Genomic DNA, 56,707 nt, shown 5'->3' on the forward strand with positions numbered 1-56,707 from the left:
GATGCCGGCGGAGGCCGAGGTCATGACGGCTTCGGTGCGCAGGGGGTTGATCTCGGAGACGGCGCCGACGAGCGTGGTCTTGCCGACACCGAAGCCGCCCGCGACGACGATCTTGGCCGACGTCGTGGCCCGGGCGGATCCGTTAGAGCTTGCGAAGTCCACTGAGGACCCTTTCGAGCAGCGTGACATCGGGCGTTCCGCCCGACTCGCCCGCAGCGGCGGGCTGGTGGATGGCGACGAGACCGGCTTCGGCGAGGTCGGCCACGAGGATGCGGGCGACACCCAGCGGCACACCGGCCAGCGCGGAGATCTCCGCGATCGACTTGACCTCACGGCAGAGGTTGACGATCCGGGCGTGCTCCGGCAGGAGACCGCCGGTCCGCTCGGCGGAACCGGTGGTGGAGATCAGCGCCTCGATGGCGAGCTGGTACCGCGGACGGGTCCGACCGCCGGTCATCGCGTACGGGCGGACCAGCGGCTGCTGCTCGTAGCCGTCGGACTGCTGCCCGCCGTAGCCGCTGCCGTACCCGTTGCCGTAGCCGGCGGGTGTCGAGGGCGGGGTCATGGGTCCTCCTTGTGCTGCAGCCTTGAGCAGCCGGTTCCAGCTGGGGCGATGCCAGCTGAGGCGGGATCAGCTGCCTGAGGGTAGCTGAGGGTGAGACGCCGGGTCCGGTCGGGTCGGACCCGGCGGCGGGGTGGGACGGGTGGGTGGATCCGTACGGGCTCCGGTCAGTGCAGGAGACTGCCCTGGAGTTCCGCGCGGAGAGCGGGGGTGAGGACGGCGCCCGCGCGGTCGACGAGCAGGGCCATCTCGTAGCCGACGAGACCGATGTCGGAGTCGGGTGCGGCCAGCACGGCGAGGGCGGAGCCGTCGCTGACGGCCATCAGGAACAGGAAGCCCCGCTCCATCTCGACCACGGTCTGGTTGACCTCGCCGCCCTCGAAGATCCGGCTGGCGCCGGAGGTGAGGGAGGTGAGCCCGGAGGCGACGGCGGCGAGCTGGTCGGCGCGGTCCCGGGGGAATCCCTCGGACATGCACAGCAGGAGGCCGTCCGCGGAGACCACCACGGTGTGGGACACCCCGGGGGTGTTGTCCACGAAGTTGGTGATCAGCCAGTTCAGGTTCTGTGCGGCCTGGCTCATCTGGTTCAACTCAACGCTCCTGGTGATCTGCGCCGTTGCCGTCGCTCCGGCCACCGAAACTATCGAATCCGGGCTGCTGGGCACCATGCTGGAAGCCCGGCTGATTGGCAGCCTGTTCGGCCCCGGCCCGGCGGCCCTGCTGGATGCCGCGGCGCAGGTTGGTCAGGCGGCCGCGGACCTCCTCGGGGGCCCGGGAGACCTGGGGGCCGGTCAGCGGCGCGGCCTCGGCGGTGCCGGAGACCAGGTTGGCCTGCGGGGTCCGCCGGGGCAGGCCCGACATCGTGACGCCGTTGGTCGAGGGCTCGCGGATCTGTTCGGCGCGGCGCCAGCGCTCGTCGTTCGCGGACGGGCGCCAGGGGGCCTCGCCGGGGCCCGGCTGCGGGTGCTGGGCCTGCTGCGGGTGCTGAGCCTGCTGCTGCGGCTGCTGAGCCTGGGCCTGGGCCGGCTGGGGCTGCTGCGGAGCCTGGGCCTGCTCCCGGAACTCCGGCGCGGAGGTACCGGGCCGACGCGGCTGGTACTGGTGCGCCCGCGCCTGCTCCGGAGCCTGCGGCTGGGTCTCCGCCTGCGGGTACCAGGGCTGCTGGCCGGCGGCGTCGGACGGGCCGGTCGGCAGCGCCATCGGCTCCTGGTGCGGCAGCGGCAGCGGCTGCTGCGGCTGCTGGAAGGCCTGCTCCGGGCGCACCGGCTCCGGCCGTGCCGGGGTCGGCACGTTCGGCAGCACCGGCTCGACCAGGCCGAGGCCCAGCGGGTCGCGCGGGTCGATCTGGCTGGCCTCGAAGCGCGGGCGGGCGAACTGCTGGGTGCTCTCCACCGGCGCCGGCTCGGCCGACGGCAGCGGCTGGGGCTGCTGGGCCTGCGGCGGCAGCTGCGGCTGACGGTCGCGCTGCGGCGCGTCCGGGCCGGGGCGCTGCGGACGACGCGGGCCCTGGGCACCGGGCGCGCCGGGCGCACCGGGCCCCTGGTGGCCGGGGGCGCGCTGCGGCAGGCCCTCCTGCGGACGGTTGCCCGGACGGGCACCCTGCTGCGGCGCACCGGGACCGCCGGGGCGGCCGTGCTGGGGCTGCTCGCCGGCCCGGGCACCCGGACCGCCGTCGAACCCGCCGCCGGGGCGCGGCCGTTCCTGACCGGGCCGTTCCTGGCCGGGCTGCGGCTGGCCGGGCTGCTGCTGGCCGCCGCGGCGGGGCAGACCGTTCGGGCCGCCCTGCGGCGGTCCCTGGCGGCCGGGGGCGCGCTGCGGCAGGCCGCCCTGCTGCGACTGCTGCTGAGCCTGCTGAGCCTGCTGAGCCTGCTGAGCCTGCTGGGGCTGCTGCGACTGTGCGGGCTGCTGGGGCCGACCCGGCCGGCCCTGGTTCCGGCCCTGCTGGCCCGGACCCTGCTGGCGCGGACCCGGCTGGCCCGGACCCGGCTGGCCCTTGCCCTGCGGTGCCGGGGTCTCGCGCAGCGACTGGCCGACCTGGCGGGTCGGCAGACCGCCGGCGCGGCCGCCGGCCGCACCGGGACCGCCCGGCGCACCCGGACCGGTCGGAGCCGCCGGACCACCCTGCGGGCCGGGGCCGCCCTGGCCGAGCTGCGGCCGGCCGCCCTGCGGGGCACCGCCGGCCGGGCCCTGGCCGAGCGCGGCCGGGCCGTTCTGGCGGCTGGGCGGCACCTGGCGCTGCTGACGCGGCGTCGGGGCGACCCCGCGCTGCTGCTTGCCCGGCGCGGAGCCGGCCCGGCCGGCGCCGCGGCGCTCGCCGGAGTTGGTGACGTCCACCGGGAGCATGACCAGCGCGGTGGTGCCGCCGGAGTCGCTGGGGCGCAGCTGGATCCGGATGCCGTGGCGCAGCGACAGACGGCCGACCACGAAGAGGCCCATGCGGCGGGAGACCGAGACGTCCACCGTCGGCGGGTTGGCGAGGCGCTCGTTGATCTCGGCGAGGTCGTCGGGGCTCAGGCCGATGCCGGTGTCGTGGATCTCGACCAGCACGCGGCCGTCCGGCAGCGCGTGGCCGGTGACCCGGACGCGGGTCTGCGGGCTGGAGAACGAGGTGGCGTTCTCCAGCAGCTCGGCGAGCAGGTGGACGAGGTCGTTGACGACGCGGCCGGCGACCTCGGCGGACGGCACGGCGGCGAGTTCGATGCGCTCGTACTGCTCCACCTCGGAGGCGGCGGCGCGGAGCACGTCGACCAGCGGGACGGGGCGGGTCCAGCGGCGGCCCGGGTCCTCACCGGCGAGGACGAGGAGGTTTTCGCCGTTGCGGCGCATGCGGGTCGCGAGGTGGTCGAGCTTGAAGAGGTTGGCCAGCTGGTCCGGGTCCGCCTCGCGGCTCTCCAGCTCGGAGATGAGCGACAGCTGGCGCTGGATGAGGCCCTGGCTGCGGCGCGAGAGGTTGGTGAACATCGCGTTGATGTTTCCGCGCAGGAGGGCCTGCTCGGCGGCGAGGCGGACGGCCTCGCTGTGCACCATGTCGAAGGCGTGCGCCACGTGGCCGATCTCGTCGGCGGAGTCGACGGCGACCGGTTCGACCGTGGTGTCGACGTCGTGCGGGTCGCTCTCGGAGAGCGTCTTGACCAGCTCGGGCAGACGGCGCTCGGCGACGTCCTCGGCCGCGGCCTGCAGACGGGTCAGCGAGCGCACCATCGAGCGGGCGATCAGACCGGCGCCACCGAGGGCGACGAGCAGCACCAGGGCGACCGCGGCACCGATGATCAGGGCGTCCGTGTCGGCCTGGGACTGCAGGTCCTGGGCCTTGCCGTCGAGGTTCTCGATGAGCTTGGACTCGATCCGGCGCTCGGCGCTGATCTTGGCGCTGGACTTCTCGTACCAGTCCTTGTAGGTGACCGGCTCGGTCTGGTGGATGCCGCCCTGGGTGAGGATCGTCTGCGCGTAGCGGTCGGCGTCGGCGACGACGCCGTTGTAGCTCAGCTGGCTGCGCAGGTTGTCCAGGTCGTGCGCGGTGTAGATGTTGTTGAAGCTCGCGATCGCGTTGTCGTACGACAGGCGCAGGCGGATACCGAAGGACTCGTCGCTCGGGCTGAGGTCGGGGGCCTTGGGGTTGGCGAGCGCGGCGCTGATCAGGGCCCGCTGCTGCGAGGTCGCGTTCTTGGCGAGCGAGAACTGCTGCAGCGCGCGGGTGGAGACGACCAGGTCCTTGTTGTTCGAGGCGAGCGCGATGTCCTGGGTGATGGACAGCAGGTCGCGGATGATCACGTCGTAGGCGGTGATCGTCGACTGGATGTTCTGGTTGTTCTGGTACGGCAGGCTGCGGGTGTCCGCGATCGAGTTCAGGTCCTTGCGGATCTGCAGCAGCAGCGCCTTTCCGCCGGAGAGTTCGAGGTTCTCGAACCTGTCGGAGGACGTGGTGAAGGTGCGGCTCAGGTCGTCGGTGGCCTTGCGGGCCGCGACGATGTCGTCGTCCAGCTGGGCGTTCGGCTCGTGCGTGATCGGGCCGGCGCTGATGTCGCGCTCGGTCTGCAGCGCGTCCGCGAGGCTGGTCGCCTTCTTGGCCAGGTCGGACAGGTTGGCCATCTGGGCCAGTTGCTGCGAGTTCTCCATCGAGGTCTGGATGCGCAGGCCACCGAGGACCAGCGAGACCATGACGGGGAGGGCGAGCAGGGCGATCAGACGGGTGCGGATGCGCCAGTTGCGCATCGCGAGCCGGTTCAGACCGGTGGCCCGGCGCCGGGTCAGGGAGGTCCGGAGTTTGTCCCGGGCGGACTTCCGCTCCTGGCTGTCGTCCTCCGGGCGGCCGACGGCCTCGGAGTTCACCGGCTCGGCCGGGCCGCCGGGCGCCGCCGCCTGTTGGGGGGCTGCCACAGGCTCGCGCGACTCCGGGTTACCCGCGGCGCCGCTACCCCTTTTGAAACGTCCCTGCACTGGCGTCGCAACCTCTGGACCGGGCGTCCCGCCGCGTCGCCACGGCCTGGACGGTGTCGAGTTTCCATCCGCCTCCCGGCCGGTCCGGGAGAGCGGGTCACCGGGGTGGACCACTCCCTACCCACGGTCCGTGGCATTCCAGCACAGCCGGGGAATCCCAACAAGGGCCGCCGGAACCGGGCGCCCGGTGCTACCGAGTGCTTGTGCGATCTCACTGACTGTGCGGTAACCGGACCGGAATACCGCCTTTTTCGGACACTCGCCGGATACATGCCAACCCGACCGTAGATCGAAAAGAGTCACAGACCTTCCGGAATGACCGAAAAGGGCTATATGTCGGAAAATCCCGTTGCGGCGATATGTCGGATATCTGAGTTTCGCCCGACATTTTGTGAGCAAAATCACAGCCCAATGTGTAGCTTTGGTCACGGCCTCTGTGGAAAGAGATCTCGTAACCTGGCTGTCTCCGGAGCACGGCCCCGATCAGCCTGCCCAGAACCCTTCCGAATCAATCGGAATCCATCAGGTCGGTGTCGGTCCCCCCGGGGATCCGCCCGGCCTCGACCACGAGGTGCTCTCGATGTCCCAGGCGAAGAACGCCACCAAGTCCACGCTGTCCTGCCGCCCCACGGCGAACCCGCGCCGGACGACGCTGGCCTCGGTCGAGGACTTCAGCATGATCCCGGGCGCCCGCAAGCCCGAGGACGTCGTGACCTACACGACCGAGCTGCCGGCCAGCACCGCCAACCCGCGCCGCGTCCAGCTGATGGTCGCCCCCGCCGTCGTCGTGGCGGACTGACCTCCAGCACGTTCCCGCAAGGGCGCCGTCGTCACCTCCGTGGCGGCGGCGCCCTTGTCGTTGTCACCCCCCAACTGGGCCGAAAGGTGCAAAGCGGTCAGCCCGGGCCCCACGCGATAGCCTGGAGGCCGATTGACGGGGCCGCGCCCACTGCGGGCGAGGCGCCCACCAGCGCCCGGGCGCGCCCCGGGCGGCCGACGAAGCGAGGGGTAGCCCAGCCGTGCGCATTGCCAGGTTTTCCGTCCGGGAAGGGAGCCCTGCCGCCGGCAGCGTCTCCTTCGGCGTGGTGGAGGGCGACCCTTCCCAGCCCGAGTCGATGGTCGTCCACGCGCTGGCAGGCCACCCGTTCGGCCAGCCCCAGCCCACCGGCGAGAGCTACCGCCTCCAGGACGTCCGGCTGCTGAGCCCGATGCTCCCGAACAAGATCGTGGCGGTCGGCCGCAACTACGCGGCGCACGCGGCGGAGCTGGGCAACGAGGTCCCGGACCTCCCGCTCACCTTCTTCAAGCCGTCCACCGCGGTGGTCGGCCCGACCGAGAGCATCGCGTACCCGCCGTTCTCCTCGGACGTCCAGCACGAGGCCGAACTCGCCGTGGTGATCGGCCGGATGTGTCGCGAGGTGCCGCTGGACCGGGTGCCCGAGGTGATCCTCGGCTACACCTGCGCCAACGACGTCACCGCCCGGGACGCCCAGCAGCGCGAGGGCCAGTGGGCCCGGGCCAAGGGCTTCGACACCTCCTGCCCGCTGGGCCCGTGGATCGAGACCGACCTCGACCCGAGCGACCTCGCCGTCACCTGCACGGTCAACGGCGAGCTCCGGCAGACCGGCCGCACCTCCCTGATGGTCCGCTCGGTCGCCGAGCTGATCGTCCACATCTCCGAGGCCATGACGCTGCTGCCCGGCGACGTCATCCTCACCGGCACGCCCGCAGGGGTGGGCCCCCTCAACGTCGGCGACGAGGTCGCCGTCTCCATCGAAGGCATCGGCACTCTCACCAACAAGGTGATCAAGCGTGGCTAACACTGACCCGGCCGTCCGGGTTCGCTTCTGTCCGTCCCCGACCGGCAACCCCCACGTGGGCATGGTCCGTACGGCCCTCTTCAACTGGGCCTACGCCCGCCACACCGGCGGCACCATGGTCTTCCGGATCGAGGACACCGACTCCGCCCGCGACTCCGAGGAGTCGTACGACCAGCTGCTCGAAGCGATGCGCTGGCTCGGCCTCGACTGGGACGAGGGCCCGGAGGTCGGCGGCCCGCACGCGCCGTACCGCCAGTCGCAGCGGATGGACATCTACGCCGACGTCGCCCGCCGCCTGCACGAGGCCGGCCACGCCTACCACTGCTACTGCAGCACCGAGGAGCTGGACGCCCGCCGCGAGGCCGCCCGCGCGGCCGGCAAGCCCTCCGGCTACGACGGCCACTGCCGGGAGCTGACGGACGACCAGGTCGCCGTCTACAAGCTGGAGAAGCGCGAGCCGATCCTGCGCTTCCGGATGCCCGACAAGACCATCAGCTTCGACGACCTGGTGCGCGGCACGCTCACCTTCGAGCCGGAGAACGTGCCGGACTACGGCATCGTCCGGGCCAACGGCGCCCCGCTGTACACCCTGGTCAACCCGGTGGACGACGCCCTGATGGGCATCACCCACGTGCTGCGCGGCGAGGACCTGCTCTCCTCCACCCCGCGGCAGATCGCGCTGTACGCCGCGCTCGCCGAGATCGGCGTCGGCGCGGGCCTCACCCCGCGCTTCGGCCACCTGCCGTACGTGATGGGCGAGGGCAACAAGAAGCTCTCCAAGCGCGACCCGCAGTCCTCGCTCAACATGTACCGCGAGCGCGGCTTCATCCGTGAGGGCCTGCTCAACTACCTGTCCCTGCTGGGCTGGTCGCTGGCCGAGGACCGCGACCTGTTCGACATGGACGAGATGGTCGCCGCCTTCGACGTCGCCAAGGTGAACGCCAACCCGGCCCGCTTCGACCTGAAGAAGTGCGAGGCGATCAACGCCGAGCACGTCCGCAGGCTGGCCCCGGAGGACTTCGCCGCGCGCCTGGTGCCGTTCCTGCAGGCCGCCGAGCTGCTGCCGGCCGAGCCGACCGCCGAGCAGCTGGACGTGCTCGCCAAGGTCGCGCCGCTCACCCAGGAGCGGATGGTCGTGCTGAGCGAGATCGTGAACATGGCCGGCTTCCTGTTCGTGGCGCCGGAGAAGTTCGCCCTCGACCCGGACGACGCCGCCAAGGTGCTGACCGCGGACGCCCGCCCGGTGCTGGAGGCCAGCATCACGGCACTGGAGGAGCTCGCGGACTTCACCCCGGAGCCGATCCAGGCCGCGCTGCGCGCGGCGCTGGTGGAGGGGCTGGGCATCAAGCCGAAGTTCGCCTTCACGCCGCTGCGGGTGGCCGTCACCGGCCGCCGGGTCTCGCCGCCGCTGTTCGAGTCCATGGAGCTGCTCGGCCGCCCCGAGACGCTGCGTCGCCTGCGCGCCGCCCTGGACGCCCTGCCGGCCGCCTGAGCGGGCCGCTGAGCAGGCCGCGGGCCCGGCTTCGTGCCGGGCCCGCGGCGTACCCGGAGGTCATCCGCCGGCCTTCCGGCCGCTGCCTGGGGTTATCGATTTTGGAGCCAGGGCCGACGTCGGGTAATGTTCTTTCTGCGCCGCCCGGGAGGGAACGGACGAGGGAGCGAAAGCCCCCCGGCCGGGACCGAACGAGAGGCGCAACGCCTGGGAAGATCCCGACGAGGGATCAACTCTGGTGGGGTATGGTGTAATTGGCAGCACGAGTGATTCTGGTTCATTTAGTCTAGGTTCGAGTCCTGGTACCCCAGCGCAGTACGCAGTACCGCAGTGAAGCAGTACAGATGAAGATCAAGCCCCCGTTGTGTAGCGGCCTAGCACGCTGCCCTCTCACGGCAGTAGCGCCGGTTCGAATCCGGTCGGGGGTACTGATCCCGCAAGGGATCACCTGGAAAGCCCCCGTTGTGTAGCGGCCTAGCACGCTGCCCTCTCACGGCAGTAGCGCCGGTTCGAATCCGGTCGGGGGTACTGATCCCGCAAGGGATCGCCAGGAAGCCCCCGTTGTGTAGCGGCCTAGCACGCTGCCCTCTCACGGCAGTAGCGCCGGTTCGAATCCGGTCGGGGGTACTTCAGAGCAGGAAGCCGATGGGCTCGCCCATCGGCCCTTGCTTTGTGTTGGGGTATGGTGTAATTGGCAGCACGAGTGATTCTGGTTCATTTAGTCTAGGTTCGAGTCCTGGTACCCCAGCCAGAAATTGGAAAGGCCCCGGTAACCGGGGTCTTTTTGCATTGTGCGGTAAATGCTGTCGAAGGGCCCCGCTCGACTCCGAGCGGGGCCCTTCTGCGTTTTCGGTGGGGGAGGGGGTGGCGGAAAGCGGTGGGTGGGGGATCCGCCCCGGGCGGCCGGGTCAGCTGCGGCGGAGGGCCTCGGTGAGCCGGTTCGCGGCCTCGATGATGGCCTGGGCGTGCAGGCGGCCCGGGTGGCGGGTCAGCCGCTCGATCGGGCCGGAGACGGAGACGGCGGCCACCACGCGGTTGGAGGGGCCGCGGACGGGCGCGGAGACGGACGCGACGCCCGGCTCCCGCTCGCCGATCGACTGGGCCCAGCCGCGCCGCCGGACGCCGCTCAGCGCGGTGGCGGTGAAACGGGCGCCCTGGAGGCCGCGGTGGAGCCGCTCGGGCTCCTCCCAGGCCAGCAGGACCTGGGCGGCCGAGCCGGCCTTCATCGGCAGGGTGCTGCCGACCGGGACGGTGTCCCGCAGGCCGGAGAGCCGCTCGGCGGCGGCGACGCAGATCCGCATCTCGCCCTGGCGGCGGTAGAGCTGTGCGCTCTCGCCGGTGACGTCGCGCAGGTGGGTCAGGACCGGGCCCGCGGTGGCGAGCAGCCGGTCCTCGCCCGCGGCGGCGGAGAGTTCGGACAGGCGGGGGCCGAGGATGAAGCGCCCCTGCATGTCCCTGGTGACCAGACGGTGGTGTTCGAGTGCGACGGCGAGTCGGTGGGCCGTGGGGCGCGCCAGACCGGTGGCGGCGACCAGCCCCGCCAACGTGGCGGGGCCCGACTCCAGTGCGCTCAGCACCAGAGCGGCCTTGTCGAGAACGCCGACGCCGCTAGTGTTGTCCATGCCCTAAGACTGCAGTCTCAGTCTGCGAGACGCAAGTTCAATCTTCCGGGAAAAGCGCCACTCTGGAAGGCAGCAGCCCGGGAGACAACCAGGATGGGGCCTCGTTCGAGTGTCCGCATCGTGGACAGCGATCCGGCGTGCAGGTCGTGCGAACGCGCCCCCGCACTGGGCGGCACACGCTTTGACCTCGACGACACGAGAAGGCCGGCAACGCGGCCGGCTGGAGGGAATCCGATGGGACGGACACTCGCAGAGAAGGTCTGGGACGACCACGTCGTGCGGCGCGTGGAGGGCGAACCCGACCTCCTGTTCATCGACCTGCACCTGCTCCACGAGGTCACCAGCCCGCAGGCCTTCGACGGGCTGCGACTGGCCGGCCGCCCGGTCCGCCGCACCGATCTGACGATCGCCACCGAGGACCACAACACCCCCACCCTGGACATCGACAAGCCGATCGCGGACCCGGTCTCCAAGGTGCAGCTGGAGACCCTGCGCCGGAACGCCGCCGAGTTCGGCGTCCGGATCCACTCGCTCGGCGACGTCGAGCAGGGCGTCGTGCACGTCGTCGGCCCGCAGCTGGGCCTGACCCAGCCCGGCATGACCGTGGTGTGCGGCGACTCCCACACCTCCACCCACGGCGCCTTCGGCGCGCTGGCGTTCGGCATCGGCACCAGCCAGGTCGAGCACGTGCTGGCCACCCAGACGCTGCCGCTGGCGCCGTTCCGGACGATGGCGATCACCGTCGAGGGCGACCTGCCCGAGGGCGTCACCGCCAAGGACCTGATCCTGGCCGTCATCACGAAGATCGGTACCGGCGGCGGCCAGGGCTACGTCCTGGAGTACCGCGGTTCGGCGATCCGGAGCCTGTCCATGGAGGCCCGGATGACCATCTGCAACATGTCGATCGAGGCCGGCGCCCGGGCCGGCATGATCGCCCCGGACGAGACCACCTTCGACTACCTCCAGGGCCGCCCGCACGCCCCGCAGGGCGAGGACTGGGACGCCGCCGTCGCGTACTGGAAGACCCTGGTCACCGACGAGGACGCGGTCTTCGACCACGAGATCTTCATCGACGCCAACGAGCTGAGTCCCTTCGTCACCTGGGGCACCAACCCCGGCCAGGGCGCCCCGCTGGGCGCGAACGTGCCGGACCCGGCCTCCTTCGCCGACCCGCAGGAGCGCCAGGCCGCCGAGAACGCCCTGGCGTACATGGGCCTGGAGGCCGGCACCCCGCTGCGCGAGGTGAAGGTCGACGCCGTCTTCGTCGGCTCCTGCACCAACGGCCGGATCGAGGACCTGCGGGCCGCCGCCGCCGTCGTGGAGGGCCGCCGGATCGCCGACGGGGTAAGGATGCTGGTCGTTCCCGGCTCCGTCCGGGTCGCGCTGCAGGCCGTCGAGGAGGGCCTGGACAAGGTGTTCACCGCGGCCGGTGCCGAATGGCGCCACGCGGGCTGCTCGATGTGCCTGGGCATGAACCCCGACCAGCTCGCCCCGGGGGAGCGCTGCGCCTCCACCTCGAACCGCAACTTCGAGGGCCGGCAGGGCAAGGGCGGCCGCACCCACCTGGTCTCCCCGCAGGTCGCCGCCGCGACCGCCGTGCTGGGCCGGCTGGCCTCGCCCGCCGACCTGACCCCCGCCGACCTGGCGCACACCGACGTCACCGTGGAGGCCTGAGCCATGGAGAAGTTCACCACCCACACCGGCCGGGCCGTCCCGCTGCGCCGCAGCAACGTGGACACCGACCAGATCATCCCGGCCCACTGGCTCAAGAAGGTCACCCGATCCGGTTTCGAGGACGGGCTGTTCGAGGCCTGGCGCAAGGACGAGTCGTTCATCCTCAACCGGCCCGAGCGGCAGGGCGCCACGGTCCTGGTGGCCGGCCCCGAGTTCGGCACCGGCTCCTCCCGCGAGCACGCTGTCTGGGCGCTGCAGAACTACGGTTTCCACGCGGTCATCTCGTCCCGCTTCGCCGACATCTTCAGGGGCAACTCGCTGAAGAACGGCCTGCTCACGGTCGTCCTGCCGCAGGAGACCGTCGAGCGGCTCTGGGCGCTCACCGAGAGTGACCCTTCGGCCGAGATCACCGTTGACCTGGAGGCGCGCGAAGTGCGCGCCGAGGGCGTCGTGGCCTCCTTCGAACTGGACGACAACGTCCGGTGGCGGCTGCTCAACGGCCTGGACGACATCAGCATCACGCTGCAGAACGAGGCCGACATCGCGGCCTTCGAGGCGACCCGCCCGGCGTTCAAGCCCCGCACTCTGCCGGTCGCCTGAGTTCCCTTCAGAACAAGCATTCTGACGATCCGCCGGATGGCCCGCGCCCCCCTCGGGGGGGCCGGGCCATCCGGCGTTCCGGAGCACGAGTTAGCGCCGGGGCCCGCCCCGGATTGCCCATTTGGCTTTGCGGAAGAGGGCCCCGCGCAAGTACAACTGCGGGTAGATGGCACAATCAGTACATGCACCGGCACCATGAACCTCCGTACGCGGGCGGCGAACCCGCGGCTGAGGACTCCATGGGCCGGCCATCCGAACGCCGAATTGACGATCGGCCGGACGTCACCTCCGCGCCAGCTGAGGGGCCGGACGACCAGGAAGTCGCAGCGCTCTACGCGCTCGTGGCCGAGCGGTTGAAGCAAGCTCACGCCCGCGTGCATGCGCTGAACGTGTCTGCCGATGCAAAGACCGCTCTCACCCGTCAACTCCTCATCGTCACCGAGACCGCCAAGCGCGATCTTCCGGAGGCGGCAAGGCGGTTGAGTCGCTTTGTACATGACCTCGACGAGGGGCGCCCGCCGCTCGGCTGAGGTCGCCGACGCGCAAATCCATTGCGACACTAGGGTGATTCGCGCGTTTGGTAATTGAAAGTCCGCAGATACATACCTAACGTGCGAAAAGAACGGATGGAATCATCCGGCGCCCGTTTCCGAAGGGGAAGACGTGAACAAGGCTCAGCTTGTCGAAGCGGTGGCCGAGCAGCTGGGCGGTCGCAAGGCTGCCGCAGAGGCCGTCGACGCAGTGCTCGACACCATGGTCCGTGCCGTCGTGGCCGGTGACCGGGTCTCGGTCACCGGGTTCGGCACCTTCGAGAAGGTGGAGCGCTCCGCGCGCTTCGCCCGCAACCCGCAGACCGGCGAGCGCGTCAAGGTCAAGAAGACCTCGGTGCCCCGCTTCCGCCCGGGCCAGGGCTTCAAGGACCTGGTCAGCGGCAGCAAGAAGCTGCCGAAGGAGGGCCCCTCGGTGAAGAAGGCCCCCAAGGGCTCCCTCACCCCGGGCAAGACCGGCGTGGCCGCCACCCCGGCCGCCAAGCGTGCCGCCACCAAGCGTGCCGCCACCGCTGCCGCCGCCGCTCCGGCCACCAAGAAGGCCGCCGCCAAGAAGGCGACCACCACGGCTGCCGCCAAGAAGACCACGGCCACCGCCGCGAAGAAGGCGACCACCGCCAAGAAGACCGCTGCGAAGACCACCGCCGCCGCCGCCAAGAAGACCACGGCGACCGCGACCAAGAAGACGGCCGCCGCCGCCAAGAAGGCGACCACCACGGCTGCCGCCAAGAAGACCACGGCCACCGCCGCGAAGAAGGCGACCGCCACGGCCAAGAAGACGGCTCCGGCGAAGAAGACCGCCACCCGCAAGACCACCGCGCGCAAGACCACTGCCAAGTAAGTCCCGCGCGACCGTCCTCGGACGGCCTTCGGCCTAGAGCCGCGGCACCCCTTCCGCGAATTGCGGAGACCGGTCGCCGCGGCTCTTTCGATTTCCGGGCGCTCAGTCAGGATTCGACGGCGTGCGCCAGCACCGGGCGGTCGGCGGTGAAGTGCCTGGTGGGGGCGCCCCGGCGGGCCGGCCCCCGGGTGCGGCGGTCAGCCTTCGGCGGGGTCCGGGAAGGTCTGCAGCGTCACGAAGACCACCCGGCGGGCCTCGCCGGTGCCCTCGGTGCGGATCCGCACCCGCTGGCCGGGCCGCAGCAGCCGCAGGCCGCCGGCGTCGAAGGCGGCCGCGTCGAACGGCACCGGGGTCCCGTCGTCGAGCAGCACGGAGCCGGCCCGGGTGGCGGGGTCGAAGGTGAACGCGGTGGCCTGCATGCCAGCAGCATAGCGAGCGGGCCGGTACGGCCCCGGGGTCAGGACGGCCGTTCCCGGGGGCCGGGACCGTACGGCGGTCAGGCGGCGGTCGGGGCGGCGGTCAGGACAGGCGCAGGCGGGCGAACAGCGCGCTGGTGTGCGGGCCGAGGCCGAGTGCCGCGGCCTCGCCGAGATCCGCACCGGTGTCGACGTCCCGGCGCACCGACTCCACCGCCGCGAGCCGTAGTTCGAGCGCCCCGCCGGCCGCGTGCCGGGCCCGCGAGCCGTCCCCGAAGGCAGGGGAGAGCGGGCGGCCCGGGGCGCAGGCGAGCAGGGTGGTGCCGAGACCGGGGGAGTCCGGCAGGAACGCCCGGCCGTCCGGCGGCACGGCGCCCAGCACCCGGGCCAGTTCGGCCGGGCGCAGGGCCGGCAGGTCCGCGGAGAGGGCGGCCAGCGGGGCCTGCGGGGCGAGTGCCAGGGCGGCCGAGGCGCCGTGCGCCAGCGCCCGGTTGAGGCCGCCGCCGGGCTCGTCGGCGACCACCCGCGCGCCGAGCGCGGCCAGCCTGGCGCCGGCGGTGGCGTCGCGGGTGACCACCAGGACGCGGGCGACGCCGGGGGTGGCCAGCGCGGCGGTGGCCGTGTCCAGCGCGAAGGACAGCGCCAGGTCGGCCCGGTGCGGCCCGGCGTACGGGGCGAGTCTGCTCTTCGCCAGGGCGAGCGGCTTGAGCGGGAGCACCAACGACCAGCCGGCGGTGGGTGCGGCGGGCGCGACGGGCTCGCTGGGGCGTACGGTGTCCTGGGTCATCGGCGTCATTGTGACGCTGGTCCCGGAGCCCTCGCCAGGCCGTCCGAACTGTGCGGACGTGCGTTTGATCACGCCTGCCCGGCGGGTTGGCGCGGTCGCTCGACAGCCGGCGAGCGGGCGGGCGAGACTGGTCCGCGCCCGTGGCCCGGTCACCGCTCGTCCCGGTGCCGGCCACCGGGAGGACATGACCGCGGCACCCCACGTGCCGCATCGGATGAGAAGGAGCTGGGGTGGCCCGCCGCTCGTACGCCAAGTTCGGCAACGCCGACTACGGCATCTGGTACCGCTTCGCGGCCGTGCTGGTGAAGCCGGTGACGACCGCCCTGGTGAAGCCCGACTGGCGGGGCTGGGAGCACCTTCCGAAGGAAGGCGGCTTCATCGCCGCGGTGAACCACAATTCGATCATCGACCCGGTGATCTACGCGCACTGGCAGTACAACAGCGGCCGCCCGCCGCGCATTCTCGGCAAGTCCTCGCTGTTCTCGATTCCTTTCATCGGATTCATGCTCCGCAAGACCGGCCAGATTCCGGTGTTCCGTGATTCCACCGATGCCGCGCAGGCGTTCCGGGCCGCGATCGACGCCGTCAACAGCGGCCAGTGCGTGCAGTTCTACCCGGAGGGAACGCTCACCCGGGATCCGGACCTGTGGCCGATGACCGGCAAGAGCGGGGTCGCCAGGGTCGCGCTGATGACCGGCGCGCCCGTCATCCCGGTCGCGCACTGGGGCGCGCACGAGATCATCCCGCCGTACGGCCGGCCCGGCTACGGGAAGGGCAAGTTCAACCTCTTCCCGCGCCACAGGGTGACCGTCGCGGCCGGGCCGCCGGTGGACCTGAGCCGGTACCAGGGCCAGGAGCTCACCACCCAGGTGCTCGCCGACGCGACGGAGGACATCATGACGGCGATCACCGCCGTGCTGGCCGAGGTCCGCGGCGAGGAGGCGCCGGCCGAGCGCTACGACATGCGCAAGGCCGCCCGGCAGCGCGCCGCGGCGGCACTGGCCGAGCGCCGGCGCGCCAAGGGCGAGCCGGGCAAGGGCGTCGAGGAGGCCGGGAAGTGACCCGCTGCGCAGTGATGGGGACCGGCTCCTGGGGCACCGCGTTCGCGATGGTGCTCGCCGACGCCGGCTGCGAGGTCGTGCTCTGGGCCCGCCGCCAGGACCTGGTGGACGCCGTCAACTCCACGCACGAGAACCCGGACTACCTGCCCGGCATCCGGCTGCCCGACACCGTCCGGGCCACCACCGACGCCGCCGAGGCGCTGGCCGGCGCCGACTTCGCGGTGCTGGTGGTGCCCTCGCAGACGCTGCGCGACAACCTCGCCGCCTGGACGCCGCTGATCGAGCCGCAGACCGTGCTGGTCAGCCTGATGAAGGGCATCGAACTCGGCACCGCCAAGCGGATGAGCGAGGTGATCGACGAGGTCACCAAGGTCGGCCCGGAGCGCGTCGCGGTGGTCAGCGGGCCCAACCTGGCCAAGGAGATCGCCAACCGGCAGCCCGCGGCCAGTGTCGTCGCCTGCGCGGACGAGGCCGTCGCCAAGCGGCTCCAGGCGGCCTGCCACACGCCGTACTTCCGGCCGTACACCAACACCGACGTGGTGGGCTGCGAACTCGGCGGCGCCGTCAAGAACGTGATCGGCCTGGCGGTCGGCATGGCGGCCGGCATGGGGCTCGGCGACAACACCAAGGCGACGCTGATCACCCGCGGGTTGGCCGAGACCACCCGGCTCGGCGAGGTGCTGGGCGCCGACCCGCACACCTTCGCCGGGCTCGCCGGGATGGGCGACCTCGTCGCCACCTGCTCCTCGCCGCTGTCCCGCAACAACACCTTCGGCATGAACCTGGGCCGGGGCATGTCGCTGGAGGAGACCATCGCGGCCACCCGGCAGACCGCGGAGGGCGTCAAGTCCTGTGAGTCGGTGCTGGACCTGGCCCGGCGCAACGGGGTCGACATGCCGATCGTCGAGGCCGTGGTGGACGTCGTGCACAACGGACGGCCGACCCAGGAGGCGCTGCGGGCGCTGATGTCGCGCTCGGCGAAGGCCGAGCGGCGGCGCTGACACCCCGGGAGGACGTGCTCGCCGGGGCGGTTGACGTCCCGGAAACACCTCGCACGGTAGTCTCAAACCCGATATGAGCATCGAACAATCCTCCCCGAACCCGTCCGCCCCGAAGCCGCGCGTCGCGCTGGTCTTCGGCGGGCGCAGCTCCGAGCACGCCATCTCGGTCTCCACCGCGGGCAGTGTGCTCAGGTCGATCGACCGCGACAAGTACGACGTGCTGCCGATCGGCATCACCCACGAGGGCCGCTGGGCGCTGACCAGCGACGAGCCGGCCCGGATGGCCATCACCGACGGCAAGCTGCCGGACGTGGCCAACGTCGCGGAGGCCGTCGACGGGCAGGTCGCGCTGCCGGTCGCCCCGGGCAACCGGGAGGTGCTGCTCAGCGAGCCGGGCAGCGCGCCCAAGGCCCTCGGCGAGGTCGACGTGGTGTTCCCGCTGCTGCACGGCCCCTGGGGCGAGGACGGCACCCTGCAGGGCCTGCTGGAGCTCTCCGGCATCCCGTACGTGGGCAACGGCGTGCTGGCCAGCGCGGCCGGCATGGACAAGGAGTTCGCCAAGCGGATCCTGGCCTCGCACGGTCTGAACGTCGGCCGCTACACCATCGTGCGGCCGCGCGACTGGGAGACCGAGGCGGGCCGCGCGGCGGTGCGCGAGCGGGCCGGCGAACTCGGACTGCCGCTGTTCGTGAAGCCCTGCCGGGCCGGCTCCAGCATCGGCATCACCAAGGTCAAGGACCTGGCCGACCTCGACGCCGCGATCGAGGAGGCCCGCCGGCACGACCCCAAGCTGATCATCGAGGCGGGCGTGACCGGCCGCGAGATCGAGTGCGGCGTGCTGGAGTTCGAGGACGGTCCGCGGGCCAGCGTGGCCGGCGAGGTCCTGGTCGGCGACGGCTTCGACTTCTACGACTTCGAGGCCAAGTACATCGACTCCTCCGACGTGCAGATCCCGGCGAACCTCACCCCGGAGGAGCTCGCCGAGATCCGGCGCCAGGCCGTCGAGGCCTTCGAGGCGTTCGGCTGCGAGGGCCTGGCCCGGGTGGACTTCTTCCTGCTGGAGGACGGCACCTGGATGATCAACGAGATCAACACCATGCCCGGCTTCACCCCGATCTCGGCCTACCCGAAGATGTGGGAGGCCAGCGGGGTCTCGTACCCGGAGCTGATCGACCGGCTGCTGCAGACGGCGCTGCGGCGCTCGACCGGTCTGCGCTAGCGGCCCGTACGGCGGAGGGCGGGCCGGGAACTCCCGGTCCGCCCTCGCCGTACGTCGCGGCGTCCGGCTCAGCCGGGGACGTTGGCCTTGACCAGCGGGGTGAGCGCGGCGGCCGGGTCGAAGGGGTTCCGGGCGGCCCCGGCCGGGACGGTCACCTCGACGTAGGCGGCGCGCATGGTCGTCACGAAGCGGTAGCCGCCGTCGTCGAGCTTCTGCGACCACCAGGTGACGTCGTCGACGGTCGGGGACCAGTCCTTGGCGTGCTCGCCGTCCAACTCCTCCGGCCGGTCGATGCCGCAGCGCAGCACCGTCCGGGGCGAGCTGTCCCAGGCGGCCACGTACGGCGAGGCGGGCGACGGGTCCTTGCGGGCGTGCCCGAGCAGCTCCGGCGGCAGCGCGGCGGCCAGCGCCTTGCAGTAGCCGGCCGCCTTGCCGCCCGGGCTCGGGACCTCGACCTTCGGATCGGCCGGGCCCCAGCTGCCGACCAGCGCGACGACGGCGCAGGTCAGCGCGACGGGCAGGGCCAGCCAGCGGATCGGCGCCGGCAGGGTGGTCAGCGCCTGGGGGACACGGAGTTCTCTGGCCACCCGCCGATGGTAGCCGGGACTACAGGTGGACCACGGGACAGGTGAGGGTGCGGGTGATGCCCTCGACCTTCTGGACCTCGGCCACCACCATGCGGCCCAGGTCGTCCACGGTCTCGGCCTCGGCCTTGACGATCACGTCGTAGGGGCCGGTGACGTCCTCGGCGCTGAGCACGCCGGGGATCCCGGCGATCGTTCGGGCCACCGCGGTGGCCTTTCCTACCTCGGTCTGGATCAGGATGTATGCCTGTACCACGGGGACCTCCCGGCGGCCGGTTACGGGGATCGCCGCCGTGATCGCCCGCTCAGGCGTCGAGGGTGGGGTGGGCTCACCGGCAGTCTGATCACCACGCTACCGCGCAGCGGGCCGGGGAGGGGAGACTTCGGCACCCCCGAAGGGCGTACGCTGCGCGCGGGGGAGCGCGACGGGGACCGGTACGGATGAAAACGCGAGAGGACGGCAGATGCAGGGGACCGTGGGCGAGCTCGGCGAGTTCGGCCTCATCAGGGAGCTGACCGCCCGGGTACCGCTCACCGATGCGGTCGACCTCGGCCCGGGAGACGACGCCGCGGTGGTGCGGGCTCCGGACGGCCGGGTCGTGGCGACCACGGACGTCCTGATCGAGAACCGGCACTTCCGCCGGGACTGGTCCACCGCCTACGACGTGGGCCGCAAGGCCGCCGCCCAGAACCTCGCCGACGTGGCCGCGATGGGGGCGGTGCCGACCGCGATACTGCTCGGCCTGGTCACCCCCGCCGACCTCCCGACCACCTGGGCCACCGAGTTGATGGACGGGCTGCGCGACGAGTGCCAGGTGGCCGGGGCGACGGTGGTCGGCGGCGACGTGGTGCGCGGCGACACCGTCATGCTGGCCATCACGGCGCTCGGGGACCTCCAGGGGCGCGCGGCGGTGACCCGCTCCGGCGCGCAGGTCGGCGACGTGGTCGCGGTGACCGGCTGGCTCGGCTGGTCGGCCGCCGGCCTGACCGTGCTGCAGCGCGGCTTCCGCTCCCCGCGCGCCTTCGTCGAGGCGCACCGCAGGCCCGAACCGCCGTACCACGCGGGCCCGGCGGGCGCCGAGTTGGGCGCGACCTCGATGATCGACGTGAGCGACGGGCTGGTCGCCGACCTCGGCCACGTGGCCCGGGCCAGCGAGGTGGACATCGACCTGAAGGCCGCCGACTTCGACGTCCCGGCGCAGATGGCGGACATCGGCCAGGCGGTCGGGGTGGACCCGCTGGTCTGGGTGCTCTCCGGCGGCGAGGACCACGCGATCGTGGCGACCTTCCCGCGCGGAGTCCAACTCCCGGCCCGCTGGCGGGTGGTGGGCGAGGTGACCGGCCGGCCGACGGGCAGCCGCAGCGGCCGGGTCACGGTGGACGGCGCGCCCTGGGACCGGGTCGGCGGCTGGGACCACTTCGCCGAGTGAGTCGTCGGGTTGACTCGATCTCCGGGTACGGTCTTCGCCGATTGCCCTGCGGCGGACGGCGCGTGACGCTCCGGGCGGGCGGGGGACGGGCTTCGCGGATGCGTTTTGCGTAGGCTTGCGGCATCCGAGCCCGCCCGCCCGTCCGGCGCGGACGGGCCGAACCACTGCGAGCGGGAGCACACCTGACATGCGCATCGGTGTACTGACCAGCGGCGGCGACTGCCCCGGCCTCAACGCGGTGATCCGCTCGGTGGTGCACCGGGGCACCGACGTCCACGGCGACGAGATCGTCGGCATCCTGGACGGCTTCCTCGGCCTGATCGAGGGCCGCACCCGGACGGTCTCGCACGACGACGTCACCGGCCTGCTCACCCTCGGCGGCACCGTCCTCGGCTCGGCCCGGGTACGGCGCGAGCGGATCGCCTGGGCGGTGGAGAACGCGAAGGCACTGGCCCGGGACATCGGCATCGACGCGCTGATCGCGATCGGCGGCGAGGGGACGCTGACCGCCGCCAAGCTGTTCAGCGACGCCGGGCTGCCGGTCGTCGGGGTGCCGAAGACCATCGACAACGACATCGACGCCACCGACGTCACCTTCGGCTTCGACACCGCGGTGCACGTCGCGACCGAGGCGATCGACCGGCTGAAGACCACCGCCGAATCCCACCAGCGCGTCATGGTCGTCGAGTTGATGGGCCGGCACACCGGCTGGATCACCCTCACCGCGGGCATGGCCGGCGGTGCGCACGGCATCCTGATCCCGGAGAAGCCCTTCGACATCGAGGCGGTGGCGCGGATAATCGAGGACCGCTTCGCCCGGGGCAAGAAGTTCGCCATCATCGCCGTCGCCGAGGGCGCGGCCCCGGTGCCCGGCACCATGCGCTTCGACCACGGCGAGGTCGACCAGTACGGCCACCGGACCTTCGGCGGGATCGGCAACCGGCTCGCCCACGAACTGGAGGACCTGCTCGGCAAGGAGGCCCGTCCGGTCATCCTCGGCCACACCCAGCGCGGCGGCACCCCGACCGCCCGGGACCGGGTGCTCGCCACCCGCTTCGGCTGGCACGCGGTGGAGGCCGTGCACCAGGGCGCGTTCGGGCACTTCACCGCGCTGCGCCGGACCGCGATCGAGCTGGTGCCGATCGGCGACGCGGTGACCCGGCTGAAGACGGTGCCGGAGGACCGCTGGGTGGAATCCGAAGCGGTGCTGTGAGGCCGCACGGGTAGGTTGGGCTCATGGTTTCGACTGTTCCCCCTCGCGTGGCCCCGCCCCGGGTGCTCACCGTCGCCGGCTCGGACTCCGGCGGCGGCGCCGGCATCCAGGCCGACCTCAAGGCGATGCTCGCCCTCGGCGTCCACGGCATGAGCGTGATCACCGCCGTCACCGCGCAGAACTCCCTCGGCGTCCAGGGCTACTGGGAGCTGCCCGCCGAAGCCGTCCGGGCGCAGTTCCGCAGCGTCGTGGACGACATCGGCGTGCAGGCCGTGAAGACCGGCATGCTCGCCTCGATCGAACTGGTCGAGACCGTCTCGGAGCTGCTGGCCGGGGTGTCGGCCCCGGTGGTGGTCGACCCGGTCGGCGTCTCCAAGCACGGGGACGCACTGCTGGCCGCGGAGGCCGTCGCCACCGTCCGCGAGAAGCTGCTGCCGGTCGCCACCCTGGCCACCCCCAACCTGCACGAGGTGACGCAGCTCACCGGCCGGACCGTCGAGGCCGAGGGGCAGATGCTGGACGCCGCGAAGGCGCTGCTCGACCTCGGGCCGCGCTGGGTGCTGGTCAAGGGCGGCCACCTGGAAGGCGAGGCCGCCGACCTGCTGTACGGCGGGCCGGGCGAGGAGCACTGGTACCGGGCGCCGCGCTACGACAACCGGCACACCCACGGCACCGGCTGCACCCTGGCCAGTGCGATCGCGGCCGGCCTGGCCAAGGGCGAGTCGCTGCCGGAGGCGGTGGGCTCGGCCAAGGAGTACATCACCGGCGCGATCGCCGGAGGCTTCGCCCTGGGCGCGGGGATCGGGCCGGTCGACCACGCCTGGCGCTGGCGCTGAGGGAGCCGGGAGGGGCGGCTCCGGAAAGCCGTGGTGGGCGGGCGAAAACAGTGGTGGGCCTGTCTCTTATACACATCTGACGCTGCCGACGAGCGGTCTGCGTCCGCCCAATCACAGCGCGCACCGTCTGGATGTTGGGGTTCCAACGACGGGGGGTACGGCGGTGAGAGTGGGAGATGCTGTTGCCGAAGCCCGGCCCCTTGCCGCAGACGTCGCAGTTGGCAGCCACAGGAGTCACTCCAAGACTTCAGATCAGTTACTTTCGAAAACCCCGCCCACCCACCGGAGCACTCGCGTGAACCAGACCGGACAAGGGGGTGAGCCTGGACGGTTCCAGGCAACCGGAAGAGCATACAACGCTTGCTTCCGTCCCACGAAACTACCATGACCGGCCGAGTGATCGCTGCGGTCGCCGACCCGGACGGCCCTCCCCGGCCCCCGATAACCTGCCGGTATCACCCCTCGCCGCAGCTTTGAACGCTGCTGCTCCACAGGCCATCGCGGCGTCCCATTCGGAGGAGACCTGGTGCTGCACACGCTCGACGCCCCGGCCGTGCGCACCTGGTGCCAGCTCGCCCTGCGCGCGCTCGGCCAGGCGCGCGAGGAGATCGACGCGCTCAACGTCTATCCGGTCCCGGACGGCGACACCGGCACCAACCTCTACCTGACCGTCGAGTCCGCCGCCGCCGAGGTGGAGAGCCGCTTCGCCGACCCCGCCGCCGACCCGGCCCCCGGACTGGCCGAGGCCGTCCGGGCGATGGCCCGCGGCGCGCTGGTCGGCGCCCGCGGCAACTCCGGGGTGATCCTCGCCCAGTGGCTGCGCGGCACCGCCGAGACGCTGGCCGAGGGCGGCGGCGCCGAACAGCTGCGGGCCGCCCTGCAGCGAGCCGCCGACTCCGCCTACCAGGCCGTCGCGGAGCCCGTCGAGGGCACGCTGCTGACCGTCGCCAGGGTCGCCGCCCGGGAGGCGGTGCGGGCCGGGGACGGGCTCGCCCAGGTCGCCGACACCGCGTACCGGGCCGCCCGGGACGCGCTGCGGCACACCCCGGAGCAGCTCGCCGTACTGGCCGAGAACGGGGTCGTGGACGCCGGCGGGCGCGGCCTGGTCGCCGTCCTCGGAGCGCTCGCCGACGCCGTCGCCGGGCAGCAGCCGATGGGGCCGGTCGCGCTGCGCGGGGACCTCCGGGCCCTGGAGAGCTGCGAGGTGCACCTGCGGCCGCCCGGCCCCGGCCACCCCGCCTTCGAGGTCATCTACCTGCTGGACGCCCCCGACGAGGCGCTGCCCGCGCTGCGCGAGCGGCTCGGCGGGCTCGGCGACTCGCTGGTGATCGGCGGCGGCGACGGCCTGTGGAACGTGCACGTCCACGTGGACGACGCGGGCGCCGCCGTGGAGGCCGGGGTCGAGGCCGGGCGCCCGCACCAGATCCGGATCACCCACTTCGCCGAGGCCGCCGCCCGGGCCGGCACCGCCGCCGAACGCGGCGAGCGCGCCGAGCGGGCCCGGGCGGTGCTCTCCGTCGTCTCCGGCGAGGGCCTGGCCGAACTCTGCGAGCAGGCCGGCGCCGTCGTCCTGCACGCCGACCCGGACCGCCCGCCGGCCAGCGTCGAACTCGCCGCCGCCGTGCGCCGCTCGGCCGCCCGCGAGGTCGTCCTGCTGCTCAACGACCCCGAACTGCGCGCCGCCGCCGGGGCCGCCGCCGACCAGCTGCGCGAGGAGGGCGTCCGGATCGCCGTCCTTCCCACCCGCTCGCCGGTGCAGGGGCTGGCGGCGCTCGCGGTGCACGAGGGCGGCCGCCGCTTCGACGAGGACGTCGTCGCCATGACCTCCGCCGCCGGGGCCACCCGGTACGCCCAACTCGCCGTCGCTGAGGGGGAGTCCTGGACGATGGCCGGGGTCTGCCAGGCCGGTGACGTGCTCGGCCTGATCGACGGCGACGTCGCGGTGATCGGCGCCGGGCTGGCCGAGGTCGGCGAGAGCGTGCTGGACCGGATGCTCGGCGCGGGCGGCGAACTCGTCACCCTGATCCTCGGCGAGGGGGCCGACGAGGCGCTGGCCGAACGGCTGGTCGCGCACGTGCGGCACCGGCGGCCCGAGGTGGACGCGGTGGTCTTCCACGGCGGGCAGGAACCGGCGCCGCTGCTGATCGGCGTGGAGTAGGGGGTCCTTCTCTCGCCCGGATTGTCGGTCCGGTGGTGTAAACAGGGCGCTGATGGGCGCTCTCGATGAACCACTGACCAAGCTCGTCGGCGACCGCACCGCGAAGGTGCTCGCCGACAGCCTCAAGCTGCGCACGGTCGGGGACCTGCTGCACCACTACCCGCGCCGCTACGTCGAACGCGGCCAGCTCACCAGCCTGGACGAGCTGGAGATCGACGAGCACGTCACGGTGCTGGCCCGGATCGAGAAGGTCACCCTGATCCCGTTCCGCGGCCGCAAGGGCGACCGCCTGGAGGTCGTCGTCACCGACGGCCGCAGCCGGCTCTCGCTGGTCTTCTTCAACCAGGGTTGGCGGCAGAAGGAGCTCAAGGCCGGCGCCCAGGGCCTGTTCGCGGGCAAGGTCGGCGTCTTCAACCGCAGCCGCCAGCTGGTCTCGCCCGACTACCAGCTCCTCGACGAGGACGCCGGGTCGGATGCCGCCAAGCAGTTCGCCGGCCGGCTCATCCCGGTGTACGGCGCCAGCGCGCAGATGCCCAGCTGGAAGCTGTCGATCTGCGTCGAGACGGCGCTCACCAAGCACCTCGGCGACGTCGGCGAGCCGCTGCCCGCCGAACTGCGCGAGCGGCACGAGCTGATCCCGCTGCCCGAGGCGCTGGAGCTGATCCACCGCCCGCGCAGCCAGGCCGACCGCGAGCGCGCCCAGAGCCGGCTGCGCTGGGACGAGGCCTTCGTGCTGCAGGTCGCGCTGGCCCGGCGCCGGGCCGCCGACTCCGCGCTGCCCGCCAAGCCGCGCAAGGCCCGCGCGGGCGGACTGCTGGACGCCTTCGACGCCCGGCTGCCGTTCACCCTCACTGAGGGCCAGCAGAAGGTGTCCGCCGAGATCGCCGCCGACCTCGCCACCGACCACCCGATGCACCGGCTCCTCCAGGGCGAGGTCGGCTCGGGCAAGACGCTGGTCGCGCTGCGCGCCATGCTCGCCGTGGTGGACGCGGGCGGGCAGGCCGTCCTGCTGGCGCCCACCGAGGTGCTCGCCCAGCAGCACCACCGCTCGATCGTCGAGATGATGGGGGACCTGGCCGAGGGCGGAATGCTCGGCGGCTCGGACCTCGGCACCCGGGTGGTGCTGCTGACCGGCTCGATGGGCGTCCCGGCCCGCCGCCAGGCGCTGCTCGACATGGCCTGCGGGGACGCCGGGATCGCCATCGGCACCCACGCGCTGATCGAGGACAAGGTCCAGTTCCAGGACCTCGGCCTGGTCGTGGTGGACGAGCAGCACCGGTTCGGCGTCGAGCAGCGGGACGCGCTGCGCGCCAAGGGCGAGCAGCCGCCGCACCTGCTGGTGATGACCGCCACCCCGATCCCGCGCACCGTCGCGATGACCGTCTTCGGGGACCTGGAGACCTCCGTCCTCGACCAGCTGCCGGCCGGCCGTTCGCCGATCTCCACCCACGTCGTCCCGGCGCTGGAGAAGCCCAACTTCCTCGCCCGGGCCTGGGAGCGGGTCCGCGAGGAGGTCGCCAAGGGCCACCGGGCGTACGTGGTCTGCCCCCGGATCGGGGACGAGGAGCCCGCGGCCGAGCCGAAGAAGCGGCGCAGGGCCGCCGAGGAGGACTTCGAGGAGGTCGCCGACGCCGGCGCCGCGAGCGACGAACGACGCCCCCCGCTCTCGGTGGTGGAGACCGCCGAGCAGCTGGTGAAGGGCCCGCTCGCCGGCCTGCGGGTGGAGATCCTGCACGGGCGGCTCACCCCGGAGGCCAAGGACGAGGTGATGCGCCGGTTCACGGCCGGCGAGGTGGACGTGCTGGTCGCCACCACGGTCATCGAGGTCGGCGTCAACGTCCCCAACTCCACCGTGATGGTCATCATGGACGCCGACCGCTTCGGCGTCTCCCAGCTCCACCAGCTGCGCGGCCGGGTCGGCCGCGGCAGTGCGGCCGGGCTGTGCCTGCTGGTCAGCGACATGCCCGGGGGCAGCGCCGCCCGGGCCCGGCTGGACGCCGTGGCGGGCACCCTGGACGGCTTCGAGCTGTCCCGGATCGACCTGGAACAGCGCCGCGAGGGCGATGTGCTGGGCCAGGCACAGTCCGGGGTGAAGTCCTCGCTCAAGGTGCTCTCGGTGCTGGAGGACGAGGAGGTCATCCTGACCGCCCGGACCGAGGCCACCCGGCTGGTCGCCGAGGACCCGGACCTGGCCGCCCACCCTGAGCTGCGCACCGCGCTGGAGAGCCTGCTCGACGAGGACCGCGCGGCCTACATGGAGAAGGGCTGAGCGGCCCGCTCCGGCCCGCACGGCCTGGGAATTGTCAGACCCCCGCGAGAGAATGAAGGTGTTCAGGACGCACCCTCAAGGTGCGTACCTGGCACGACACTTGGGGGTCCTGCCATGGCATTCCGTCATCTCAACGAGCTCCCGCTGGGCGACAAGGTCTTCCGGATCGAACTCGCCAGCGACGACGACCGCGAGGTCACCCTCACCCTGACCGGCTGGCGCGAGGGAGCGGCCGCCGCGCCGCTCGCCTCGGGCAAGCTCCGCCTGCCGGTCGAGGACGTCGCCTCGCTGCGGATCGCGCTCAACCGCGCGCTGCGGGCGCTGGCGATCGTCGCGGACGTCTCCGAGCCCATCCCCGACCGCGACGTGCTGCGCGAGCTGTACCCCGGGCACGGCGCCCCCTGGGTGCCGCAGCACGAGGAGGAGCTGGTCCGGCGCTTCCACGACGGCGAGACCATCGCCCGGATCGCCGCCCGCTTCGGCCGCACGCCCGACTCCGTCCGGACCAAGCTGCGTGAGCTCGGGCACGACCCGCGCCGCCCCGAGTTCTGCCCGCCCGACGGCTGCCTGTCCTGGTCCCGCTACGCCTCGCCGGCCCTGCTCGGCGCGGCCGTCCCGGCCCAGTCGGCGGGCTCCGAGGCGAGCTGACCCCCGCCCCCCGCAGGCCCTGCCGGTAAGCCCGGCAGGGCCCCGGCTGTGACTCGCCCGCTCGCGTCCGGGGCGCTCGGACCCGGCGCCGACGGTCGGCGCTCCCTCGCTCCTGCGTCGCTCCCTCGCTTCTCCCTCTCGGCACCGGCGCGCCCCTTCGGCTCGGGGCCGTATAGCGTGGTCGGGCAGCGACGAAAGGACCTCCCACCACCATGACCCGCGTGATCGCCGGGGCGGCCGGCGGCCGCCGACTGGCCGTACCGCCCGGCCGGGGCACCCGGCCGACCTCCGACAAGGCCCGCGAGGCGATGTTCTCCACCCTGGAGGCGCTGCGCGGCACCCTGCACGGGGCCCGGATGCTGGACCTGTTCGGCGGATCGGGCGCGGTCGGGCTGGAGGCGCTGTCGCGCGGCGCCGAGCACGTCCTGCTGGTCGAGGCGGACGGCCAGGCGGCCCGGGTGATCCGGGAGAACGTCCGGGCGATCGGCCTGCCGGGTGCCGAGGTGCGGGCCTCGAAGGCGGAGAAGGTGGTCGTCGGCCCGCCCCCGCAGAGCCCGTACGACCTGGTGTTCCTCGACCCGCCGTACGCCGTGACGGACGAGGAACTCCGCGAGATGCTGATCACACTCCGGCTCGGGGGCTGGCTCGCGGAGGACGTACTCGTCACCGTGGAGCGCAGCACCAGGGGCGGCGAGTTCGGCTGGCCCGAGGGCTTCGAGGGGCTGCGCTCCCGCCGCTACGGCGAGGGCACGCTCTGGTACGGTCGCGCCGCCGACGCGGCCGGCGAGCAGGAGTAGCGGGCCGCGGGCCCGCGAGAGCCGTCACCCGACGAGGGAGCACACACGCCATGCGCCGAGCCGTCTGCCCCGGTTCGTTCGACCCGATCACCAACGGTCACCTCGACATCATCGAGCGGGCCTCGAAGCTGTACGACGTGGTGCATGTCGCGGTCGCGATCAACCGGAACAAGCAGGGCATGTTCACCATCGAGGAGCGGATCGCCCTGATCGAGGAGACCACCGCCAAGTACGGGAACATCGTGGTCGAGTCGCACCTCGGCCTGCTGGTGGACTTCTGCCGGGAGCGCGGCATCCCGGCGATCGTCAAGGGCCTGCGCGCCGTCAGCGACTTCGACTACGAGCTGCAGATGGCCCAGATGAACCACGGGCTGACCGGCGTCGAGACGCTCTTCCTGCCGACCTCGCCGACGTACAGCTTCCTCTCCTCGACGCTGGTCAAGGAGGTCGCCTCGTACGGCGGTGACGTCTCGCACCTGCTGCCGGAGACGGTGCACCGCCGGCTGGTCGAGCGGATCGCGGAGCGCAAGGCCGAGCAGTAGTCGGCCGGTTGTCCCTTTCTGCCGGTTCGTCACGGATTGCCCGAAGGCCGGGAGGCCGGTTCGGCTCGGGCGTTGTGACCCTGCCCCGCGGTGGCCGTACAGTCTGTATTCCTGCCCTGCGGTGAGGTTCACCGCGCCGGGCCTGCCTCCGCCGGACCGTCGGCGGCACACGGAAAGACGAAGCCCCGTGGACGTGCAGAACAAGGTCGACGAGATCGTGGCGGCGGTCGAGAACGCCCGCTCGATGCCGATGTCGGCCTCCTGCGTGGTGAACCGGGCCGAGCTGATCGGCCTGCTCAACGACCTCAAGGCGGCGCTGCCCGCCGAACTCGCCCAGGCGCAGTCGGTGATGGCCGACCACGAGCAGGTGGTGGCCGGTGCCCAGGCCGAGGCGGAGCGGATCATCCAGGGGGCGCACACCGAGCGCGGCTCGCTGATCTCGGACACCGAGGTCGTCCGCCAGGCGCAGTCCCAGGCGGACCGGATCCTCGCCGAGGCACGCGCCGAGGTCGACACCAAGCGGGCCGAGGCCGACGACTACGTGGACAGCAAGCTCGCCAACTTCGAGGTCGTGCTGACCAAGACGCTCGGCGCGGTCGGCCGCGGCCGCACCAAGCTGCGCGGCGACGCCGGCGTCTTCGAGAGCGAGCCCGGAGGCGACACCGACGGCGAGGAGTTCCGCCCGCAGCGGATCAGCCCGAGCCCCGAGGTGGACGAGTACGTCGATGTGAAGCTCGCCACGCTGGAAAACGTGCTGAGCGCCACCCTGGACGCCGTCGGCAAGGGCCGCGACAAGCTGCTCGGCAAGCGGCCCATCGACGAGCTGGGCGCCTACCTGGCCGCCGCCGACGAGGCGCAGCAGGCCAAGGAGCGGGCCGAGGCGGTGGCGGCGGGCTTCGCCGACGACGCCGACGGCGCGGACATCGCCTGGTACCGCGAGGACGTCCCGCAGCAGCAGAGCTGGCCGGAGCAGACCCCGGCCGCGGTCGGCTGGCAGGAGCCCGGGGCCGACCAGTACGCCGCCGCCCAGCAACCGGGCGGGCAGTACGCCGAGGTGTACGGCGGGGGCTTCGACCCGGCCGGGCAGGGCGACCCGTACAACACCCAGTGGGGCCAGCAGCAGGGCGGCTACCCGCAGCAGGGCTACCAGGACCAGCAGCAGACCGGCTACGGCTACCAGCAGCAGCAGCAACAGCAGCCGGGCTACGGCGCGCAGGCGTACGACGGCTACAACTACCCGCAGCCGCCCGCCGCCCCGCCGGCCGTGCCGCAACAGCAGCAGGGCCTGGACGAGACCAGCTTCTTCGACACCAGCATGATCGACATGACCAGACTGCGGGAGCTCGGCGGCCGCTGAGCGGACGCCGAGAAGTCTCCCGACGGGACCGAAGTTGGGCCTGGCGGGAGACTCCGGTAGTCTGACCACTCCGGCATCCCCATGCCCGCCTCTCGGCTTGCCCTCGCAACGTCGACTTGTATGGGGACACATCGAAGAACCCCCATGGAAGTCAGGACCACCGTGAACCGCCTCGACCACCGCGACCCCCTCGTGTTCGACACGCACGAGCTGGGCCGTCGTCCGGGTTCGATGCGCAAGGTGAACCGGACCCTGGAGGCCCCCGAGGGCTTCGGGATCATCGATGTCATCGGCGTCCCGGAGAAGAGCCCGATCGAGCTGGAACTCCGCCTGGAGTCCGTGGTCGAGGGCGTGCTGGTCACCGGCACCGCCGACGCCCACGTCGAGGGCGAGTGCGTCCGGTGCCTGGAGCCCGTCGACTTCGACATCGACGTGGACTTCCAGGAGCTGTACTACTACCCGGAGTCCGACGAGCGCCACCGCGCCCGGACCACCGGGACCGAGGACCTCGACGAGGACTCGGAAGAAGAGACTTACCGCCTGGAGGGCGACTTCTTCGACCTCCAGCCGGTGCTGCGTGACGCGGTGGTGCTTGCACTGCCGCTGCAGCCGGTGTGCCAGGAAGACTGCCTGGGCCTGTGCTCCGAGTGCGGAGCGCGCCTGAGCGACGACCCGGCGCACCACCACGATGCCGCCGACCCCCGGTGGGCGGCACTGCAGGGACTCTCCGCCGCCCCCGGCGACGAGGGTGACGGGATCAAGACCAGCGACACCCGTGAGGGTCTCGCCGAGAACCAGGAGAAGTAGCCGTGGCTGTTCCGAAGCGGAAGATGTCGCGCAGCAACACGCGCCACCGCCGGTCCAACTGGAAGGCCGTTGTTCCGGCCCTCGTGGCGTGCGACCGCTGCCACGAGCCGAAGCTGGGCCACATCGCGTGCCCGAGCTGCGGCACGTACAACCGTCGCCAGGTCCTCTCGGTCTGATCGGCGGGGTGCACGGATCGATGTCGGACGGTAACTCCACCCGCAAGGCGTCCGCCGCCCCGAAGGGTTCTTCGGGCGGTGGCAAGGCCGGTGGGCCGGCTTCGACCGAATACGACGTCCTGGAAGGGCGCCTCGGGTACACGCTCGAGCGCGCCCTTCTGGTGCGTGCCCTGACCCACCGCTCGTACGCGTACGAGAACGGGGGTCTGCCCACCAACGAGCGCCTGGAATTCCTCGGCGACTCGGTGCTGGGCCTCGTGGTGACGGACACCCTCTACCGCGTCCACCCGGACGTCCCGGAGGGCACGCTCGCCAAGCTCCGCGCCGCGGTGGTCAACTCCCGCGCGCTCGCGGACGTCGGCCGGGGTCTCGACCTCGGCACGTTCATCCGGCTCGGCAAGGGCGAGGAGGGAACCGGCGGCCGCGACAAGTCGTCGATCCTCGCCGACACCGTCGAGGCCGTGATCGGCGCCGTCTACCTGGACCAGGGGCTGGACGCGGCCACCGAGTTCGTCCACCGGCTGTTCGACCCGCTGATCGAGGAGTCCTCTCAGCTGGGCGCCGGCCTGGACTGGAAGACCAGCCTCCAGGAGCTCACCGCCTCGGTGGGCATCGGCGTTCCCGAGTACGTGGTCATGGAGTCCGGTCCGGACCACGAGAAGACCTTCACCGCGGCGGCCCGGGTGGCCGGCGAGGACTTCGGCAGCGGCGTGGGCCGCTCGAAGAAGGAAGCCGAGCAGAAGGCCGCCGAGAGCGCCTGGCGCGCGATCAAGGAGAAGTACGCCGACCGGCTGCCCGCCGGCGCGTAGCGCGGGCGCAGCAAGCGAGCGACCGAGCGACCGAGCAGGAGAGGCCCGCAGTAGCCTTCTCCTGCTGATCGTTTTCTGCAGGAGGCGTGTTCCCGTGCCCGAACTCCCCGAGGTCGAGGTCGTCCGTCGTGGTCTGGCCAGTTGGGTCGCCGGGCGGACCGTCGCCGACGTCCAGGTGCTGCACCCGCGCGCGGTGCGCCGCCAGCCGGCCGGCGCGGGCGACTTCACCGCCCGGCTGACCGGCACCACCCTCGGCACCGCGCAGCGGCGCGGCAAGTACCTGTGGGTGCCGCTCGCCGGCACCGGTACCGGATTCTCGCTGATCGGCCACCTCGGGATGAGCGGCCAACTCCTCGTCCAGGACCCGTCGGTGCCCGACGAGACGCACCTGCGCGTGCGGCTGCGCTTCGCCGACGGCGGGCGCGAACTGCGCTTCGTCGACCAGCGGACCTTCGGCGGCCTGGCCGTCGAAGAGGCCGAGGATGGCGACCCGGAGGGCACGCCCGTCTCGATCGCGCACATCGCCCGCGACCCGCTCGACCCGCGCTTCGACGACGAGGCCTTCACGGCCGCGCTGCGGGCCAAGCGCACCACCGTCAAGCGCGCGCTGCTCGACCAGACCCTGATCAGCGGCGTCGGCAACATCTACGCCGACGAGGCGCTGTGGCGCACCAAGCTGCACTACGACCGGCCGACCGCGACGCTGACCCGCCCGCAGGCCGCGCTCCTGCTGGCCAGCGCCCGGGACGTGATGACCGCGGCGCTCGCCGTCGGCGGCACCAGCTTCGACAGCCTCTACGTCAACGTGAACGGCGAGAGCGGCTACTTCTCGCGGGACCTCGACGCCTACGGACGCGAGCACGAGCCCTGCCGCCGCTGCGGCACCGCGATCCGGCGGGCGGCCTGGATGAACCGCTCCAGCTACTTCTGCCCCCGCTGCCAGCGCGTGCCGCGGGCCCGCAGCGGGGGCTGAGCCGGCTCCGCCTACTTGTGGGCGAGCTCGGGGTGCTCGGTGACGGAGTCGCCGGGCGTGCCGTGGGTGTCCTGCCCGAAGTAGGCGACCCCGACCGCGGACACCACCGCGAGCAGGAAGCCGAGCACGCCGAGCCAGCCCAGGCCGGCCTTGGAGGAGTCGCCGAGCCAGAGCACGCCGACCGCGCCGGGCAGCACCGTCTCGCCGACCACCAGGGCGGCCGTCGCGCCGTTCACCGAGCCGATCTGCAGCGCCACGGTGTGGATGTACATGCCGCCGAGGCCGCCGATCAGGATCGCGTACAGCGCCGGGTCGGAGAGCAGCGAGCCGAGCGCGAACGGCTCGACGCCGTTGAGGATGCGCACGCCGACGCCCAGCCCGCCGAAGCCGAGGCCGGAGAGCAGACCGGCGACGATCGCGCCGTTGGCGCCCATCCGCCGCACCAGCAGGCTGCCGCCGACCAGCAGCACGGTGGTGACGATCAGCAGCCACCAGTGGAAGGACATGTCCGCGTGGTGGCCGCCCTCCGGGCCGGCCGAGACGGCCAGCAGCACCAGCGCCGAGCAGAGCACGCCGATCGAGGCCCACTCCAGCTGCTTGAGCCGGATGCCCAGCAGCTTGATGCTGAGCAGTGCGGTGATCACCAGGTTGGCGCTGATGATGGTCTGCGAGAGGAACAGCGGCAGCAGCCGCGCGGCCAGCGCACCAAGCCCGAAGCCGATCAGGTCGAGCACTGTGCCCAGGATGAACTCCCAGGTGACGGCGGCCTTCGCGGTCGAGGAGAGGCTGGGCCCGCCGTGTTCGGTGGTCGAGGTGGTGGCGCCCTTGGCGGCCTCCTCCCGGGCGGAACGGCGGGATCCGACGGCCTGCAGGACCGATCCGGTGCCGTAGCAGGCGGATGCCGCCACGGCCGTGACGAGGCCGATGATCACCGGGTGCTCCGATCGGGAGTTGGGTCAAGAACGAGTAATGGGACCGGCGGTCCGGGACTGCTGAGCCCGTTCGCGCGGTACGGTCGGGACGCCCCCCGCAGCGCCCTGGAGCGCCCCGGAAATCGGGCCGGGCCCGCCGGGACGTACGTCCGGGCGGCTCCCGCGGTTCCCGTGCCCCGCCCCACTCGGGGGCGGCTGGGGGAAACATCATCCCCGAGAAGGGGAGCGGCCCCGGCGGACGGCGGGGAGTCTTGTCATAACCAGTATGCGAAGGGTATGGCGTGCTCCGATGCCACTCGCGGTAGCGTCGGGGGCATGAGAACCCTTGCACGACGTTCCCGGGGCGCCGGGCCACTTGCCCTGGTGGCGGCGCTGCTCGGGCTGCTGCTCCTGCTGGCACCGGCGGCCTCGGCCGCCGGCGGGCTGAGCGATGCCGCCGCCACCCTGAAGAAGGGCCAGGTCTACGTCGACCCGGCGATGACCGACCGGTTCAGCCAGGCCCAGGCCGACGCCCTGACCAAGAAGATCGAGAAGGCCGACAAGCCGATCTTCATCGCGGTCGTCCCGGACTCGCCGGCCTACAACAAGGACACCGTCTTCAAGGACCTGCGCACCCTGGTCGGGATCGACGGGGTCTACGCGGTCTGGCGCGGCAACGCGTTCCGGGCCGACGCGGACCGCGGCGCGATGGCGGCCGGTGCCGCCACCCGGATCTCCGGTGCCGTCCTCCGGGCCGACAACGGTGACATCGACGCCACCCTGAACGACTTCGTCGACCAGGCCGCCCCGCAGACCAAGGGCCAGGGCGTCAACCACAGCACCTCGATCGCCTGGGTGGTCATCCCGGTCGTGCTGGTGGCCCTGGCCGGCGCCGGCGTCTTCTTCCTCTTCCGCCGCGCCAAGAAGCGCAAGGAGGAGCAGGCCCGGGCCGAGCTGGCGCAGCTGCGCCGCGTGGTGGACGAGGACATCACCGCCTTCGGCGAGGAACTGGACCGCCTCGACTTCAACCCGCGCGCGGCGGACGCCGACGACGTCCAGCGCACCGACTACACCCACGCCCTGGACTCGTACGAGAAGTCCAAGCGCCTGATGGACGAGGCCAAGCGGCCCGAGGACGTCAAGCAGGTCACCGAGGCGATCGAGGACGGCCGGTTCGCGCTGGCCACCCTGGCCGCCCGGCGGGAGAAGCGCCCGCTGCCCGAGCGGCGTCCCCCGTGCTTCATGGACCCGCGCCACGGCCCGTCCGTCAAGGACGTCGACTGGGCCCCGGCCGGCGGCTCCGCCCGTTCCGTCCCGGTCTGCCAGGCCGACGCGGACCGGGTGGCGGCCGGCCTCGACCCGGCCGTCCGCACCGTCGACACCGACCACGGCCCGCAGCCGTACTGGAACGCCGGCCCGGCCTACGCCCCGTACGCGGGCGGCTACTACAGCAGCTTCGGCGGCGGTCTGCTGCCGGGCCTGCTGGTCGGCACCATGCTCGGCTCGATGATGAGCACCCCGGCCTACGCCGCGGCGCCGATGATGGACGGCGGCCACCACGGCTACCAGGACCAGTACGAGGGCGGCGACTACAGCGGCGCCGACTTCAACGGCGGCGACTTCGGCGGCTTCGGCAGCGGGGACTCCGGCGGCGACTTCGGTGGCGGCGGGGACTTCGGCGGCGGGGACTGGTAGCCCGCCGAACCGAACACCGACTCCACGCGGCCCCGCCGGTCCTCCCGGCGGGGCCGCTCCCGTATCCGGGCGGCTCCGCCCGCGCCCGAGCCGTGCCCGGGACTGCGGGCGGCGGGGGCCTGGCCCGTGCCCTAAGGTCGGGGCATGCACGGTCGCGACGCCCACAGTGAGGAACCGGTCCGGGTCACCGCCTGGGTCCGGGGGAAGGTCCAGCAGGTCGGGTTCCGCTGGTGGACCAGGGCGCGGGCGCTGGAGACCGGACTGACCGGCTACGCGAGCAACCTCGGCGACGGCCGGGTGCAGGTGGTGGCCGAGGGGCTCGCGGCCGACTGCGAGCAACTGCTGGCCCTCCTGCGCGGCCCGGACACCCCCGGGAAGGTCAGCGGCGTGACCGAGATCTGGACGGCCGTCGGCCCTGGTTACGAGGGCTTCGAGATCCGCTGAGCCGCCGCTCGCGGGCACCCTGCCGGCCCCGTCGCCGGGCCGCCGCGAAAAGATCCGGAACTGTCGGTGTCACGGGGTTGCCATCCGGGCAGACTCGTGGTTGACTCCGCATCGAACGATGATCCACGAGCACGTGGTGGACCCGCCCAGAGAGCCCCCCGGCGTGACGACACCGCCAGGCAGGTGACAGGGCCGCGGTAGCGTGCGGTGATCGTGTTGACCCTTTCCGTCTTTGGTGAGACGCTGGAAGCCCGCGCACACGACCGCGTTCTCCCGGCAGGCGCATGCCCTCGTGAGCCCAGCTCACGGTGGTTGTGCCGTAGTGCCCAGCCAGCACTTCCGGTGACGCGCCGCGCGTGCGTCCCCCTTCCCCCTAGACATGAACCGTTCCGGTTCTGTCACTCAGCGTGGAGGACCATTCATCATGGCAAAGGCGCTTCTCGGGTACGTCGGCGGCCCCGACCCGCGAATGCTCTCCGAGATGCGACGGCTTCAGCAGCGCGTCCAGGATCTTGAAGCCCAGCTCCTTCGGATGCAGGCTGAGAACGACGCACTCACCGCTGTCGCTGACGAGCACTCGCTGCTCAACAGCATCGATCTGGATCAGCGGGAGCCGGCTCTCACCTGAGTCCCGCCCGGTCCTCGCAGATCGACGCCGCTGTGCACTGAGCCGCCCCGAAAGGGACGCAGCTTGCAAGGGACGCCCTGATGTGGCGTCCCTTCGTCGTGTCCGAGTCCGGATACAGTCGCACGCTGGGGCCCCTGGGGAGCGATGAGGAGACCGGCGCGTGCACCTGAAGAGTCTGACGCTGCGCGGGTTCAAGTCCTTCGCCTCCAGCACCACCCTGCGCTTCGAGCCGGGCATCACCTGCGTCGTCGGCCCCAACGGCTCCGGCAAGTCGAACGTGGTGGACGCGCTGTCCTGGGTGATGGGGGAGCAGGGGGCCAAGACGCTGCGCGGCGGCAAGATGGAGGACGTCATCTTCGCCGGGACCAGTGGGCGCGCCCCGCTCGGCCGCGCCGAGGTCAGCCTCACCATCGACAACGCCGACGGCGCCCTGCCGATCGACTACTCCGAGGTGACCATCACCCGGACCATGTTCCGCAACGGCGGCAGCGAGTACGCGCTCAACGGCGAGACCTGCCGCCTGCTGGACATCCAGGAACTGCTCTCCGACTCCGGCATCGGCCGCGAGATGCACGTCATCGTCGGGCAGGGGCAGCTGGACTCCGTCCTGCACGCCGACCCGATGGGCCGACGCGCCTTCATCGAGGAGGCGGCCGGCGTCCTCAAGCACCGCAAGCGCAAGGAGAAGGCGCTGCGGAAGCTGGACGCGATGCAGGCCAACCTCAACCGGGTCCAGGACCTGGTGGCCGAGCTGCGCCGCCAACTCGGCCCGCTCGGCCGACAGGCCCGGATCGCCCGCCGGGCCGCCGGCATCCAGGCCGCACTGCGCGACGCCCGCCTGCGGCTGCTCGCCGACGACCTGTCCACGCTCCGCCGGGCCGTCGAGGCCGAGGTCGCGGACGAGCTGGCGCTGCGGCTGCGCCGGACCACCGTCGAGCAGGAACTGGCCCGCGCGGTGCAGCGCGAACGGGTCCTGGAAGCACAGGTCGGGCAACTCGGGCCGAGCCTGGAGACCGCCCGGCAGACCTGGTACCGGCTCTCCGCGCTCGCCGAGCGCACCCGCGGCACGATCGGGCTGGCCGAGGCCCGGGCCCGGCACGCCGCGGCCGGGGGACAGGCCGAGGAGCGGCGCGGGCGGGACCCGCAGGAACTGGAACGGGAGGCCGAGCGCGTCCGCGAGGAGGAGGCCGCGCTCGCCGAGGCGCTGGAAGAAGCGCAGTACGCCCTCGCCGAGGCCGTCGAGCGCAAGGGCGGGCTGGAACGCGAGCTGGCCGCCGAGGAGCGCCGGCTGCGCGACGCCGCCCGGGCCATCGCCGACCGCCGGGAGGGCCTGGCCCGGCTCCAGGGGCAGGCCGTCGCCGCCCGGTCCCGGGCCGCCTCGGCGCAGGCCGAGATCGGCCGGCTCGTCGAGTCCAGGGACGAGGCACTGCTGCGCGCCGAGGCCGCGCAGAGCGAGCTGGACGAGCTCCGGCAGCAGGTGGACGACCAGGCCGGGGACGACGAACAGGCCGAGGCCGGCCACCGGGAGGCGCGCGAGCGGCTGGCCGCCGTCGAACGCGAACTCGCCGCCGCCCGGGAGACGGCCGGTGCCGCCGAGCGCGAACGGGCCGCGCTCACCGCGCGGCACGAGGCGCTCTCCCTCGGACTGCGCCGCAAGGACGGCACCGGCGCGCTGCTGGACGCGGGGGAGCGGCTGGGCGGGCTGCTCGGCCCGGCGGCCGCACTGCTGCGGATCGAGGCCGGGTACGAGGTGCCGGTGGCGGCGGCGCTCGGCGCGGCGGCCGACGCGGTGGCCGTCGACTCGCCGTCCGCCGCCGTCGAGGCGCTGCGGCTGCTGCGGGCGGACGACGCCGGACGGGCCGGGCTGCTGATCGCGGGCGCGACCGAAGTCCCTTTCCCGGCAGGCGAGTTGTCGGACGGGGCCCGCTGGGCCGCCGAACTGGTCGACGGCCCGGCCGAGTTGCTCCCCGCCGTCCGGCAACTGCTGGCCGGGGTGGCCGTGGTGGCGGACCTGGACGCGGCGCTGCGACTGGTCGGCGGGGACCGCGGGGTGTGCGCCGTCACGGCCGTCACCGCCGACGGGGACCGGCTGGGCGCCGGCTTCGCGCACGGCGGCTCCGGCGGCGCGCCGAGCCTGCTGGAGACCCAGGCCGCGGTGGACGAAGCGGCCAGGGCGATCGGGGAACTCACCGTCCACTGCGCCGAGTCGGCCGAGCGACTGGCCCAACTCACCGAGCTGCGCCGGGAGACGGCCGCCGAGGTGGAGCGGCTCGCCGAACGGCGGCGGCAGGCGGAGAAGGAGCGGGCCCAGGTCGCGGGCGCGCTCGGCCGCCTCGGCGGGCAGGCCCGGGCCGCCGCCGGAGAGGCCGAACGGCTGTCGGCCGCGGCCGCCCGGGCCGAGCAGGGCCTGGCCGAGCTGCTGGCCACCGCCGAGGAGCTGGCGCAACGCCTGGCCGCGGCCGAGGAGTCGGCGGACGCGGGCCAGGACGAGCCGGACACCGGAGAACAGCAGCGGCTGGCCGAGGCCGCGAGCGCCGCCCGGCAGGCCGAGCTGGAGGCCCGGCTCGCGGTGCGCACCCACGAGGAACGGGTCCGCGCGCTGGCCGGCCGGGCGGACCAGCTGGACCGGGCCGCCCGGGCCGAGCGCGAGGCGCGCGCCCGGGCCGCCGAACGCCGTCGGCGCGCCGAGCACGACTCCCGGGTGGCGAACGCCGTCGAGGCGGGTGCCCGGCAGCTGCTGGCCTGCCTGGAGGTGTCGCTGGCCCGCGCGGACGCCGAGCGGGCGGCCGTCGAACGGGCGCGCACCGAGCGCGAGGAGGAGCTGCGGGAGCACCGCGAGCACGGCCGCAGCCTCAAGGAGGAGCTGGACAAGCTGGTCGACGCCGGGCACCGGGACGAGGTGCTGCGGGCGGAGAAGCGGCTGCGGATCGAACAGCTGGAGGCCCGGGCGCTGGAGGAGTTCGGCATCGACGGCGGCGAGCTGCTCGCCTCGTACGGGCCGGACCGGCTCGTCCCGCCGGAGGCCCCGGAGGAGGGCCAGGCGGCGGGGGAGCCGTACCCGTACGTGCGGGCCGAGCAGGAGAAGCGGCTGAAGGCCGCCGAGAAGGCCTACCAGCAGCTCGGCAAGGTCAACCCGCTGGCGCTGGAGGAGTTCGCCGCGCTGGAGGAGCGGCACACCTTCCTCGGCGAGCAGCTGGACGACCTCAAGCGCAGCCGGCGGGACCTGCTGGAGATCGTCCGGGACGTGGACCAGCGGGTCGAGCAGCTGTTCACCTCGGCCTACCACGACACCGCCGCCCAGTTCGAGGGCGTCTTCGCCCGGCTCTTCCCGGGCGGCGAGGGCCGACTGGTGCTGACCGACCCGGACAACATGCTCGCCACCGGGGTCGAGGTGGAGGCCCGCCCACCGGGCAAGAAGGTCAAGCGGCTGTCGTTGCTCTCCGGCGGCGAGCGCTCGCTGACGGCGGTGGCGCTGCTGGTGGCGATCTTCAAGGCCCGGCCCAGCCCGTTCTACGTGATGGACGAGGTGGAGGCGGCGCTGGACGAGACCAACCTGCGCCGGCTGATCGGGATCATGGAGGAGCTGCGGGAGAGCTCCCAACTGATCGTGATCACCCACCAGAAGCTCACCATGGAGTCCGCCGACGCCCTCTACGGCGTGACGATGAAGGGCGACGGCATCTCGCAGGTGATCAGCCAGCGGCTGCGGGAGGAGCACCGGGAACGGCCGCCGCGGGCCGCCCGTACCGTGATGGTCTAGGGCGGCTGCGGTCCATCCGGGCTCCGGTCACGGATACTGGACGGGTTATGGAATACGTGATCCTTGCCGTAGTCATCGCCGTGGTCGCCATCGGCGCGATCGCCGGCCTCGTCGTTTCCGGCAGACGACGCCAGCAGCTGCCCCCGAAGTCGCAGGCGCCGGTCATCACGGCGCCGAAGCCCACCCCGCAGGAACCCCAGGTCGGCGAGGAGTCCGCGCCGCCGACCGAGGAACCCCGTCGCACCGTCGAGGAGGTGGAACTCCCGGCGGAGCCGGCGGCCCCCGAGGCCGTCGAGGTCCCCGAGGTCGAGCCGGCCGAGGCCGAGGCGGCTCCCGCCGTCGAGGTCCCCGAGCCCACCGCCGGCCGACTGGTCCGGCTGCGCTCGCGGCTCTCCCGCTCGCAGAACTCGCTCGGCAAGGGCCTGCTCTCGCTGCTCTCCAGGGAGCACCTGGACGAGGACACCTGGGAGGAGATCGAGGACACCCTGCTCACCGCCGACGTCGGCGTCGCCCCCACCCAGGAGCTGGTCGAGCGGCTGCGCACCCGGGTGAAGGTGCTCGGCACCCGTACGCCCGACGAGCTGCGCGCGCTGCTGCGCGAGGAGCTGGTCGAGCTGGTCGGCAAGGACGCCGACCGCACCGTGCGCTCCACCAAGCACGAGGAGGGCCCGGCCGTGGTCCTGGTCGTCGGCGTCAACGGCGTCGGCAAGACCACCACCACCGGCAAGCTGGCCCGCGTCCTGGTCGCCGACGGCCGCACGGTGGTGCTCGGCGCCGCCGACACCTTCCGTGCCGCCGCCGCGGACCAGCTGCAGACCTGGGGCGAGCGGGTCGGCGCGCGCACCGTGCGCGGCCCGGAGGGCGGGGACCCGGCCTCGATCGCCTTCGACGCGGTCAAGGAGGGCATCGCCGAGGGCGTGGACACCGTGCTGATCGACACCGCCGGCCGACTGCACACCAAGACCGGCCTGATGGACGAGCTGGGCAAGGTCAAGCGGGTCGTCGAGAAGCACGGCCCGGTGGACGAGGTGCTGCTGGTACTGGACGCCACCACCGGACAGAACGGCCTGATCCAGGCCCGGGTGTTCGCCGAGGTGGTCGACATCACCGGCATCGTGCTGACCAAGCTGGACGGCACCGCGAAGGGCGGCATCGTGGTCGCGGTGCAGCGCGAGCTGGGCGTGCCGGTCAAGCTGATCGGTCTGGGCGAGGGCGCGGACGACCTGGCACCGTTCGAGCCGGGTGCGTTCGTGGACGCGCTGATCGGGGACTGACCGGGGTTTCCCGTCGGATGAAGGGTCCGCTCCTCCGGGGGCGGGCCCTTTCGCGTGCCTACGGGGTTACGCGCCGACGGGCTGCCGCCGCCCCGAGCCGAAGGGGCGCGCCGGTGCCGAAAGGGAGAAGCGAGGGAGCGAAGCGAGGGAGCGCCGACCGTCGGCGCCGGGTCCGAGCGCCCAGGAGGCGAGCGGGCGAATCACCGTGTCACGAGGCGATCCAGGCCGGCTCGGCGGTGCGCTCGCGGCCGCGGTGGCAGGCGTACGCGAGGGTGCCGAGCAGCAGCCGGGCCTCGGGCGGGCAGCCGGCGTTGTCGCGGGTGGGGCGGCGCAGCCAGCGGACCGGGCCGAGGCCGCCGAGGACGGTGGGCGGGGCGGCGACGTAGCTGCCCTCGCCGTGGCAGGTGAGGTCGAGCGCGGCGTCGTCCCAGCCCATCCGGTACAGCAGGTCGGGGAGTCGGCGGGCGGTGCCGGCGGCGACCAGGAACTGCAGCCGGCCGGTGGGGGCGGCGAGCACCGGGCCGACCTGGGTGCCCATCCGCTCCAGCCGGACCAGCGCCTGCAGGCCGGCCTGCTCGGGGACGTCCAGGACGTCGAAGGCGCGGCCGGTGGGGAACAGCACCGAGCTCTCGGCGCGGGCGGCGCGGCTCCGGCCCTCGGTGCCCGGTACGGGGTGCAGGCCGGGCGCGGCGCAGCGGGCGGAGCCGCAGGGACAGCGGGTCGGGGCGGTGGCGCCGGTGGCCGGGGTGTCGGTGCCCGGGTCGCCGGTGGCGACCGTCCAGCCCCAGCGGCCGGTGTACTCCGCGGCGGCCTGGGACGCGGTGACCTTGGTGCGGCGGCGCGCCCCCAGCGGTGTCAGCCGCAGGTGCCCCAGTCGAAGTTCGCCGAACAGGTTGTCCATGCCTCCCCCAACAGGTTCTCGTTGCCGATGGTTACGGGATGGTGACTGTGTGTTGATTGTCAGCTGCGTGGTGCGTTGTGCGGTGGCGGCGCGCAGCGCGTGGCGTGCGCCGTTTTCGATGGTGTGCCTCGGGCGCCGCCTTGTGGGGGCGACGCGGATGCCGGATCGTCGGGTGCGTGAGGCTGTTGCCATCCGGAGTGGGTGGTGAACTCGCTTGTGGCTGCGGTGGGTTGCGGGGTCTGCCGGGTCTTCCGGGCTGAGCCGGGGGACTGGGCGGCCCGCATATGCCGGACCGTCGGGACTACCTAGTGAAGCGTGTGCCCCGTGGCTTCGGTTCACTCCTGGGGGTGGCGAAAGGTGGCGTTTCGCCAGGGCCGCTCCCGCGGGCACCTCGCGGGGCATTACGTTCAGCACGCGGATGTCGTCGGTGAGTCAGTTCCGGGCTTTCGGAGAACGGGAGTTGGGGACCTGACGGCTCGTCCGCAACGATGGCACACCAGTACGACGACGCGGCACGGCGGCACCTCAGGCACGGCACGTCTGGCAAGAGCCCGCAACCGTCGGGCGGTCACGATCGGGGGCCCCGTGGGGGCCGGGCGGGATGGGACGTTCCCATGGCAGAGAAGCAACCCAATGAGAAGCTGACCACGTGGTTCGCCCGCAGCGGCTGGTCCAAGGGCGAGTTGGCCCGTCAGGTCAACCGCCGGGCCCGCCAGATCGGCGCCCACCACGTGTCCACCGACACCTCGCGGGTGCGCCGCTGGCTGGACGGCGAGCAGCCGCGCGAGCCGATCCCCAAGATCATGTCGGAGCTCTTCTCCGAGCGCTTCGGCTCGGTGGTGTCGATCGAGGACCTCGGCCTGCGCGCCGCGATCCCGGTCTCCACCGTGGGCGGCGGCGTGGACCTCCCGTGGAGCGGTCCGCAGACCGTCCAGCTGATCAGTGACTACTCCCGCAGCGACCTCATGCTCAACCGCCGGGGCTTCCTCGGCACCTCGCTGGCGCTGACCGCCGGCGCCGCACTGATCGAGCCGATGCAGCGCTGGCTGGCCCCCGGCCCGACCGGCATCCCCACCCCGATCCTCACCGCGGCCAACGGCGGCGAGGCGTTCACCGGCCGGCTCTCCGAGCCCGAGCTGGAACTGCTGGAGCAGACCACGGTCATGTTCCGCCAGTGGGACGCGCAGAACGGCGGCGGGCTGCGCCGCAAGGCCGTCGTCGGCCAACTGCACGAGGTCACCGACCTGCTCCAGGAGACGTACAGCGAGGACACCACCCGGCGGCTGTTCCGGCTCACCGCCGAACTCGCCCACCTGGCCGGGTGGATGTCCTACGACGTCGGGATGCACCCGAGCGCGCAGAAGTACTACGTGCTGGCCCTGCACGCGGCCAAGGAGGCCGGCGACCGCCCGTTCGGCGCGCTGATCCTCACCGACATGAGCCGCCAGATGATCCACCTCAACCGGGGCGAGGACGCCCTGGAGCTGATCCACCTGGCGCAGTACGGCAGCCGTGACACCGCCACCCCGCGCCAGCAGTCCCTGCTGTACGCGATGGAGGCGCGCGCCTACGCCACCATCGGCGAGGTCAACCGCTGCGCCCGGGCGATCCGGCTGTCCGAGGACACCTTCACCGACATCCGGGAGGGGGACGAGGAGCCGGACTGGCTGAAGTTCTTCTCGCCGGCCGAGCTGAACGCCGAGAACGCGCACTCCTTCCGCGACCTCGCGTACCACTCGGACAACGCCCAGCTGTACGCCTCGATGTCCGCGCCGGTGATGGAGCGCGCGGTGGACCTGTTCCGCCAGGACGGCGACCACGTGCGCAGCTACGCCTTCAACCTGATCGGCATGGCCAGCGTGCACCTGCTGCAGAAGGAGGCCGAGCAGGCGGCGGTGATGGCCGAGCAGGCGGTGGACATCGCCACCAAGGTGCGCTCGGAGCGCCTGAACTCCCGGGTGCGCAAGACCACGGAGGCCGCGGCGGCCCGGTTCAAGGGCGTGGACGCGGTGAGCCGGCTCAAGGAGCGGGTCGTTCAGGACATCCCGGAGTTCGTCTCGGTGGTCTGAGCCGTCCCGCTCCGCCCCACCGACCCCACCGGCCCCTGACTCCACCGGCCGTGGCGGCCGCCGCCGCCACGGCCGGTGGCATCCGCGCGTGCCGGCATTCGGGAATGGGGGCGTTTCCGTGCGGGGCCGGTCGCGCGGCGGAACGGTAGCCCGTCCGGGCGTGCGCGGGGCCGTGGTTCACGCAGCCGTAACCCGCGCGTCGTACGCGTCACGGCCGCGAAACAACCGGCCGCATTGGCCGAAACCCGTCTTCGGCACTCTCCTCTTCATCGCCGACAGCCCGGGGACACGGGACAGGTACCCGGGTACGGATCGGCTTGGACGCAGAGGAGACGCCGATGCCGGACGGCTTCAGCGCGGGCGACACCGCCTTCGTGCTCATCAGTGCGGCCCTGGTCATGCTCATGACCCCGGGCCTGGCCTTCTTCTACGGGGGCATGGTCAGGGCAAAGAGCACACTGAACATGCTGGCGATGAGTTTCCTCTCGCTCGGCATCGTCAGTGTGCTGTGGGTCCTCTACGGGTACTCGCTCAGCTTCGGGCCCGACGCCTTCGCCGGACTGATCGGCAACCTGGACTTCCTCGGGATGCGCGGCATCGGCCTGAACGAGCTGGCCGGGACGATCCCGGTCACCGCCTTCTCGATCTTCCAGCTGATGTTCGCGATCATCACCCCGGCGCTGATCAGCGGCGCCATCGCGGACCGGGCCAAGTTCGCCGCCTGGGGCCTGTTCATCGCGCTCTGGGTGACGATCGTCTACTTCCCGGTCGCGCACTGGGTCTTCTTCTTCGACGGCGGCCACGGCGGCTGGCTGGGCGACCGCAACGGCGTGATCGACTTCGCCGGCGGGACGGCCGTGCACATCAACGCCGGCGTCGCCGGCCTGGCGCTCTGCCTGGTGCTGGGCAAGCGGGTCGGCTTCAAGAAGGACCCGATGCGTCCGCACAGCCTGCCGCTGGTGATGCTCGGCTCCGGGCTGCTGTGGTTCGGCTGGTTCGGCTTCAACGCGGGCTCGGCGCTGGCCGCCAACGGGGTCGCCGCGATGGCGATGGTCAACACCCAGGTCGCCACCGGCGCTGCGCTGGTCGGCTGGCTGATCTTCGAGAAGCTCAAGCACGGCGCCTTCACCACGCTGGGCGCCGCCTCCGGCGCGGTGGCCGGGCTGGTCGCGATCACCCCGGCCTGCGGCTCGGTCAGCCCGCTCGGAGCGGTGGCGATCGGCCTGGTCGCGGGCGCGGTCTGCGCCGCCGCCGTCTCGCTGAAGTACCGCTGGGGCTTCGACGACTCGCTGGACGTGGTGGGCGTGCACGCGGTGGGCGGGGCGATCGGCTCGCTGCTGGTCGGCGTGTTCGCCACCGGTGGGGTCGGCCAGACCGCCAAGGGCCTGTTCTACGGCGGCGGGCTGGGGCAGCTCGGCAAGCAGGCGATGGGCGTGGCCGTGGTCGCGGCGTACTCCTTCGTCCTGTCCTGGCTGCTGGCCAAGGCGGTCGACAAGCTGGTCGGCTTCCGGGTCGCCGAGGAGGTCGAGGTGGCCGGCATCGACCAGGCCGAACACGCCGAGTCCGCCTACGATTTCAGCGCGGTCGGGGCGGGCCTGGCCCGGGCCCTGCCCGGCCTGGCCGCCGCCGCGTCGGCAGGCCCGTCCGCCGGGACGGCCGTCGAGAAGTCCGCCGAGAAGCCCACCGAGAAGGCCGCCGGCAAGGCTGCCGAGAAGACCGAGGTCGACGCCTGATGAAGCTCATCACCGCCGTGATCAAGCCGTACCGACTGGACGAGGTGAAGGCCGCGCTGCAGGCCTTCGGAGTCCACGGCCTGACCGTCACCGAGGCCAGCGGCTACGGCCGCCAGCGCGGCCACACCGAGGTGTACCGGGGCGCCGAGTACACCGTGGACCTGGTACCGAAGATCAGAATCGAGGTCCTGGTCGAGGACGAGGACGCCGACGACCTGATCGAGGTCCTGGTGAAGGCCGCCCGAACCGGCAAGATCGGTGACGGCAAGGTCTGGAGCATCCCGGTCGAGACCGCCGTACGGGTCCGCACCGGCGAGCGCGGCCCCGACGCCCTGTAGCCCCCTGGTAGCCCGTGTAGCCCCCACCCGCGGCGGGCCCGTGATCCCCTGGCAGGGGGTGCGGGCCCGCCGACGGCGTGGCGGCGTCCGGCCCGGCAGCGGGCCGTACGGGCGCCCCGCTCAGCCGGACAGCGACCCCGTCGCAGGACGGCTCGCCCGCAGGACGGCCCACCTGCACCACGGCTCACCTGCACCACGGTTCACCCGCACCACGGACGGGACCCACGCGCATGACCTCCGAGACCAGGCCTTCCGACCCCGCCGACCACGCCGCCGCCCGGGCCGCGCTGCTCGCCGACCCCGGCCCGGTGGGCCGCCCCCGCCGGGAGGCGCTGGCCGCGCTGACCGACGACTGGCTGGCCGGCCTGCTCGCGGCCGCCGGCGCCCCGCCGGGCGTCGCGCTGGTCGCCGTCGGCGGGTACGGGCGCGGCGAGCTCTCCCCGCGCAGCGACCTGGACGTCCTGCTGCTGCACGACGGGCCGATCGCCCGCGAGCTGCCCGAGCGGATCTGGTACCCGGTCTGGGACGCCGGCGCCAAGCTCGACCACTCGGTGCGGACCGTCGCCGAGGCCCGGGCGGTCGCCGCCGCCGACCTCAAGGCGCAGCTCGGCCTGCTGGACGCCCGCCACCTGGCCGGGGACCAGGCGCTCACCGCCGCGCTGCGCTCCGCGGTGTTCACCGACTGGCGCGCGAGCGCGCCCGCGCGCCTGCCCGAGCTGCGCGAGCTGGGCCGCGAGCGGGCCGAACGGCACGGCGAGCTGTCCTTCCTGCTGGAGCCCGACCTCAAGGAGGCCCGCGGCGGCCTGCGCGACGTGGTCGCGCTCAACGCCGTCGCCGCCACCTGGCTGGCCGACGCGCCCCGGGACGGCCTGGACGCCGCCGCGCTGCGGCTGGCCGACGTGCGCGACGCCCTGCACCTGGTCACCGGCCGGGCCACCGAGCGACTCAGCCTGCAGGACCAGGACCAGGTCGCCGAACGGCTCGGCGTGCTGGACGCGGACACCCTGCTGCGCCAGGTCTACGAGGCCGCCCGCACCATCGCCTACGCGAGCGACGTCACCTGGCGGGCGGTGGACCGGGTGCTCGCCGCCCGGACCGGCCGGGGCCGCCGGGTGGGCCGGCTGGCCATCCCGTTCACCGGCGCCGGCCGGGGCAGCGGCGCGGTGGCCCGGGGCGCGGTCGAGCGCCGCCCGCTCGCCGATGGCGTGGTCGAGCAGGACGGCGAGGCGGTGCTCGCCCAGGGCGCCCGCCCGGCCGCCGACCCGGTGCTGCCGCTGCGCGCCGCGGCCGCCGCCGCGCAGAACGGGCTGACCGTCTCGTACGCGACGGTGCGCCGGCTGGCCGCCGAGAGCCGCCCGCTGCCGGTGCCCTGGCCGGACGAGGCGCGCGAGCAACTGGTCACGCTGCTGGGCGCGGGGGAGGCGGCCGTCCCGGTGTGGGAGGCACTGGAGGCGGAGGGGCTGGTGACCCGGCTGCTGCCGGACTGGGAGCGGGTGCGCTGCCGTCCGCAGCGCAACGCCGTACACCGCTGGACGGTGGACCGGCACCTGGTGGAGACGGCGGTGCGGGCCGCCGCGATGACCCGCCGGGTGGCCCGGCCGGACCTGCTGCTGGTCGCCGCGCTGCTGCACGACATCGGCAAGGGCTGGCCCGGGGACCACAGCGAGGCGGGCGAGGTGATCGTCCGCGACCTCGCCCCCCGGATGGGCTTCGGCCCCGAGGACACCGAGACCCTGGCGGTGCTGGTCCGCCACCACCTGACCCTGGTCGACACCGCGACCCGGCGCGACCCGGACGACCCGGCCACCGTCGAGGCGATCGCCAAGGTGGTGACCACCCTGCCGGAGCTGGAGCTGCTGCACGCGCTCACCGAGGCGGACGCGCTGGCCACCGGCCCGGCCGCGTGGAGCAGCTGGCGGGCCTCCCTGGTGGACGGACTGGTGGCCCGGGCCGCCGACCGGCTGGCCGGGGCGGTCGCGGCACCGGTGGAGGCGGCGCCGAGCGCCGAGCAGGAGCGGCTCGCGGTCGAGGCCGCCCGCACCGGCGAGCCCGCGCTGTCGCTGCGGGCCCAGGCCGAGGGGGCGGACCCGGGCACCGAGCCGATGGGCGTCGAGCTGAACCTGGCCGTCCCGGACCGCCCGGGGCTGCTCGGCACCGCCGCCGGAGTGCTCGCGCTGCACCGGCTGACCGTCCGCTCGGCCGGACTGCGCGAGCTGGACCCGATCGGCGCCGGGCCGGTGCTGCTGATCTCCTGGCGGGTGGCCGCCGAGTTCGGCGAGCTGCCGGAGGCGGCCCGGCTGCGGGCCGACCTGCGCCGGGCGCTGGACGGCTCGCTGGACGTCGCGCGGCGCCTCGCCGAGCGGGACGCCGCCGCGCCGCGCCGCAGGGGCATCCCCACCCCGCCGCCGCTGGTCGCGGTGGCGCCCGCGGTGGCCTCGGCGACCGCGACCGTGCTGGAGGTCCGCGCCCACGACGCCCCGGGGCTGTTGCACCGGATCGGCCGGGCGCTGGACGAGTCGGGTGTACGGGTGCGCACCGCGCACGTCTCCACGCTGGGCGCGGAGGCCGTCGACTCGTTCTACCTGACCGACGCGGCGGGCCGTCCGCTGGCCGCCCAGCGGGCCGGTGAGGTGGCGGCCGCGGTCCGGGCGGCGCTGGGCTGAAAGCCCGCAGGGGCAGGGGTGGAGACCGTACCCGGGGCGGCCGGATACCCTGGGGGACGACGACCGTACCGATTCCGATGCCGCAGAGGACCCGCGACGACGTGTTCGACACCCTTTCCGATCGCCTCGCAGCGACGTTCAAGAACCTCCGGGGCAAGGGCCGCCTGAGCGAGGCGGACATCGACGCCACCGCCCGCGAGATCCGCATCGCGCTGCTGGAGGCGGACGTCGCGCTGCCGGTCGTCCGGGCCTTCATCAAGCAGGTCAAGGAGCGGGCACTCGGTTCCGAGGTCTCCGGTGCGCTGAACCCGGCCCAGCAGATCATCAAGATCGTCAACGAGGAGCTCATCGCGATCCTCGGTGGCGAGACCCGCCGGGTGCGGTTCGCCAAGAGCGGCCCGACGGTCATCATGCTCGCCGGTCTGCAGGGTGCCGGTAAGACCACCCTCGCGGGCAAGCTCGGCCACTGGCTGAAGAAGCAGAAGCACACCCCGCTGCTGGTCGCCTGCGACCTCCAGCGCCCCAACGCGGTCAACCAGCTCCAGGTGGTCGCCGAGCGCGCCGGCGTGGCCTTCTACGGCCCGCAGCCGGGCAACGGTGTCGGCGACCCGGTGCAGGTGGCGAAGGACTCGATCGAGTACGCCAAGCAGAAGCAGTACGACGTCGTCGTCGTCGACACCGCCGGCCGCCTGGGCATCGACGCCGAGCTGATGCAGCAGGCCGCGGACATCCGCGCCGCGGTCGACCCGGACGAGGTCCTGTTCGTCGTCGACGCGATGATCGGCCAGGACGCGGTCACCACCGCGCAGGCCTTCCTCGACGGCGTGGACTTCACCGGCGTCGTGCTCTCCAAGCTCGACGGCGACGCCCGCGGCGGTGCCGCCCTGTCGGTCGCGCACGTCACCGGCCGGCAGATCATGTTCGCCTCCAACGGCGAGAAGGTCGACGACTTCGACGCCTTCCACCCGGACCGGATGGCCTCGCGCATCCTCGGCATGGGTGACGTCCTCTCGCTGATCGAGAAGGCCGAGCAGACCTTCTCGCAGGCCGAGGCGGAGAAGATCGCCGCCAAGCTGCGCGGCGGCCCGAAGGCCTTCACGCTGGACGACTTCCTGTCCCAGCTGGAGCAGGTCCAGAAGATGGGCTCGATCTCCAAGCTGCTCGGCATGCTGCCCGGCATGGGCCAGATCCGCGACCAGATCAACAACATCGACGACAAGGACGTCAACCGGGTCGGCGCGATCATCAAGTCGATGACCCCGGTCGAGCGCGCCGAGCCGGAGCTGATCAACGGCTCCCGCCGGGCCCGCATCGCCAAGGGCTCGGGCGTGCAGGTCGGCGAGGTGAAGAACCTGGTCGAGCGGTTCTTCGAGGCCCGCAAGATGATGTCCGCGATGGCCTCCGGCAAGGGCATGCCCGGCATGCCGGGGATCCCGGGCATGGGCGGCGGCGCGAAGAAGTCCGGCAAGAAGGCCCCGCAGGCCAAGGGCAAGCGCAAGAGCGGCAACCCGCTGAAGCGGGCGCAGGAGGAGGCCGCGGCCGCCGAGCGCCGCGCGCTCGGCCCGGGCGCGGGCCAGGGCCCGGCGGACGGCGGTGCGTTCGGCCTCGGCGCGGGCAAGGGCCCGGCCGACTTCGAGCTGCCCAAGGAGTTCAAGGACCTGCTGTAGTCCTTGGTGCTTGATTGCAATGGTCGATCACGGCGCTTGAACGTGTCGCTTGATCGTCCGGGGCTCTTCTGTGATCGGCCTTGATCGATTCCGCTCGGCCCGTCGTCCGGTATTTCCGGGTGGCGGGCCGAGCGCGTGTCCGATGATGAGGGCATGCGAGTGATGATCAGGGCCCCGAGGGCCGAGGACGCCGTTGCGTACGCCGAAGCGGTCCGGCGGTCCGCCGAACACATCGGCCGGTGGAACCCGGTAGAGCCGGACGGGCTGCCCGAGCTGCTGGAGCGCCAGGGGGCGGGCCTGCACACCTTCCTGATCCTCGACCGGGAGACCGGCGGGCTGGTCGGCAAGGTGAACGTCGCCAACATCGTGATGGGCCGCTTCTGCAACGCCACGCTCGGCTACGACGCGTACCTGCCGTTCGCCGGCACCGGGCGGATGACCGAGGGCATGCGGCTGGTCCTGGACCGCTGCTTCGCCCCGCAGTCGGCCGACGGGCTGGGGCTGCACCGACTGGAGATCAACGTGCAGCCGGAGAACGAGCGCTCGATCGCGATGGCCAAACGGCTGGGCTTCCGGCACGAGGGCTTCTCCCCGCGGATGCTGTTCCTGCAGGGCGACTGGCGCGACCACGAGCGGTTCGCGCTGACCGCCGAGGAGTGGCCGGGCGCCTCGGCATAGCCGCTGGTGGGAGGCCCCGGGACGGCCGCCGGCACGGCCGCCGGTGGGGCGGCCTCGGGGTGGCCGTACGGGTGCTCGGGCGCGGCGTTGCGGTTGGCCCGCCCGATCACCTGTCCGTATCGTCCGACGGGTGACCGAACCCGTGCCGCCGCGTCAGACTCCCGACCAGCCCTGGCGCTCCGAGGGAGCCCCGCCCCCGCCCCCGCCGCGCCGTCGGATGCCCGGCGGTTGGGCCGGACTCGTCCTCACCGCCCTCGTGGTGTACCGCGCGGCGGGGGTGCCGCGGGGGGGTCGACTCCGGCGGGTTCGGTGGTTCTGGTGAGTCCGGCGGTTCTGGTGGTTCCGACGGGTCTGGTGGTTCCGATGGGCCTGATGGGCCTGATGGGCCTGAAGGGTCTGAAGGGAAGTCGCTCGGCCGGGCGTGAAGCCGGTTGCCGGGGGCGCTCGCCGAGGTGGCGGGCGCCCCTGGTTCGCGTCTACCGCCGTGGCCGCTCGGCGACCAGGTAGCGGAACACGTTCTCCATCCGGACCGAGCCGTCCGGGCGCAGGTACGGCTGCAGCGCCTCCTCCAGCTCCTTGGCCACCAGCGAGGCGCCGGAGAACTCCTCGGCCGCCTCGAACAGGCCGGTGGAGAGCAGGCCGCGCACCGCGCTGTCGAGGTCCGCGTAGGCGAACGGGCAGGCCACCCGCCCGCTGCCGGCCGGTCGCAGGCCGGCCGGGGCGAGCAGGTCCTCCAGCGCTCCGGGCGCGCTCAGCTCGAAGGGGTCGCGCGCGGTGGTCCGGCCCGCCATCCGCCGGGCCACGTCCAGCACCGGGGCGCTCGCGCAGCGCTCCGGCGGGCCCCAGACGGCGAGCACCACGTGCCCGCCCGGCAGCGCGAGCCGGGCGGCCTCGGCCACCACCGGGCGGGGCGCGGCGGCACCGGGCAACTGCTCGAAGACCGTCACCAGCGAATGGGCCGAGCGGGGGACGGCGGCGGTCGGCCGGGACCCGGCGCACACCCGCAGCCGGCGGCCGTGCGCCAGCTCGCGCAGCTCCTCCCGCGGCTCCTGCCCGGCGACCTGGGCGCCCCGTCCGGCGGCGAGCAGCAGGGCCAGTCCGGACCGGCAGCCCAGACCCAGCACACTGCTCGCCGGGCCGACCTCCAGCCGGTCGTAGACCGCCTCGTAGAGCGGCACCAGCATGCGTTCCTGGATCTCCGCCCAGTCGCGCGCCCGCGCGGGCGCGGCGGCCCCGGGCTGCGGGTGGTGCGCCTGTGCGCCCGTTGGTCGTACGGCTGTGCCGGTCGTCCGAGCTGAAGCCATCGCGGCCTCCCATCCGGTCCTTCGGTGTGCTGCTACGGCTCCCCCAAAGTCCCGCCCCACTCCAGCGAACAGCGGGTCGGGCCCGGCGTCCAGAGGGGTGCAGGGTGGTGCGCCCGTGTCGCGGTAGTGCGCCCCCCGTCGGGCGACCCGGAGCGCCGCCCACGCGGGGGTGTGATACCGATTCGAAGTCAGGGGGCCACTCCCCGTACCATTCGCCCATGGCTAAGGCACCCGTTCTCACCCCTCAGGCGGAAGACTTCCCGCGCTGGTACCAGGACCTCATCAACAAGGCCGAGCTGGCCGACAACGGTCCGGTGCGCGGCACCATGGTCATCCGACCGTACGGCTACGGCCTGTGGGAGCGGATGCAGCAGGAGATGGACGCGCGGATCAAGAAGGCCGGCGCGCAGAACGCCTACTTCCCGATGTTCATCCCGCAGTCCTACCTGACCAAGGAAGCGGAGCACGTCGAGGGCTTCGCCCCCGAGCTCGCGGTGGTCACCCACGGCGGCGGCAAGCAGCTGGAGGAGCCGGTCGTCGTCCGGCCGACCTCCGAGACGATCATCAACGAGTACTTCTCGAAGTGGGTGCAGAGCCACCGCGACCTGCCCCTGCTGATCAACCAGTGGGCCAACGTGGTCCGTTGGGAGCTGCGCCCGCGCGTCTTCCTGCGCACCACCGAGTTCCTCTGGCAGGAGGGCCACACCGCCCACGCCACCTACGAGGACGCCCGCGACTACGCGTCGATGATCCACACCCAGGTCTACGGCGACTTCATGACCAACGTGCTCGGCATCGACGTCGTGCTCGGCCGCAAGACCGCCAAGGAGCGCTTCGCCGGCGCCATCAACACCCTCACCCTTGAGGGCATGATGGGCGACGGCAAGGCGCTGCAGATGGGCACCAGCCACGAGCTGGGCCAGAACTTCGCCAAGGCGTTCAACACCACCTACCAGCTGCAGGGCGCCGAGCGCGAGTACGTCTGGCAGACCTCCTGGGGCGTCTCGACCCGCATGGTCGGCGGCCTGATCATGTCCCACGGCGACGACAACGGCCTGCGGGTGCCCCCGCGCCTGGCCGCCGTCCAGGCCGTCGTGCTGGCGATCAAGGGCGACGACGCGGTCATTGCCAAGGTCCGCGAGATCGGCGCCCAGCTGGAGGCCGTCGGCATCCGCGTCGTGGTCGACGACCGCACCGACACCCCGTTCGGCCGCCGGGCCGTCGACTGGGAGCTCAAGGGCGTCCCGCTGCGCATCGAGGTCGGCCCGCGCGACCTGGAGAACGGCACCGCGATGCTGGCCCGCCGCATCCCGGGCGGCAAGGAGCCGGTCTCCATCGACGCCCTGGCGACGCTGCTCCCGGGCATCCTGGAGGAGGACCAGGCGCTGCTGCTGCGCCAGTCCCGCGAGCGCCGCGAGGCCCGTACGGTCGACGTCAAGACCCTCGACGAGGCCATCGAGGCCGCCGCGACCGGCTGGGGCCGGATCTCCTGGGCCGACCTCGGCGCGGAGGGCGAGGCCAAGCTGGCCGAGCAGGGCGTCACGGTGCGCTGCATCGTCGCGGCCGACGGTTCGGTGCCGCAGACGGATGACCAGGACGGCAATATCGCGATCGTCGCCCGCGCGTACTGACATCCGTTCGGGGTCCGTTGTCCGCAGGGACGGCTGTTACCTGTGGGTAATGGCCGTTCGCGGAGACATTTGCCCGGAATGCGGATGAGTAAGAATCCGGTAACTCTTCCGAGCGAGTCCGGATGGCGGACATCCCTACTGGCCGGTCAACTCCCGGTATTAACGGAATAGCGGTACGGTGTACGGCCCGTGGCCCTGTCAATCGGACGGGACCACGGGCCGTACGTCCCGGGGGCGACAGCCCGCTCCCGTACGGAATTCCTCAGGCGCGCCGACTCTGCGGCGGGCCGAAACCGGCAGGGGGTTGGTCTTGCGTCAGATCCGGAGCGCGCAATTCGCGCGCGGCCTTGCATTCCTGGGAGTTCCCTGTGAATTCCCGGAGAACGGGAACATGCGGAACATCGGCTCGCACTCCATCGTTGGTCTAGCGTGAGCACGACACAGCCCCTCGTTCTCGCGGCCGAACTGGCCGCCGCCTGGAGTGACATCCAGGCCTACCACCAGGACCTCCCCGACCTGGCCTCGCCCGAGGCCCTGATCGGCGAATCCTCCTCGGCCTGTGGAACGCGGCTCGGTTTCGAGCGGCTCCTCCACGAGGCTGCCCATGGTCTGGCCGCGGCCCGGGACATCCGGGACACCTCGCGGGCCGGCCGCTACCACAACCGGCGCTTCCTGATGCTGGCCTCCGAGCTGGGCCTGGCGCACCCGATCGAGCCGCACGCGAGCAGCGGCTTCTCCCAGGTGACCATGCTCAAGGAGACCCAGGAACGCTACGCCGGGACCATCGAGCGCCTGGACCGTGCCCTCGGCGCGCACCAGGAAGCGGTGGCCGGCGACGGCGCGACGCGTGCCTTCCGCGGCCCGGCCGCCCGGCACGGCTCCTCCGGGGGCGGCGTCCGGGTCAAGGCGGTCTGCGGCTGCGGACGCAACGTCCGGGTCGTACCGTCGGTGCTCGCACAGGCGTCCATCGTCTGCGGCGCGTGCCAGCAGCCGTTCAAGATCGCGTAGTCGGCCGGTGGCCGGCCGGACTGCTGTGCGGGCAGCGGTCCGACGGGCGAGCGAGCGGTACGAGCGCGTGCGAGCAGGTACGAGTGAGTGAGTCCGTGCTGTGCGGCGGGACGGTCGTACGGCACGGCAGTGGTGAATCCGTGGGGTGGACCGGGGGCGGGGGCTCCCGGTCGAACCCTGATCGGTCCCCGGGCCCGAGTGCAGGCGGTTCGCGCCGGTATGGCAGAATGGACAGCTGAGTACTCGGCAGCCGAGCAGGACCCCTCTCTCCTACGGCTGGCGTGTCCCTTGAACGGTCCGCCCCGCAACCCCACGCGTTGGCGAGCCCGCTCACCCACGTCAACACCAGGAGAATCCACTCCCGTGGCAGTCAAGATCAAGCTGAAGCGTCTCGGCAAGATTCGCTCCCCGCACTACCGCATCGTCATCGCCGACTCGCGCACCAAGCGTGACGGTCGTGCGATCGAGGAGATCGGCATCTACCAGCCGACCTACAACCCCTCGAAGATCGAGGTCGACAGCGACCGCGCCCAGTACTGGCTGTCCGTCGGCGCCCAGCCGACCGAGCCGGTGCTCGCCATCCTGAAGCTGACCGGCGACTGGCAGAAGTTCAAGGGCCTGCCGGCTCCGGCGCCGCTGAAGGTCGCGGAGCCGAAGGTCGAGGACTTCTCGCACCTGTTCGCCAAGGCCGTCGCCGGCTTCGAGGACGCCACCACCGGCGTCGCCATCACCCCGAAGGCCAAGAAGTCGGACAAGGCCGAGGCTGAGGCCGACGCCGCCGCCGAGGCCTGATCGTGATCGAGGACGCCCTCGACCACCTGGTGAAGGGCATCGTCGAGCACCCCGACGAGGTGCAGGTGCGCTCGCGCAACCTGCGTCGGGGTAACACCATCGAGGTGCGGGTGCACCCCGATGACCTCGGCAAGGTGATCGGCCGGGGCGGCCGCACGGCGCGCGCTCTGCGCACCGTGGTCGGCGCCCTCGGCGGTCGCAACGTCCGGGTCGACCTGGTCGACGTGGACAACATTCGCTGACGCAGCTGCTCGTTCAGCCGTCAGGGCTTGGGGCCGACCGGGACGCATGTCGTCCCGGTCGGCCTTTTCTCGTTTCCTCGCACCACCCTTCGTCTTCGCACCACCCCTTCGCCCCAACCCTTTGCACCACCCCTTCGCACCACCCTTCGCATCGCGTCGTGCCTTTCGCTTCGGCCCAGGAACTCCAGGAGAACGATCACCGTGCAGCTCGTCGTCGGCAGGATCGGCCGTGCCCACGGCATCAGGGGGGACGTCAGCGTCGAGGTCCGCACCGACGAGCCGGAACTCCG

General features: G+C 72.7%; 50 protein-coding genes, 5 tRNA genes and 2 pseudogenes (1 of these 57 cut by a window edge). 44 read left to right on the forward strand and 13 right to left on the reverse strand.

From position 1 onward, the window contains the following. The 4 genes and pseudogenes from OP86_RS13250 to OP86_RS13265 all read right to left on the reverse strand — a co-directional run. Positions 1-162, reverse strand: a pseudogene (locus OP86_RS13250) (ATP/GTP-binding protein); the annotation flags it as partial. Then, the gene (locus OP86_RS13255) at positions 143-565 is read right to left on the reverse strand and encodes a DUF742 domain-containing protein (RefSeq protein WP_030257834.1); all 423 of its coding nucleotides are present in this window, start codon (positions 563-565) and stop codon (positions 143-145) included. The gene OP86_RS13255 and the pseudogene OP86_RS13250, both read right to left, overlap by 20 nt. 164 nt (positions 566-729) lie before the next feature. Continuing rightward, entirely contained in the window at positions 730-1,143 is a 414-nt protein-coding gene (locus OP86_RS13260; protein ID WP_030248297.1) for a roadblock/LC7 domain-containing protein, read from the reverse strand. Between the two features lie 10 nt (positions 1,144-1,153). Further along, positions 1,154-4,939, reverse strand: a complete 3,786-nt coding sequence (locus OP86_RS13265; RefSeq protein WP_051830044.1) for a nitrate- and nitrite sensing domain-containing protein — start codon at positions 4,937-4,939, stop codon at positions 1,154-1,156. 640 nt (positions 4,940-5,579) lie between these two features. Here OP86_RS13265 and OP86_RS13270 point away from each other — a divergent pair. From OP86_RS13270 to OP86_RS13305, 8 genes are all read left to right on the forward strand, one after another. Then, a complete protein-coding gene (locus OP86_RS13270) occupies positions 5,580-5,798 on the forward strand; it encodes a hypothetical protein (protein ID WP_030057386.1) in 219 nt (72 codons plus the stop codon). A gap of 220 nt (positions 5,799-6,018) precedes the next feature. Continuing rightward, positions 6,019-6,819 carry a fumarylacetoacetate hydrolase family protein gene (locus OP86_RS13275; protein WP_030057385.1) on the forward strand — a complete coding sequence of 267 codons (801 nt, stop codon included), beginning with the start codon at positions 6,019-6,021 and terminating at the stop codon, positions 6,817-6,819. Next, positions 6,812-8,311 carry a glutamate--tRNA ligase gene (gene gltX, locus OP86_RS13280; RefSeq protein WP_030057384.1) on the forward strand — a complete coding sequence of 500 codons (1,500 nt, stop codon included), beginning with the start codon at positions 6,812-6,814 and terminating at the stop codon, positions 8,309-8,311. Before OP86_RS13275 ends, gltX begins: the two co-directional genes overlap by 8 nt. A 239-nt stretch (positions 8,312-8,550) precedes the next feature. Then, positions 8,551-8,622, forward strand: a tRNA-Gln gene (locus OP86_RS13285). A gap of 44 nt (positions 8,623-8,666) precedes the next feature. Then, positions 8,667-8,739 (forward strand) — tRNA-Glu (locus OP86_RS13290). Positions 8,740-8,766: 27 nt separating this feature from the next. Continuing rightward, positions 8,767-8,839: transfer RNA gene (locus OP86_RS13295), tRNA-Glu, on the forward strand. Between the two features lie 26 nt (positions 8,840-8,865). Further along, positions 8,866-8,938 (forward strand) — tRNA-Glu (locus OP86_RS13300). 49 nt (positions 8,939-8,987) lie between these two features. Further along, positions 8,988-9,062: transfer RNA gene (locus OP86_RS13305), tRNA-Gln, on the forward strand. 157 nt (positions 9,063-9,219) lie between these two features. Here OP86_RS13305 and OP86_RS13310 read toward each other — a convergent pair. Continuing rightward, positions 9,220-9,933, reverse strand: a complete 714-nt coding sequence (locus OP86_RS13310; protein WP_030246527.1) for an IclR family transcriptional regulator — start codon at positions 9,931-9,933, stop codon at positions 9,220-9,222. A gap of 234 nt (positions 9,934-10,167) precedes the next feature. Here OP86_RS13310 and leuC point away from each other — a divergent pair, with 234 nt between their 5' ends. From leuC to OP86_RS13330, 4 genes are all read left to right on the forward strand, one after another. Continuing rightward, positions 10,168-11,607, forward strand: a complete 1,440-nt coding sequence (gene leuC, locus OP86_RS13315; RefSeq protein ID WP_030257840.1) for a 3-isopropylmalate dehydratase large subunit — start codon at positions 10,168-10,170, stop codon at positions 11,605-11,607. Between the two features lie 3 nt (positions 11,608-11,610). After that, on the forward strand, positions 11,611-12,207 hold the full coding sequence (gene leuD / locus OP86_RS13320) for a 3-isopropylmalate dehydratase small subunit (protein WP_030056727.1): 597 nt from the start codon (positions 11,611-11,613) through the stop codon (positions 12,205-12,207). 182 nt (positions 12,208-12,389) lie between these two features. Further along, complete coding sequence (locus OP86_RS39165) at positions 12,390-12,737, forward strand: SCO5555 family protein (RefSeq protein ID WP_380658828.1); 348 nt, start codon at positions 12,390-12,392, stop codon at positions 12,735-12,737. A gap of 133 nt (positions 12,738-12,870) precedes the next feature. Continuing rightward, entirely contained in the window at positions 12,871-13,596 is a 726-nt protein-coding gene (locus OP86_RS13330) for an HU family DNA-binding protein (RefSeq protein WP_030257844.1), read from the forward strand. Positions 13,597-13,793: 197 nt separating this feature from the next. Here the strand turns inward: OP86_RS13330 and OP86_RS13335 are convergent, their stop codons facing one another. Then, positions 13,794-14,015, reverse strand: coding sequence for a hypothetical protein (locus tag OP86_RS13335; protein ID WP_030257846.1), 222 nt, complete (start codon positions 14,013-14,015; stop codon positions 13,794-13,796). A 100-nt stretch (positions 14,016-14,115) separates the two neighbouring features. After that, complete coding sequence (gene cofC, locus OP86_RS13340) at positions 14,116-14,799, reverse strand: 2-phospho-L-lactate guanylyltransferase (RefSeq protein ID WP_051830053.1); 684 nt, start codon at positions 14,797-14,799, stop codon at positions 14,116-14,118. Positions 14,800-15,029: 230 nt separating this feature from the next. On the opposite strand from cofC, the gene OP86_RS13345 reads away from it, so the two are divergent. The 3 genes from OP86_RS13345 (at position 15,030) to OP86_RS13355 (ending at position 18,080) form a co-directional block, all read left to right on the forward strand. Next, positions 15,030-15,860 (forward strand): lysophospholipid acyltransferase family protein, encoded by an 831-nt coding sequence (locus OP86_RS13345; protein WP_051830045.1) that lies wholly within the window; start codon positions 15,030-15,032, stop codon positions 15,858-15,860. Then, on the forward strand, positions 15,857-16,861 hold the full coding sequence (locus OP86_RS13350; protein ID WP_033331804.1) for an NAD(P)H-dependent glycerol-3-phosphate dehydrogenase: 1,005 nt from the start codon (positions 15,857-15,859) through the stop codon (positions 16,859-16,861). The genes OP86_RS13345 and OP86_RS13350 overlap by 4 nt, the downstream gene beginning before the upstream one ends. A gap of 73 nt (positions 16,862-16,934) precedes the next feature. Then, positions 16,935-18,080: a D-alanine--D-alanine ligase family protein gene (locus OP86_RS13355; RefSeq protein WP_030056735.1), complete on the forward strand. Its 1,146-nt coding sequence runs from the start codon at positions 16,935-16,937 to the stop codon at positions 18,078-18,080. A 68-nt stretch (positions 18,081-18,148) separates the two neighbouring features. Here the strand turns inward: OP86_RS13355 and OP86_RS13360 are convergent, their stop codons facing one another. Together OP86_RS13360 and OP86_RS13365 are read right to left on the reverse strand one after the other, a co-directional pair. After that, positions 18,149-18,667 carry a DUF3515 domain-containing protein gene (locus tag OP86_RS13360; protein WP_051830046.1) on the reverse strand — a complete coding sequence of 173 codons (519 nt, stop codon included), beginning with the start codon at positions 18,665-18,667 and terminating at the stop codon, positions 18,149-18,151. Between the two features lie 19 nt (positions 18,668-18,686). Then, positions 18,687-18,920: an Lrp/AsnC family transcriptional regulator gene (locus OP86_RS13365; protein ID WP_030056737.1), complete on the reverse strand. Its 234-nt coding sequence runs from the start codon at positions 18,918-18,920 to the stop codon at positions 18,687-18,689. A gap of 208 nt (positions 18,921-19,128) precedes the next feature. Between OP86_RS13365 and OP86_RS13370 the strand changes: the two genes are divergently transcribed. From OP86_RS13370 to thiD, 3 genes are all read left to right on the forward strand, one after another. Next, the gene (locus OP86_RS13370; protein ID WP_030257850.1) at positions 19,129-20,094 is read left to right on the forward strand and encodes a thiamine-phosphate kinase; all 966 of its coding nucleotides are present in this window, start codon (positions 19,129-19,131) and stop codon (positions 20,092-20,094) included. Between the two features lie 187 nt (positions 20,095-20,281). Continuing rightward, complete coding sequence (locus OP86_RS13375) at positions 20,282-21,307, forward strand: ATP-dependent 6-phosphofructokinase (protein ID WP_030257855.1); 1,026 nt, start codon at positions 20,282-20,284, stop codon at positions 21,305-21,307. A 23-nt stretch (positions 21,308-21,330) separates the two neighbouring features. Then, the gene (gene thiD, locus OP86_RS13380) at positions 21,331-22,143 is read left to right on the forward strand and encodes a bifunctional hydroxymethylpyrimidine kinase/phosphomethylpyrimidine kinase (RefSeq protein ID WP_030056741.1); all 813 of its coding nucleotides are present in this window, start codon (positions 21,331-21,333) and stop codon (positions 22,141-22,143) included. 64 nt (positions 22,144-22,207) lie between these two features. Here the strand turns inward: thiD and rpmB are convergent. Beyond that, a pseudogene (gene rpmB / locus OP86_RS34745) lies at positions 22,208-22,372 on the reverse strand (50S ribosomal protein L28); the annotation flags it as partial. 297 nt (positions 22,373-22,669) lie between these two features. Here rpmB and OP86_RS13385 point away from each other — a divergent pair. The 10 genes from OP86_RS13385 to mutM all read left to right on the forward strand — a co-directional run bounded on the left by OP86_RS13385 (position 22,670) and on the right by mutM (position 32,679). Beyond that, positions 22,670-24,301, forward strand: a complete 1,632-nt coding sequence (locus OP86_RS13385) for a DAK2 domain-containing protein (protein WP_030257859.1) — start codon at positions 22,670-22,672, stop codon at positions 24,299-24,301. Between the two features lie 52 nt (positions 24,302-24,353). After that, complete coding sequence (gene recG / locus OP86_RS13390) at positions 24,354-26,570, forward strand: ATP-dependent DNA helicase RecG (protein WP_030056742.1); 2,217 nt, start codon at positions 24,354-24,356, stop codon at positions 26,568-26,570. A gap of 114 nt (positions 26,571-26,684) precedes the next feature. Then, positions 26,685-27,218 (forward strand): hypothetical protein, encoded by a 534-nt coding sequence (locus OP86_RS13395; RefSeq protein ID WP_030056743.1) that lies wholly within the window; start codon positions 26,685-26,687, stop codon positions 27,216-27,218. 212 nt (positions 27,219-27,430) lie between these two features. After that, positions 27,431-28,015 (forward strand): 16S rRNA (guanine(966)-N(2))-methyltransferase RsmD, encoded by a 585-nt coding sequence (gene rsmD / locus OP86_RS13400; RefSeq protein WP_030056744.1) that lies wholly within the window; start codon positions 27,431-27,433, stop codon positions 28,013-28,015. Between the two features lie 50 nt (positions 28,016-28,065). Then, entirely contained in the window at positions 28,066-28,557 is a 492-nt protein-coding gene (gene coaD, locus OP86_RS13405) for a pantetheine-phosphate adenylyltransferase (protein ID WP_030056745.1), read from the forward strand. Between the two features lie 187 nt (positions 28,558-28,744). After that, positions 28,745-29,914 (forward strand): F0F1 ATP synthase subunit B, encoded by a 1,170-nt coding sequence (locus OP86_RS13410; protein ID WP_030257862.1) that lies wholly within the window; start codon positions 28,745-28,747, stop codon positions 29,912-29,914. Between the two features lie 144 nt (positions 29,915-30,058). Continuing rightward, complete coding sequence (locus OP86_RS13415; RefSeq protein WP_030056746.1) at positions 30,059-30,721, forward strand: YceD family protein; 663 nt, start codon at positions 30,059-30,061, stop codon at positions 30,719-30,721. A gap of 2 nt (positions 30,722-30,723) precedes the next feature. Continuing rightward, positions 30,724-30,897: a 50S ribosomal protein L32 gene (rpmF, locus tag OP86_RS13420; RefSeq protein WP_030056747.1), complete on the forward strand. Its 174-nt coding sequence runs from the start codon at positions 30,724-30,726 to the stop codon at positions 30,895-30,897. Between the two features lie 20 nt (positions 30,898-30,917). Continuing rightward, positions 30,918-31,706: a ribonuclease III gene (rnc, locus tag OP86_RS32915; protein ID WP_030056748.1), complete on the forward strand. Its 789-nt coding sequence runs from the start codon at positions 30,918-30,920 to the stop codon at positions 31,704-31,706. A 94-nt stretch (positions 31,707-31,800) separates the two neighbouring features. After that, positions 31,801-32,679 carry a bifunctional DNA-formamidopyrimidine glycosylase/DNA-(apurinic or apyrimidinic site) lyase gene (mutM, locus tag OP86_RS13430; protein WP_030056749.1) on the forward strand — a complete coding sequence of 293 codons (879 nt, stop codon included), beginning with the start codon at positions 31,801-31,803 and terminating at the stop codon, positions 32,677-32,679. Positions 32,680-32,690: 11 nt separating this feature from the next. Here mutM and OP86_RS13435 read toward each other — a convergent pair whose 3' ends face one another. Further along, entirely contained in the window at positions 32,691-33,611 is a 921-nt protein-coding gene (locus OP86_RS13435; protein WP_030056750.1) for a DMT family protein, read from the reverse strand. Between the two features lie 315 nt (positions 33,612-33,926). Between OP86_RS13435 and OP86_RS13440 the strand changes: the two genes are divergently transcribed. The 5 genes from OP86_RS13440 to ftsY all read left to right on the forward strand — a co-directional run bounded on the left by OP86_RS13440 (position 33,927) and on the right by ftsY (position 41,391). Then, positions 33,927-35,285, forward strand: a complete 1,359-nt coding sequence (locus OP86_RS13440; protein WP_030257865.1) for a DUF4381 domain-containing protein — start codon at positions 33,927-33,929, stop codon at positions 35,283-35,285. Positions 35,286-35,429: 144 nt separating this feature from the next. Next, the gene (locus OP86_RS13445; protein WP_030056752.1) at positions 35,430-35,729 is read left to right on the forward strand and encodes an acylphosphatase; all 300 of its coding nucleotides are present in this window, start codon (positions 35,430-35,432) and stop codon (positions 35,727-35,729) included. A 424-nt stretch (positions 35,730-36,153) separates the two neighbouring features. Then, on the forward strand, positions 36,154-36,357 hold the full coding sequence (locus tag OP86_RS13450) for a hypothetical protein (RefSeq protein ID WP_030056753.1): 204 nt from the start codon (positions 36,154-36,156) through the stop codon (positions 36,355-36,357). 160 nt (positions 36,358-36,517) lie between these two features. Next, positions 36,518-40,117: a chromosome segregation protein SMC gene (gene smc, locus OP86_RS13455; protein WP_051830047.1), complete on the forward strand. Its 3,600-nt coding sequence runs from the start codon at positions 36,518-36,520 to the stop codon at positions 40,115-40,117. A 47-nt stretch (positions 40,118-40,164) separates the two neighbouring features. Further along, positions 40,165-41,391: a signal recognition particle-docking protein FtsY gene (gene ftsY, locus OP86_RS13460; protein ID WP_030056758.1), complete on the forward strand. Its 1,227-nt coding sequence runs from the start codon at positions 40,165-40,167 to the stop codon at positions 41,389-41,391. A 208-nt stretch (positions 41,392-41,599) separates the two neighbouring features. Here ftsY and OP86_RS13465 read toward each other — a convergent pair whose 3' ends face one another. Then, positions 41,600-42,292: a bifunctional DNA primase/polymerase gene (locus OP86_RS13465; protein ID WP_033331810.1), complete on the reverse strand. Its 693-nt coding sequence runs from the start codon at positions 42,290-42,292 to the stop codon at positions 41,600-41,602. A gap of 614 nt (positions 42,293-42,906) precedes the next feature. On the opposite strand from OP86_RS13465, the gene nsdA reads away from it, so the two are divergent. The 6 genes from nsdA (at position 42,907) to OP86_RS13495 (ending at position 51,440) form a co-directional block, all read left to right on the forward strand. Beyond that, a complete protein-coding gene (gene nsdA / locus OP86_RS13470; RefSeq protein WP_030257871.1) occupies positions 42,907-44,361 on the forward strand; it encodes a transcriptional repressor NsdA in 1,455 nt (484 codons plus the stop codon). 338 nt (positions 44,362-44,699) lie between these two features. After that, entirely contained in the window at positions 44,700-46,094 is a 1,395-nt protein-coding gene (locus OP86_RS13475; RefSeq protein ID WP_030056762.1) for an ammonium transporter, read from the forward strand. Next, positions 46,094-46,432, forward strand: a complete 339-nt coding sequence (locus tag OP86_RS13480; protein ID WP_030257875.1) for a P-II family nitrogen regulator — start codon at positions 46,094-46,096, stop codon at positions 46,430-46,432. The genes OP86_RS13475 and OP86_RS13480 overlap by 1 nt, the downstream gene beginning before the upstream one ends. Before the next feature lie 230 nt (positions 46,433-46,662). Beyond that, positions 46,663-49,095: a [protein-PII] uridylyltransferase gene (locus tag OP86_RS13485; RefSeq protein ID WP_030257878.1), complete on the forward strand. Its 2,433-nt coding sequence runs from the start codon at positions 46,663-46,665 to the stop codon at positions 49,093-49,095. 101 nt (positions 49,096-49,196) lie between these two features. After that, positions 49,197-50,762, forward strand: coding sequence for a signal recognition particle protein (gene ffh / locus OP86_RS13490; protein WP_030056767.1), 1,566 nt, complete (start codon positions 49,197-49,199; stop codon positions 50,760-50,762). A gap of 153 nt (positions 50,763-50,915) precedes the next feature. After that, the gene (locus OP86_RS13495) at positions 50,916-51,440 is read left to right on the forward strand and encodes a GNAT family N-acetyltransferase (RefSeq protein WP_030056768.1); all 525 of its coding nucleotides are present in this window, start codon (positions 50,916-50,918) and stop codon (positions 51,438-51,440) included. Between the two features lie 476 nt (positions 51,441-51,916). Here the strand turns inward: OP86_RS13495 and OP86_RS13500 are convergent, their stop codons facing one another. Continuing rightward, entirely contained in the window at positions 51,917-52,744 is an 828-nt protein-coding gene (locus OP86_RS13500; RefSeq protein WP_033331815.1) for a class I SAM-dependent methyltransferase, read from the reverse strand. A gap of 218 nt (positions 52,745-52,962) precedes the next feature. Here OP86_RS13500 and proS point away from each other — a divergent pair, with 218 nt between their 5' ends. The 5 genes from proS to rimM all read left to right on the forward strand — a co-directional run. Further along, complete coding sequence (gene proS / locus OP86_RS13505) at positions 52,963-54,375, forward strand: proline--tRNA ligase (RefSeq protein WP_030056770.1); 1,413 nt, start codon at positions 52,963-52,965, stop codon at positions 54,373-54,375. 429 nt (positions 54,376-54,804) lie between these two features. Next, complete coding sequence (locus OP86_RS13510; protein ID WP_030056771.1) at positions 54,805-55,383, forward strand: hypothetical protein; 579 nt, start codon at positions 54,805-54,807, stop codon at positions 55,381-55,383. Between the two features lie 363 nt (positions 55,384-55,746). Beyond that, complete coding sequence (gene rpsP / locus OP86_RS13515; protein ID WP_030056772.1) at positions 55,747-56,175, forward strand: 30S ribosomal protein S16; 429 nt, start codon at positions 55,747-55,749, stop codon at positions 56,173-56,175. Positions 56,176-56,177: 2 nt separating this feature from the next. Then, a complete protein-coding gene (locus OP86_RS13520) occupies positions 56,178-56,417 on the forward strand; it encodes an RNA-binding protein (RefSeq protein ID WP_030056773.1) in 240 nt (79 codons plus the stop codon). Positions 56,418-56,618: 201 nt separating this feature from the next. After that, positions 56,619-56,707: the start of a ribosome maturation factor RimM gene (gene rimM / locus OP86_RS13525; protein WP_033331818.1), read on the forward strand. It continues 559 nt past the right edge of the window; only the first 89 of its 648 coding nucleotides appear in the window; its start codon is at positions 56,619-56,621; its stop codon lies beyond the right edge, outside the window.

It is taken from the genome of Streptomyces novaecaesareae, from assembly GCF_000716875.1.
Classification (GTDB): Bacteria; Actinomycetota; Actinomycetes; order Streptomycetales; family Streptomycetaceae; genus Kitasatospora; species Kitasatospora novaecaesareae.

What these genes read in the sequence shown, in the direction of transcription:
- OP86_RS13260 (WP_030248297.1), bottom strand. Translation starts at nt 1,143, where the DNA reads ATGAGCCAGGCCGCACAGAACCTGAACTGGCTGATCACCAACTTCGTG.
- thiD (WP_030056741.1), top strand. Translation starts at nt 21,331, where the DNA reads ATGGTTTCGACTGTTCCCCCTCGCGTGGCCCCGCCCCGGGTGCTCACC.
- coaD (WP_030056745.1), top strand. Translation starts at nt 28,066, where the DNA reads ATGCGCCGAGCCGTCTGCCCCGGTTCGTTCGACCCGATCACCAACGGT.
- OP86_RS13355 (WP_030056735.1), top strand. Translation starts at nt 16,935, where the DNA reads ATGAGCATCGAACAATCCTCCCCGAACCCGTCCGCCCCGAAGCCGCGC.
- rsmD (WP_030056744.1), top strand. Translation starts at nt 27,431, where the DNA reads ATGACCCGCGTGATCGCCGGGGCGGCCGGCGGCCGCCGACTGGCCGTA.
- OP86_RS13445 (WP_030056752.1), top strand. Translation starts at nt 35,430, where the DNA reads ATGCACGGTCGCGACGCCCACAGTGAGGAACCGGTCCGGGTCACCGCC.
- OP86_RS13370 (WP_030257850.1), top strand. Translation starts at nt 19,129, where the DNA reads ATGCAGGGGACCGTGGGCGAGCTCGGCGAGTTCGGCCTCATCAGGGAG.
- ftsY (WP_030056758.1), top strand. Translation starts at nt 40,165, where the DNA reads ATGGAATACGTGATCCTTGCCGTAGTCATCGCCGTGGTCGCCATCGGC.
- recG (WP_030056742.1), top strand. Translation starts at nt 24,354, where the DNA reads ATGGGCGCTCTCGATGAACCACTGACCAAGCTCGTCGGCGACCGCACC.
- OP86_RS13375 (WP_030257855.1), top strand. Translation starts at nt 20,282, where the DNA reads ATGCGCATCGGTGTACTGACCAGCGGCGGCGACTGCCCCGGCCTCAAC.
- leuD (WP_030056727.1), top strand. Translation starts at nt 11,611, where the DNA reads ATGGAGAAGTTCACCACCCACACCGGCCGGGCCGTCCCGCTGCGCCGC.
- OP86_RS13500 (WP_033331815.1), bottom strand. Translation starts at nt 52,744, where the DNA reads ATGGCTTCAGCTCGGACGACCGGCACAGCCGTACGACCAACGGGCGCA.
- OP86_RS13395 (WP_030056743.1), top strand. Translation starts at nt 26,685, where the DNA reads ATGGCATTCCGTCATCTCAACGAGCTCCCGCTGGGCGACAAGGTCTTC.
- cofC (WP_051830053.1), bottom strand. Translation starts at nt 14,799, where the DNA reads ATGACCCAGGACACCGTACGCCCCAGCGAGCCCGTCGCGCCCGCCGCA.
- leuC (WP_030257840.1), top strand. Translation starts at nt 10,168, where the DNA reads ATGGGACGGACACTCGCAGAGAAGGTCTGGGACGACCACGTCGTGCGG.
- OP86_RS13415 (WP_030056746.1), top strand. Translation starts at nt 30,059, where the DNA reads ATGGAAGTCAGGACCACCGTGAACCGCCTCGACCACCGCGACCCCCTC.
- OP86_RS39165 (WP_380658828.1), top strand. Translation starts at nt 12,390, where the DNA reads ATGCACCGGCACCATGAACCTCCGTACGCGGGCGGCGAACCCGCGGCT.
- OP86_RS13450 (WP_030056753.1), top strand. Translation starts at nt 36,154, where the DNA reads ATGGCAAAGGCGCTTCTCGGGTACGTCGGCGGCCCCGACCCGCGAATG.
- OP86_RS13310 (WP_030246527.1), bottom strand. Translation starts at nt 9,933, where the DNA reads ATGGACAACACTAGCGGCGTCGGCGTTCTCGACAAGGCCGCTCTGGTG.
- OP86_RS13335 (WP_030257846.1), bottom strand. Translation starts at nt 14,015, where the DNA reads ATGCAGGCCACCGCGTTCACCTTCGACCCCGCCACCCGGGCCGGCTCC.
- OP86_RS13475 (WP_030056762.1), top strand. Translation starts at nt 44,700, where the DNA reads ATGCCGGACGGCTTCAGCGCGGGCGACACCGCCTTCGTGCTCATCAGT.
- OP86_RS13440 (WP_030257865.1), top strand. Translation starts at nt 33,927, where the DNA reads ATGAGAACCCTTGCACGACGTTCCCGGGGCGCCGGGCCACTTGCCCTG.
- OP86_RS13485 (WP_030257878.1), top strand. Translation starts at nt 46,663, where the DNA reads ATGACCTCCGAGACCAGGCCTTCCGACCCCGCCGACCACGCCGCCGCC.
- OP86_RS13480 (WP_030257875.1), top strand. Translation starts at nt 46,094, where the DNA reads ATGAAGCTCATCACCGCCGTGATCAAGCCGTACCGACTGGACGAGGTG.
- rnc (WP_030056748.1), top strand. Translation starts at nt 30,918, where the DNA reads ATGTCGGACGGTAACTCCACCCGCAAGGCGTCCGCCGCCCCGAAGGGT.
- nsdA (WP_030257871.1), top strand. Translation starts at nt 42,907, where the DNA reads ATGGCAGAGAAGCAACCCAATGAGAAGCTGACCACGTGGTTCGCCCGC.
- proS (WP_030056770.1), top strand. Translation starts at nt 52,963, where the DNA reads ATGGCTAAGGCACCCGTTCTCACCCCTCAGGCGGAAGACTTCCCGCGC.
- OP86_RS13270 (WP_030057386.1), top strand. Translation starts at nt 5,580, where the DNA reads ATGTCCCAGGCGAAGAACGCCACCAAGTCCACGCTGTCCTGCCGCCCC.
- OP86_RS13465 (WP_033331810.1), bottom strand. Translation starts at nt 42,292, where the DNA reads ATGGACAACCTGTTCGGCGAACTTCGACTGGGGCACCTGCGGCTGACA.
- OP86_RS13495 (WP_030056768.1), top strand. Translation starts at nt 50,916, where the DNA reads ATGCGAGTGATGATCAGGGCCCCGAGGGCCGAGGACGCCGTTGCGTAC.
- OP86_RS13255 (WP_030257834.1), bottom strand. Translation starts at nt 565, where the DNA reads ATGACCCCGCCCTCGACACCCGCCGGCTACGGCAACGGGTACGGCAGC.